Source organism: Thermovenabulum gondwanense (genome assembly GCF_001601575.1).
In the GTDB taxonomy this organism is placed as follows: domain Bacteria; phylum Bacillota; class Thermosediminibacteria; order Thermosediminibacterales; family Thermosediminibacteraceae; genus Thermovenabulum; species Thermovenabulum gondwanense.
Genome location: NZ_LOHZ01000019.1, coordinates 57,672 through 115,342, shown reverse-complemented (window position 1 = coordinate 115,342; position 57,671 = coordinate 57,672). Strand labels below are relative to the sequence as shown.

52 protein-coding genes, 1 tRNA gene, 1 pseudogene and 2 riboswitches (1 of these 56 only partly in view) are annotated in these 57,671 nt (G+C 41.5%); of the genes and pseudogenes, 39 read left to right on the top strand and 15 right to left on the bottom strand.

The window, feature by feature from the left end:
• Positions 1-110 precede the first annotated feature (110 nt).
• The 13 genes and pseudogenes from ATZ99_RS01930 to ku all read left to right on the top strand — a co-directional run bounded on the left by ATZ99_RS01930 (position 111) and on the right by ku (position 13,965).
• Entirely contained in the window at positions 111-2,099 is a 1,989-nt protein-coding gene (locus ATZ99_RS01930) for a methyl-accepting chemotaxis protein (protein ID WP_157074683.1), read from the top strand.
• Between the two features lie 413 nt (positions 2,100-2,512).
• Positions 2,513-4,174, top strand: a complete 1,662-nt coding sequence (ilvB, locus tag ATZ99_RS01925) for a biosynthetic-type acetolactate synthase large subunit (protein WP_068747549.1) — start codon at positions 2,513-2,515, stop codon at positions 4,172-4,174.
• Positions 4,175-4,178: 4 nt separating this feature from the next.
• Positions 4,179-4,688 (top strand): acetolactate synthase small subunit, encoded by a 510-nt coding sequence (gene ilvN, locus ATZ99_RS01920; protein WP_068747548.1) that lies wholly within the window; start codon positions 4,179-4,181, stop codon positions 4,686-4,688.
• A gap of 13 nt (positions 4,689-4,701) precedes the next feature.
• Complete coding sequence (locus ATZ99_RS01915; RefSeq protein ID WP_068747584.1) at positions 4,702-6,246, top strand: 2-isopropylmalate synthase; 1,545 nt, start codon at positions 4,702-4,704, stop codon at positions 6,244-6,246.
• 2 nt (positions 6,247-6,248) lie between these two features.
• Positions 6,249-7,523: a 3-isopropylmalate dehydratase large subunit gene (leuC, locus tag ATZ99_RS01910; protein ID WP_068747547.1), complete on the top strand. Its 1,275-nt coding sequence runs from the start codon at positions 6,249-6,251 to the stop codon at positions 7,521-7,523.
• Positions 7,513-8,010: a 3-isopropylmalate dehydratase small subunit gene (gene leuD, locus ATZ99_RS01905; protein ID WP_068747546.1), complete on the top strand. Its 498-nt coding sequence runs from the start codon at positions 7,513-7,515 to the stop codon at positions 8,008-8,010. The genes leuC and leuD overlap by 11 nt, the downstream gene beginning before the upstream one ends.
• Complete coding sequence (leuB, locus tag ATZ99_RS01900; RefSeq protein ID WP_068747545.1) at positions 8,003-9,082, top strand: 3-isopropylmalate dehydrogenase; 1,080 nt, start codon at positions 8,003-8,005, stop codon at positions 9,080-9,082. Before leuD ends, leuB begins: the two co-directional genes overlap by 8 nt.
• 103 nt (positions 9,083-9,185) lie before the next feature.
• Positions 9,186-9,289: riboswitch (TPP riboswitch) on the top strand.
• 41 nt (positions 9,290-9,330) lie between these two features.
• Positions 9,331-9,462, top strand: a pseudogene (locus ATZ99_RS12270) (sulfide-dependent adenosine diphosphate thiazole synthase); the annotation flags it as partial.
• A gap of 24 nt (positions 9,463-9,486) precedes the next feature.
• Positions 9,487-10,281: a bifunctional hydroxymethylpyrimidine kinase/phosphomethylpyrimidine kinase gene (gene thiD / locus ATZ99_RS01895; RefSeq protein ID WP_068747544.1), complete on the top strand. Its 795-nt coding sequence runs from the start codon at positions 9,487-9,489 to the stop codon at positions 10,279-10,281.
• Between the two features lie 21 nt (positions 10,282-10,302).
• Positions 10,303-10,941: a thiamine phosphate synthase gene (thiE, locus tag ATZ99_RS01890; protein ID WP_187694805.1), complete on the top strand. Its 639-nt coding sequence runs from the start codon at positions 10,303-10,305 to the stop codon at positions 10,939-10,941.
• A 14-nt stretch (positions 10,942-10,955) separates the two neighbouring features.
• Positions 10,956-12,254 (top strand): phosphomethylpyrimidine synthase ThiC, encoded by a 1,299-nt coding sequence (gene thiC / locus ATZ99_RS01885; RefSeq protein WP_068747543.1) that lies wholly within the window; start codon positions 10,956-10,958, stop codon positions 12,252-12,254.
• A 190-nt stretch (positions 12,255-12,444) separates the two neighbouring features.
• On the top strand, positions 12,445-13,068 hold the full coding sequence (locus tag ATZ99_RS01880; protein WP_083947295.1) for a superoxide dismutase: 624 nt from the start codon (positions 12,445-12,447) through the stop codon (positions 13,066-13,068).
• A gap of 75 nt (positions 13,069-13,143) precedes the next feature.
• A complete protein-coding gene (ku, locus tag ATZ99_RS01875) occupies positions 13,144-13,965 on the top strand; it encodes a non-homologous end joining protein Ku (RefSeq protein WP_068747542.1) in 822 nt (273 codons plus the stop codon).
• On the opposite strand, the gene ATZ99_RS01870 is transcribed toward ku, so the two are convergent.
• Complete coding sequence (locus tag ATZ99_RS01870; RefSeq protein ID WP_068747541.1) at positions 13,960-14,886, bottom strand: ATP-dependent DNA ligase; 927 nt, start codon at positions 14,884-14,886, stop codon at positions 13,960-13,962. The genes ku and ATZ99_RS01870 overlap by 6 nt on opposite strands.
• A 69-nt stretch (positions 14,887-14,955) precedes the next feature.
• Between ATZ99_RS01870 and ligD the strand changes: the two genes are divergently transcribed.
• The 4 genes from ligD (at position 14,956) to argH (ending at position 19,485) form a co-directional block, all read left to right on the top strand.
• Positions 14,956-15,861 carry a non-homologous end-joining DNA ligase gene (gene ligD, locus ATZ99_RS01865; RefSeq protein WP_068747540.1) on the top strand — a complete coding sequence of 302 codons (906 nt, stop codon included), beginning with the start codon at positions 14,956-14,958 and terminating at the stop codon, positions 15,859-15,861.
• Between the two features lie 112 nt (positions 15,862-15,973).
• Positions 15,974-16,936 (top strand): ornithine carbamoyltransferase, encoded by a 963-nt coding sequence (argF, locus tag ATZ99_RS01860; RefSeq protein ID WP_083947294.1) that lies wholly within the window; start codon positions 15,974-15,976, stop codon positions 16,934-16,936.
• Between the two features lie 38 nt (positions 16,937-16,974).
• A complete protein-coding gene (locus ATZ99_RS01855; RefSeq protein ID WP_068747539.1) occupies positions 16,975-18,168 on the top strand; it encodes an argininosuccinate synthase in 1,194 nt (397 codons plus the stop codon).
• Between the two features lie 18 nt (positions 18,169-18,186).
• Positions 18,187-19,485 (top strand): argininosuccinate lyase, encoded by a 1,299-nt coding sequence (gene argH / locus ATZ99_RS01850; protein ID WP_068747538.1) that lies wholly within the window; start codon positions 18,187-18,189, stop codon positions 19,483-19,485.
• Between the two features lie 69 nt (positions 19,486-19,554).
• On the opposite strand, the gene ATZ99_RS01845 is transcribed toward argH, so the two are convergent.
• The 5 genes from ATZ99_RS01845 to ATZ99_RS01825 form a co-directional block, all read right to left on the bottom strand.
• Positions 19,555-20,382, bottom strand: coding sequence for a phosphoenolpyruvate hydrolase family protein (locus tag ATZ99_RS01845; RefSeq protein WP_068747537.1), 828 nt, complete (start codon positions 20,380-20,382; stop codon positions 19,555-19,557).
• Complete coding sequence (locus ATZ99_RS01840; protein ID WP_068747536.1) at positions 20,383-21,606, bottom strand: Tm-1-like ATP-binding domain-containing protein; 1,224 nt, start codon at positions 21,604-21,606, stop codon at positions 20,383-20,385.
• 144 nt (positions 21,607-21,750) lie between these two features.
• The gene (locus ATZ99_RS01835) at positions 21,751-23,580 is read right to left on the bottom strand and encodes a phosphoenolpyruvate hydrolase family protein (RefSeq protein ID WP_068747535.1); all 1,830 of its coding nucleotides are present in this window, start codon (positions 23,578-23,580) and stop codon (positions 21,751-21,753) included.
• 67 nt (positions 23,581-23,647) lie between these two features.
• A complete protein-coding gene (locus tag ATZ99_RS01830) occupies positions 23,648-23,881 on the bottom strand; it encodes a hypothetical protein (RefSeq protein ID WP_068747534.1) in 234 nt (77 codons plus the stop codon).
• A gap of 126 nt (positions 23,882-24,007) precedes the next feature.
• Positions 24,008-25,420, bottom strand: a complete 1,413-nt coding sequence (locus ATZ99_RS01825) for a glycosyltransferase family 2 protein (protein WP_068747533.1) — start codon at positions 25,418-25,420, stop codon at positions 24,008-24,010.
• 282 nt (positions 25,421-25,702) lie between these two features.
• Between ATZ99_RS01825 and ATZ99_RS01820 the strand changes: the two genes are divergently transcribed.
• From ATZ99_RS01820 to rho, 7 genes are all read left to right on the top strand, one after another.
• Positions 25,703-26,977, top strand: a complete 1,275-nt coding sequence (locus ATZ99_RS01820) for a VTT domain-containing protein (protein WP_068747532.1) — start codon at positions 25,703-25,705, stop codon at positions 26,975-26,977.
• A 3-nt stretch (positions 26,978-26,980) separates the two neighbouring features.
• Entirely contained in the window at positions 26,981-28,243 is a 1,263-nt protein-coding gene (locus ATZ99_RS01815; protein ID WP_068747531.1) for an efflux RND transporter periplasmic adaptor subunit, read from the top strand.
• Entirely contained in the window at positions 28,243-31,332 is a 3,090-nt protein-coding gene (locus tag ATZ99_RS01810) for an efflux RND transporter permease subunit (protein ID WP_068747530.1), read from the top strand. The genes ATZ99_RS01815 and ATZ99_RS01810 overlap by 1 nt, the downstream gene beginning before the upstream one ends.
• A 24-nt stretch (positions 31,333-31,356) precedes the next feature.
• Positions 31,357-32,550 (top strand): TolC family protein, encoded by a 1,194-nt coding sequence (locus ATZ99_RS01805; RefSeq protein ID WP_068747529.1) that lies wholly within the window; start codon positions 31,357-31,359, stop codon positions 32,548-32,550.
• 118 nt (positions 32,551-32,668) lie between these two features.
• Complete coding sequence (locus ATZ99_RS01800; RefSeq protein ID WP_068747528.1) at positions 32,669-33,049, top strand: response regulator; 381 nt, start codon at positions 32,669-32,671, stop codon at positions 33,047-33,049.
• A 24-nt stretch (positions 33,050-33,073) separates the two neighbouring features.
• Positions 33,074-33,877 carry a two-component system sensor histidine kinase NtrB gene (locus ATZ99_RS01795; RefSeq protein ID WP_068747527.1) on the top strand — a complete coding sequence of 268 codons (804 nt, stop codon included), beginning with the start codon at positions 33,074-33,076 and terminating at the stop codon, positions 33,875-33,877.
• 130 nt (positions 33,878-34,007) lie between these two features.
• The gene (rho, locus tag ATZ99_RS01790; RefSeq protein WP_068747526.1) at positions 34,008-35,432 is read left to right on the top strand and encodes a transcription termination factor Rho; all 1,425 of its coding nucleotides are present in this window, start codon (positions 34,008-34,010) and stop codon (positions 35,430-35,432) included.
• Positions 35,433-35,434: 2 nt separating this feature from the next.
• On the opposite strand, the gene ATZ99_RS01785 is transcribed toward rho, so the two are convergent.
• From ATZ99_RS01785 to ATZ99_RS01775, 3 genes are read right to left on the bottom strand one after another with little or no spacing between them, the layout of a single operon-like run.
• The gene (locus ATZ99_RS01785) at positions 35,435-35,764 is read right to left on the bottom strand and encodes a MazG-like family protein (protein WP_068747525.1); all 330 of its coding nucleotides are present in this window, start codon (positions 35,762-35,764) and stop codon (positions 35,435-35,437) included.
• The gene (locus ATZ99_RS01780; RefSeq protein WP_068747524.1) at positions 35,761-36,225 is read right to left on the bottom strand and encodes a nucleoside recognition domain-containing protein; all 465 of its coding nucleotides are present in this window, start codon (positions 36,223-36,225) and stop codon (positions 35,761-35,763) included. The genes ATZ99_RS01785 and ATZ99_RS01780 overlap by 4 nt, the downstream gene beginning before the upstream one ends.
• Positions 36,226-36,262: 37 nt before the next feature.
• On the bottom strand, positions 36,263-36,703 hold the full coding sequence (locus ATZ99_RS01775; RefSeq protein WP_068747523.1) for a nucleoside recognition domain-containing protein: 441 nt from the start codon (positions 36,701-36,703) through the stop codon (positions 36,263-36,265).
• Between the two features lie 172 nt (positions 36,704-36,875).
• Here ATZ99_RS01775 and ATZ99_RS01770 point away from each other — a divergent pair, with 172 nt between their 5' ends.
• From ATZ99_RS01770 to ATZ99_RS01755, 4 genes are all read left to right on the top strand, one after another.
• Positions 36,876-37,064 carry a ferredoxin gene (locus tag ATZ99_RS01770; RefSeq protein WP_068747522.1) on the top strand — a complete coding sequence of 63 codons (189 nt, stop codon included), beginning with the start codon at positions 36,876-36,878 and terminating at the stop codon, positions 37,062-37,064.
• A gap of 276 nt (positions 37,065-37,340) precedes the next feature.
• Positions 37,341-37,988, top strand: coding sequence for a bifunctional 2-keto-4-hydroxyglutarate aldolase/2-keto-3-deoxy-6-phosphogluconate aldolase (locus ATZ99_RS01765; RefSeq protein WP_068747521.1), 648 nt, complete (start codon positions 37,341-37,343; stop codon positions 37,986-37,988).
• Between the two features lie 27 nt (positions 37,989-38,015).
• Positions 38,016-39,041 (top strand): sugar kinase, encoded by a 1,026-nt coding sequence (locus tag ATZ99_RS01760; protein ID WP_068747520.1) that lies wholly within the window; start codon positions 38,016-38,018, stop codon positions 39,039-39,041.
• An 18-nt stretch (positions 39,042-39,059) separates the two neighbouring features.
• Entirely contained in the window at positions 39,060-39,833 is a 774-nt protein-coding gene (locus ATZ99_RS01755; protein ID WP_068747519.1) for an IclR family transcriptional regulator, read from the top strand.
• A 19-nt stretch (positions 39,834-39,852) separates the two neighbouring features.
• On the opposite strand, the gene ATZ99_RS01750 is transcribed toward ATZ99_RS01755, so the two are convergent.
• Positions 39,853-40,944, bottom strand: a complete 1,092-nt coding sequence (locus ATZ99_RS01750) for a D-alanine--D-alanine ligase family protein (RefSeq protein WP_068747518.1) — start codon at positions 40,942-40,944, stop codon at positions 39,853-39,855.
• Positions 40,945-41,154: 210 nt separating this feature from the next.
• Between ATZ99_RS01750 and ATZ99_RS01745 the strand changes: the two genes are divergently transcribed.
• The 11 genes from ATZ99_RS01745 to ATZ99_RS01695 all read left to right on the top strand — a co-directional run bounded on the left by ATZ99_RS01745 (position 41,155) and on the right by ATZ99_RS01695 (position 51,589).
• The gene (locus ATZ99_RS01745; protein ID WP_068747517.1) at positions 41,155-42,021 is read left to right on the top strand and encodes an amino acid ABC transporter substrate-binding protein; all 867 of its coding nucleotides are present in this window, start codon (positions 41,155-41,157) and stop codon (positions 42,019-42,021) included.
• 88 nt (positions 42,022-42,109) lie between these two features.
• A complete protein-coding gene (locus tag ATZ99_RS01740) occupies positions 42,110-42,760 on the top strand; it encodes an amino acid ABC transporter permease (RefSeq protein WP_068747516.1) in 651 nt (216 codons plus the stop codon).
• 4 nt (positions 42,761-42,764) lie between these two features.
• Positions 42,765-43,490: an amino acid ABC transporter ATP-binding protein gene (locus tag ATZ99_RS01735; protein WP_068747580.1), complete on the top strand. Its 726-nt coding sequence runs from the start codon at positions 42,765-42,767 to the stop codon at positions 43,488-43,490.
• A 144-nt stretch (positions 43,491-43,634) separates the two neighbouring features.
• Positions 43,635-44,870 carry an MFS transporter gene (locus ATZ99_RS01730; RefSeq protein ID WP_068747515.1) on the top strand — a complete coding sequence of 412 codons (1,236 nt, stop codon included), beginning with the start codon at positions 43,635-43,637 and terminating at the stop codon, positions 44,868-44,870.
• Complete coding sequence (locus ATZ99_RS01725) at positions 44,867-46,024, top strand: iron-containing alcohol dehydrogenase (protein WP_068747514.1); 1,158 nt, start codon at positions 44,867-44,869, stop codon at positions 46,022-46,024. The genes ATZ99_RS01730 and ATZ99_RS01725 overlap by 4 nt, the downstream gene beginning before the upstream one ends.
• A 41-nt stretch (positions 46,025-46,065) precedes the next feature.
• Positions 46,066-46,566 carry a methylated-DNA--[protein]-cysteine S-methyltransferase gene (locus ATZ99_RS01720; protein ID WP_068747513.1) on the top strand — a complete coding sequence of 167 codons (501 nt, stop codon included), beginning with the start codon at positions 46,066-46,068 and terminating at the stop codon, positions 46,564-46,566.
• A 324-nt stretch (positions 46,567-46,890) separates the two neighbouring features.
• Positions 46,891-47,055, top strand: a riboswitch (cyclic di-AMP (ydaO/yuaA leader).
• Positions 47,056-47,147: 92 nt separating this feature from the next.
• A complete protein-coding gene (locus ATZ99_RS01715; protein WP_068747512.1) occupies positions 47,148-48,275 on the top strand; it encodes an NAD/NADP octopine/nopaline dehydrogenase family protein in 1,128 nt (375 codons plus the stop codon).
• Positions 48,275-49,906, top strand: a complete 1,632-nt coding sequence (locus ATZ99_RS01710; RefSeq protein WP_068747511.1) for a cobalamin B12-binding domain-containing protein — start codon at positions 48,275-48,277, stop codon at positions 49,904-49,906. The genes ATZ99_RS01715 and ATZ99_RS01710 overlap by 1 nt, the downstream gene beginning before the upstream one ends.
• Before the next feature lie 360 nt (positions 49,907-50,266).
• Positions 50,267-50,689: a PaaI family thioesterase gene (locus ATZ99_RS01705; protein ID WP_245641278.1), complete on the top strand. Its 423-nt coding sequence runs from the start codon at positions 50,267-50,269 to the stop codon at positions 50,687-50,689.
• 19 nt (positions 50,690-50,708) lie between these two features.
• Complete coding sequence (locus tag ATZ99_RS01700; protein WP_068747510.1) at positions 50,709-51,461, top strand: prolipoprotein diacylglyceryl transferase; 753 nt, start codon at positions 50,709-50,711, stop codon at positions 51,459-51,461.
• Positions 51,462-51,511: 50 nt separating this feature from the next.
• Positions 51,512-51,589: transfer RNA gene (locus tag ATZ99_RS01695), tRNA-Arg, on the top strand.
• 80 nt (positions 51,590-51,669) lie between these two features.
• On the opposite strand, the gene oxlT is transcribed toward ATZ99_RS01695, so the two are convergent.
• The 5 genes from oxlT to ATZ99_RS01665 form a co-directional block, all read right to left on the bottom strand.
• Positions 51,670-52,926 (bottom strand): oxalate/formate MFS antiporter, encoded by a 1,257-nt coding sequence (gene oxlT / locus ATZ99_RS01690; RefSeq protein WP_068747509.1) that lies wholly within the window; start codon positions 52,924-52,926, stop codon positions 51,670-51,672.
• 151 nt (positions 52,927-53,077) lie between these two features.
• Positions 53,078-54,016, bottom strand: coding sequence for an oxalate oxidoreductase subunit beta (locus tag ATZ99_RS01685; RefSeq protein WP_068747508.1), 939 nt, complete (start codon positions 54,014-54,016; stop codon positions 53,078-53,080).
• A 24-nt stretch (positions 54,017-54,040) separates the two neighbouring features.
• On the bottom strand, positions 54,041-55,228 hold the full coding sequence (locus ATZ99_RS01680; RefSeq protein ID WP_068747507.1) for an oxalate oxidoreductase subunit alpha: 1,188 nt from the start codon (positions 55,226-55,228) through the stop codon (positions 54,041-54,043).
• 20 nt (positions 55,229-55,248) lie between these two features.
• A complete protein-coding gene (locus tag ATZ99_RS01670) occupies positions 55,249-56,196 on the bottom strand; it encodes an oxalate oxidoreductase subunit delta (RefSeq protein WP_083947292.1) in 948 nt (315 codons plus the stop codon).
• Positions 56,197-56,409: 213 nt separating this feature from the next.
• Positions 56,410-57,671 carry the 3' portion of a CDC48 family AAA ATPase gene (locus ATZ99_RS01665; RefSeq protein ID WP_245641277.1) on the bottom strand. Its footprint extends 844 nt past the window's final position, so only the last 1,262 of its 2,106 coding nucleotides appear in the window; its start codon lies off the right edge, out of view; its stop codon occupies positions 56,410-56,412.

Sequence of the window (57,671 nt, the reverse complement as noted above, 5' to 3'; positions counted from 1 at the left end):
TATATTTTTGGGAGGTGGTTAATATATTTAGAGTAAAAAATATCATAGATTTTTATAAATTAAAAAAAATTAAACAGAAATTTAAAATTAAACGAAGCCTGCTTTTAAATATGACAACGGTTTTTGGCAGTATAGTATTAATCGGATGTGTTGTTCTTTTTGTAATAAGTCAGACTTACGCTTCAAATGCGGTAAAAAATGAGGCTATAAATGCCATGGAAAAAGTGGCGGAGAAAACTGCGGAAAACATAGAAGACAACATACAATCAAGATTGTACGTTATAGAAAGTATTTCCGATACCAGTGTGATTAAAGGGAAGTGGGAAAATAGAGAAGCATCGCTGGAAGAAAAGCTTCAGTATTTAAGGGATCAGCTCCGAAAATCGATAAAATTGGATTTTAAAAGATTTGCTTTAATCGGCACTGACGGCAACGGATATTATCAGGACGGCACGCCTGTCGATGCGGAGGACGTAAATTATTATAAAGCAATTGCGCAAAAAGGGATGAGCGGCTTTGAATTAAGGGTTCAGCAAAACAAAAACTCCTTCGATTACTTATTTTATTCTCCGGTAAGGCATTACCTTACCAATGAGCTTGCAGGCGCCGTAGTGGGCATTGTGGATGGCAATAAATTTAATCAGTTAATTTCATCAGCTGCTTACAGCGAGGATGGGTATTCCTTTGCTATTGACGATAAAGGAAACATAATAGCTCACAAAGACCTGGACAGAATAATGAAAAAAGAAAATCTGATTAATAATTCTTCTTCTTTAAATGATACGGTAAACAGGATGATTAAGGGCGAAAATGGAATAGAGGAGGTAAAAGAAAACGGCAGAGATTGGCTTATAGCCTTTACGCCGGTAGGTAACACCCGATGGTCGGTGGGTGTGGTGGCTCCGAAAGAAGAAGTTTTAAAAGGCATTGGAAGGTTAAAAGGCGCTATGATCTTTTTTTCCTTGCTGATAATTATCCTCTCAGTTTTTCTGACCTTTGCAATGGCAAAAACAACCATAACGCCGGTGCTTGCCGTTATTCAACAAATTGGAAGCATTTCTAAAGGTGATTTTACCGCAAGAATGGAAGAAAAATTTTTATATAGAAGGGATGAAATAGGGGAACTTGCACTTTCTGTTAAAAGGCTTAAAGAAAACTTTCTACCTCTTATCGTTGGAATCAGGGAGGAAACGAAGGCCCTGTTTAATAGTTCTGTAAAATTAAATGATATCTCGGAAGAAATAGCTATTTCCTCCGAAGAAGTGGCCAAAACCGTAGAAAATGTAGCACAGGGTGCTAATGAGCAGACTATGAAAATTAAAGATATTAATGATTTGATTGAGGAAATTAAAGGGAGTATAAACGGTCTTTTTAATGAAATAGCCCGGGTAAAAAATTCCGGAGAAGAAAGCTTTTCTTATGCTCAAACCGGCAGGGAAAAGCTGGGGAATCTTGTCGGATCGATAGAAGAAATTTCCAGTAGTTTTAAACTGGTTTTAGAAAAATTGGAGCAGATGAAAACTTCGGTGAAACAGGTGGAAGAAGTTGTAGAAATAATAAAAGGGATCGCCGAACAGACTAATTTATTGGCTCTTAATGCTGCAATAGAAGCTGCGAGGGCAGGAGATAAAGGCTCGGGCTTTTCGGTAGTTGCTTCCGAAATACGGAAGCTGTCGGAGCAGACAAGGATATCCCTGGAAAAAATAAGGAATCTTTTAAGGGGCATGGTTTCTGATACGGAACAGGTGGTAAGGACATCCGAACTAATGGATGGAAAGCTGAAAAAACAGCAGGAAAGTACGGGAGATACCCTGAGTGCTTTTGAAAAAATATCAATGAGTATTAGCGAAATGAAAACCCTAATCGAAAAAGTATTCTCCGATATAGGGCAAATATCAAAGCTTAAAGATGTAATCGCAGAAAGAATAGAAGCCATAAGCAGGACGTCGGAAGAAGCCTCGGTGTCTGCTGAACAAATCTCTGCCTCCGTAGAGGAATTTGCTGCTTCTACTCAGGAAATAACAAAGAACGCTCAGGAAATAGTGGATATAGCTAAGGCGCTGGAGGAAAAAACAAAAATATTTATTTTACCCTCTTGACATATTAAAATTTTAAATGATAAAATACTTATCAAAATATTTTCAGGTTAAAAACTTAATTAATTTAGAAGATACACAATTAAAAAAATCAAAAAGGGTAAAAGTGATGAAGGAGAAAAAAGCGACTTAATTCAGGCAAAAGAGAGCCGGGTCAGGTGAAAGCCGGTCCTGAGTTTGCGCTTTTCTCGCTCCCGAACTGCCCGGGTGAACAAAAGTAATCCGGTGCCGCAAAGGTGCGTTAAAGTTAGAAGTAGTCAGCTACTTCCTGAGGCCTATACCGTGAGGTATGGGTAAAACAGGGTGGTACCACGGGGTAAACTCCCCCTCGTCCCTGAGACATTATGTCTTGGGGTGAGGGGGTTTAATTTTTTATATAAAATACGACGATAAAATTTTAAAGAGGTGGTGCCCTTATGAAAATTACTGCTGCAGAGGCTTTAATTAAGGCACTGGAAGCAGAGGGAGTGGATTTAATATTCGGTTATCCAGGGGGAGCGATACTTCCGGTTTACGATTCCCTTTATAATTCTAAAAAAATCAAACATGTTTTAACTCGCTCCGAACAGGCTGCTGCCCATGCAGCCAGCGGTTTTGCCAGGGTTTCCGGGAAGGTGGGAGTTTGCATGGCCACCTCGGGGCCCGGCGCGACAAACCTGGTAACGGGGATAGCAACTGCCTATATGGATTCCGTTCCGATAGTTGCAATAACCGGACAGGTGCCTACCGGCGTAATCGGGCGGGATGTTTTTCAAGAGGTGGACATAACGGGGGCTACCGCTCCGTTTACAAAGCACAATTATCTGGTTAAAAGGGCGGAAGATATACCCAGGATAGTAAAGGAGGCCTTTTATATTGCTTCCACCGGAAGGCCGGGCCCTGTTTTGATAGACCTTCCCAAGGATGTAGCGGAGACGAGAATAGAGTTTAAAATGCCCGGGAAAATTAACCTTCGAGGATATAAACCTAAGGTTCAGGGGCATCCCCTGCAGATAGAAAGGGCAGTAGAAGAAATAAAAAGAGCCCAGCGCCCGGTCATAATAGCAGGTGGAGGGGTAAACTCCGCCAAAGCGGAAAAGGAATTGATGGAATTAGTGGAAAAGACGGGTATACCGGTAGCTACCTCCCTCATGGGCATAGGCTGTTTTCCGCAAAATCATCCGTTATCTCTTGGAATGGCCGGTATGCACGGTAGTCCCCGCGCTAACATTGCCATAACCGAGGCTGACCTGATAATTGCTGCAGGGGTAAGGTTCAGCGACAGGATGACAGGTAAAGTATCGGGGTTTGCGCCGAAGGCAAAAATCCTACATATTGATATAGACCCGGCAGAAATCGGAAAAAACGTAAGGGTCGATATACCTATAGTAGGGGACCTGAGGGTTGTGCTTTCGGAGATTTCAAAAAATAGCACAAAAAAGGATCTTTATGAATGGTATGATTTTATAGAAAAAATCAGTAAAAAAGGGGTTTACGAAAAAAAAGGTATGCTTTGCCCACAGGAGATAATAGAGGTGATTTCTCAAAAGACTAAGGGAGAAGCAATTATTACTACGGAAGTGGGTTCCCATCAAATGTGGGTAGCGCAGTTTTACGAATTTATTCACCCGCGCAGCTTTATAACTTCGGGAGGGCTTGGTACCATGGGTTACGGCCTTCCCGCAGCGATCGGAGCAAAATTTGCAAACCCGGGGAAAACCGTAATAAACTTTGCCGGGGATGGAAGCTTTCAGATGAATTTAGCGGAGATGGCGACAATTGTCGAAAATAACTTAGCAGTAAAAATGGTTCTTTTCAATAACGGCGGTTTGGGGCTTGTGAGACAGCTTCAGGAGTTTTACTGCGATGGAAGATATCATCAGGTTAATTTCAAATTTACACCGGACTTTGTCAAATTAGCAGAAAGCTACGGGATAAAGGCAGAGAGGATAGAGAGCCGAAAAGAGCTGCCGCAGGCGGTAGACCGGATGCTATCGGAAGAAGGCAGTTTTCTGTTGGAATGTATGGTGGATATAAGAGAAAATGTCTACCCGATGGTATTAAACGGTTCACCCATAAATAAGATGATTGGAGGGTGAAGAGGTGAAGACCATACTTTCAGTACTGGTAGAAAATCACCCGGGAGTGTTATCCAGGGTGGCGGGACTTTTCAGCAGGCGGGGATTTAATATAGACAGTTTGGCCGTCGGTACAACGGAAAACCCTGAAATTTCCCGCATGACCATAGTTGTTGAAGGCGATGAATATATAGTGGAACAGGTAAAAAAGCAATTAAATAAATTGGTGGATGTCATAAAGGTAAGCAAGATTAGCTCCGATGATTCGGTCAGCAGGGAGCTTGTGCTAATAAAGGTGGATGCGGAACCCAAAAACAGGTCAGAAATAATACAGATTGCCGAAATATTCCGGGCAAATATAGTTGATGTCAGCAGAAGGTCAATGATTATCGAACTTACGGGAGATAAGGACAAAATAAACGCTTTTGAAGAACTGGTAAGGCCCTTCGGGATTAAGGAGCTTGTCAGGACCGGCCTTATTGCTATGAACAGGGGTCCTAAGACAATCAAAGTGGATGAAGAAGAAAAAGATTGATGGAGGGATTTTTATGGTAATGAAAGTGGAGATTTTTGATACAACGTTGAGGGATGGAGAGCAAACCCCGGGGGTGGCTTTGAACGTATACGAGAAATTGGAGATAGCCCGGCAGCTGGCAAAACTCAAGGTGGATGTTATTGAAGCCGGCTTTCCCATAGCTTCTAATGGGGATTTCAATGCGGTTAAAACCATAGCGGAAAATGTGAAAGGGCCTGTTATAGCGGGACTTGCCAGGGCTAACTTTAAGGACATAGATAAAGCTGCGGAAGCGTTAAAAAATGCAGAAAGCCCCAGGATCCATACCTTTATAGCATCTTCTCCCATACACATGCAGTATAAACTTAAAATGAGCCCCGAACAGGTGCTGGAGGCTGCTGTGGAAGCGGTAAAAAGGGCAAAGTCCTATTTTGAAGATGTGGAGTTTTCTGCAGAAGATGCCACAAGATCCGATGTGGAATTTTTGTGCAAACTGTTTTCCCAGACAATTAGGGCGGGAGCCACGGTAATAAACATCCCGGATACGGTGGGTTATACCACGCCTGAAGAATTTGCAAACCTTATACGGACGTTAAGGGAAAGGGTCCCGGAAATGGATAGGGTTAAAATCAGCGTGCACTGCCATAATGACCTGGGGATGGCGGTCGCCAATTCCCTTGCCGCGGTTGTCAATGGGGCGACTCAGGTGGAGTGCACGATAAACGGTCTGGGAGAAAGGGCGGGTAATGCCGCATTAGAAGAGCTGGTGATGGCCCTTGTGACAAGAAAGGACATTTATAAGGTAGATTTAAATATTGACACCAAACAGATCTACAGGACCAGCAAAGTAGTTAGCACCCTGACGGGTATATACGTTCAGCCGAATAAAGCCATAGTCGGGGCCAATGCCTTTGCCCATGCTTCCGGAATACACCAGCACGGGGTGCTCTCGGAAAAATCTACCTATGAAATAATGACACCCGAATCCATCGGGCTTACATCCAATAGAATAGTGCTGGGCAAACTTTCCGGGCGCCATGCCTTTGTGCAGAGGTTGAAAGAACTTGGTTATGAGCTCTCGGAGGATGAGATAAACAGGGCTTTTGAGAGATTTAAAGACCTGGCCGACAAGAAAAAGGAAATTACGGATAGCGATATCGAGGCAATTGTAGAAGAACAGGTGACAAAAATACCCCAGCTGATAGAGTTAGAGTATTTTCAAACCTCCAGCGGCAATCAAGCAATTGCTACTTCTACCGTCAGGGTAAAAATCCAGGGGAATACCGTGGAGGAGGCGGCTACCGGAAACGGTCCCGTTGATGCGACCTATAAAGCGTTGGAAAGGGCGTGCAATATCAATTGCAGGTTGGTGGATTACTCGATAAAATCCGTTTCTGCAGGGAAGGATGCTATAGGCGAGGTAGTGGTGAGGATAGAAAAGGATGGGAGGATTTTTACCGGCAGGGGTTTGAGCACCGATATAATCGAGGCCAGCGCCAGGGCTTATACGGATGCCCTCAATAAGACCCTTTATAACAGCAATGGGAATAAACCGGCGGAAACTAATGAGGAGGAATAAAAATGGGGATGACCATAACGCAAAAAATACTGGCAGAACACGCGGGAAAAAACTTTGTGGAGCCCGGAGAACTTATCATGGCAGGTGTGGACTTGGTGCTTGCCAACGATATTACCGGCCCTGTGGCAATTAAGGAATTTGAAAAGGCTGGGGGTAAAGAGGTATTCGATAAGGAAAAAATTGCCCTTATACCCGATCATTTTACGCCTAACAAGGATATAAAATCTGCTGAGCTTTCCAAAGCTTTAAGGGATTTTGCGCGAAAGTATGATATTACTCATTATTACGAAGTGGGGAGGATGGGTATTGAGCATGCCCTTCTTCCCGAAAAAGGTCTCGTGGGTCCCGGGGATCTTGTAATTGGCGCCGATTCTCATACGTGCACCTACGGAGCACTGGGCGCATTTTCTACAGGAGTTGGAAGTACGGACATCGCTTTTGCAATGATGACGGGTAAATGCTGGTTTAAGGTGCCTGAAAGTATGAAGTTTATCTACAGGGGAAAACCCTCTCCCTTTGTCACCGGAAAGGATTTTATACTTTTTACAATCAAGGACATAGGGGTGGACGGAGCGCTTTACAGAGCCATGGAATTTTCGGGAGAAGCCTTAAAATACCTTACCGTGGATGAAAGGCTCACCATTACAAATATGGCTATAGAAGCGGGAGCAAAAAACGGTATAATGGAACCCGACGATGTGACGCTAAACTACGTAAAGGATAGGGCTAAAAAAACATATAAGGTTTATAAAAGTGACGATGATGCTCAATACTGTGATGTAAGGGAATACGACGTATCAAAGCTGGAACCTCAGGTAGCCCTCCCGCATCTTCCCGAAAATTCCGTCAATATATCTGAGGTAGGAGATATTACCGTAGATCAGGTGGTTATCGGCTCCTGCACCAATGGAAGGATTGAAGATATGAGGATGGCTGCAAAGGTTATAAAGGGCAATAAGGTGCACCCTTACGTGAGGATGATAGTGATACCTGCTACTCAGGAAGTTTACCTTCAAATGATAAGAGAGGGATTGATGGAGATTTTTGTGGAGGCTGGTGCGGTGGTAAGCACACCTACCTGCGGACCGTGCCTCGGAGGACATATGGGCATACTGGCAAAGGGCGAAAGGGCTGTTTCAACAACGAACAGAAATTTCGTCGGACGTATGGGACATCCCGAAAGCGAAATATACCTGACAAATCCGGCGGTGGCAGCAGCTTCTGCCGTAAAAGGCAAAATAGCCCATCCCATGGAGGTGATTAAAAATGATATATAAGGGTAGAGCATGGGTTTTTCCGGATAATATAGATACCGATGTGATTATTCCAGCAAGGTTTTTAAATACAACGGACCCCAGGGAGCTTGCGGAGCACTGCATGGAAGATATATTCCCGGGTTTTTCTAAAAAAATTCAGCCGGGGGATATCATAGTAGCCGGAAAAAATTTTGGGTGCGGGAGTTCGAGGGAACACGCCCCCATTGCAATTAAAGAAGCGGGTATTAGCTGTGTTGTTGCAAAATCCTTTGCCAGGATTTTTTACAGGAATGCTATAAACATAGGCCTTCCCATATTGGAATCTTCAGAGGCGGTGGAGGGGATAAGAGCAGGAGATGAGGTTATGGTGGATACCGACACCGGGGAAATAAAAAATATTACGAGCGGGGAAATATTCTACGCAAAACCTTTTCCCGGGTTTATAAATGATATAATTAAAGCCGGCGGCTTGCTGAACTTTGCAGGGGGAGGGCAAAAAAATGTATAATATAGCCCTCCTTCCAGGAGATGGAATTGGCCCGGAGGTAATAAAAGAAGCTAAAAAGGTTTTATATGCTATCCAGGAAAGATTCGGCATTAAATTCAATTTCAAGGAAGGATCGGTAGGCGGAGCAGCTTACGAGGTCTTTGGAGCACCACTCCCTGATGATACCCTTAATCTTGTAAAGGATTCCGATGCGGTGCTTTTCGGCGCGGTAGGTGGGCCAAAATGGGATCATTTGAAAAGAGAGCTCCGGCCGGAACAGGCAATCCTGAAACTGAGGAAGGAGCTAAACCTGTTTGCCAACCTCAGGCCCGCTGTTTGTTATCGTTTTTTAGCGGATTCTTCTCCGCTGAAAAATAATATAATTAGCGGGAATCTGGATTTACTTATTGTAAGAGAGTTAACAGGAGGGCTCTATTTCGGGACGCCTCGAGGGAGGGAAAATACGGGGCAAACGGTAAGGGCATTTGATACAATGGTTTATACAAGCGAAGAAATTAAAAGGGTAGCCCGAGTCGCTTTTGAAGCAGCGAGAAAAAGGAGAAAAAAGGTAACTTCCGTGGATAAAGCCAATGTGCTTGAAACCTCAAAGTTGTGGAGAGAAGTGGTGGATGAGGTGAGCAAAGAATATCCTGATGTGGAGCTTTCTCACATGTATGTGGATAACTGCGCGATGCAGCTTGTATTAAATCCCGGACAGTTTGATGTTATTTTGACCGAGAACACTTTTGGGGATATCTTAAGCGATGAGGCATCGGTACTAACCGGTTCAATAGGTATGCTGCCATCAGCAAGCATAGGAGAAAAAGGACCTTTTTTATACGAGCCCTGCCACGGTTCGGCACCGGACATAGCGGGTAAAGGTATCGCAAACCCCATCGCCTGTATTTTGTCCGCGGCAATGATGCTGGAGTACTCTTTTGATGAAAAGGAAGCGGCAATGTGTATAAAAGATGCGGTGGAAAAAAGCTTGGAACTGGGCTACAGGACTTACGACATTAAAGAAGGTGAGGGGAAGGTGTTAGCAACCTCCGAAATGGGAGATGTTATTAAAAAGATTATTCTGGGGCTTTAAAAGGGAAAGAAAAATTTTTCGATATATTTTTATAGTGGATTTTTACAAAAAAATAAGGTATAATTTTTAAAAAACTGCAGTAAAAATTTAATAAAATTTATAGGATGCGTGCTGGGGGAGCCGAAAGGCTGAGAGGAAGCTTAAATGCTTCGACCCCTCGAACCTGACCGGGATAATCCCCGCGTAGGGAAGCACAGAACCGAAAATTTGTGCCTACCTATTCGGGTAGGCACTTTTATTTATGAAAACTTTTTGTTGCGGGGATGGCTGCAAATAATGTTTACGGCGGCTACAGGATGGGACCAATTTTCGGAGGGATGCTCTTGTCGGGTAAGAAAGCGGCAAAATTGATTTCGGATTATTTAAAAAACACTAAATAAAATTTTAAGGGGTGATGAAAAATTATGAAACTTGCTTTAACCATTGCTGGTTCCGATTCCGGCGGAGGGGCGGGAATTCAGGCGGATTTAAAAACCTTTTTCAGCCACGGAGTATATGGTATGTCAGTAATTACATCGGTGACCGCCCAAAATACCCTCGGGGTACTGGGGGTACAAAATATTTCAGAAGATATGGTCTATCTTCAGATGAAAGCGGTTTTTGAAGACCTCTTCCCCGATGCGGTTAAAATCGGAATGGTTTCAACAAAAGAGATAACGGAAGTTATTTCCAAAGGACTTGAAGAATATAAGCCGGGGAAAATCGTTCTGGACCCAGTGATGGTTTCTAAATCCGCGCACAGACTCTTGGAAAAAGAAGCCATAAAAACACTGATTGAAAAATTAGTACCGAAGGCTTTAATCATTACTCCCAACAGGGAAGAAGCAGAGGTAATTGTGGAAAGAAAAATACAGAATGTGGAGGAGATGAAAAAGGCTGCAAAGGATATTGCCAAATTGGGTTGCAGAACGGTTCTTATAAAAGGAGGGCATTTGGAAGGGAATAAAGCCGTGGATGTTTTGTACCTTGGAGAAGATAATTACGTGTTTTTTGAAGAAGAAAAAATAAACACAAAAAACACCCACGGCACCGGATGTACATTTTCGGCGGCCATTTGCGCCAATCTGGCAAAAGGTATGGATGTTAAAAAAGCTGTAGCGTATGCAAAGCTTTATATTACCAGAGCCATAGAAACTTCTGAAGATATGGGAAGGGGCTGGGGCCCCGTGAACCATTTTTGCATCGGGTTTAATAATTAATTTAAAAGAGGTGCTTATAGCATGAGAAATGTGGATTATTCCCTGTATCTCATAACCGATAGAACTTATCTAAAAGGTAGAAGTCTTTTTGATGCGGTGGAAGAGGCGATAAGAGCAGGAGTTACGGTAGTTCAGCTGAGAGAAAAAAATATCTCCGATAGAGAGTTTTACGAGGCCGGGCTAAAATTAAGAGAAATCACGAAAAGTTACGATGTGCCTTTAATAATAAACGACAGGGTCGATATAGCCATTGCCGTTGATGCTGATGGCGTGCATTTAGGGCAGGAGGAACTGCCTGCAAAGGTTGTGAGAGAAATAATAGGTTATAAAAAAATAATAGGGGTCTCGGCGGCAAACTTTGAGGAGGCGAAAAAAGCTTGTGAAGATGGTGCCGATTATGTGGGAGTGGGAGCAGTATTTAAAACTCCATCCAAAAAGGATGCAAAATATGTAAGTCTGGAAACTCTGAGGGAAATAACGGAAAAAATCCCCATTCCCGTTCTGGCTATAGGGGGTATAGATAAAGAAAATATAGATGAGGTTTTAAAATACGATATTAAAGGTGTATGCTGTATTTCTGCTATTTTAAAGGGGGATATTGGCGAAAACGTTAGATTGTTGAAAGATAAGATTACAAAGAAACTAAAGCAAATTTATTAAATGGAGGGAAAAGAATGACTCAGTTAGAGGCGGCTAAAAAAGGCGTTGTTACCGAAGAAATGAAAAAAGTAGCGGAAAAAGAAGGAGTGAATGCAGAAATTATTAGAGAAAGAGTGGCAGAGGGCAGGATTGTTATCCCTTTTAACAGAAATCACAGGGGATTAAAGCCGTGCGGCATAGGGAAGGGGCTTTCAACCAAGGTCAATGCAAATATAGGCACATCTGAAAAATTCCCCTTTTTAGAATCGGAATTATCAAAAGCAATTGCAGCGGTAGAAGCCGGGGCGGATACGATAATGGACCTTTCTACCGGTGGGGATTTAGAAAAGGTGCGAATGGCCATATTATCAAGTATAGATGCTCCCGTAGGGACGGTGCCTATTTATGAAGTGGGAGTTATGGCGCAAAATAAATACGGGAGTGTCATAGACTTTACAGAAGAGGAACTTTTTGAAGTAATAGAAAAGCAGGCAGAAGAAGGCGTGGATTTCATGACCGTCCACTGCGGCCTGACTATTGAAGCGGTGGAAAGGCTTCGCAGGGAGGGCAGGATAACCGATATTGTAAGCAGGGGCGGGTCCTTTATAACCGCATGGATGCTTAAAAACGAAAAACAAAATCCCCTGTATGAACACTTTGACAGGCTGCTTGAGGTAGCGAGAAAATACGATGTTACATTGAGTTTGGGAGACGGCTTAAGGCCGGGATGCCTTGCCGATGCTACCGATAGGGCGCAAATTCAGGAGCTTTTAATACTGGGGGAGCTGGTACAGGAAGCGATAAAACAAGGAGTGCAGGTAATGGTGGAAGGTCCGGGGCACGTTCCCATAGATCAGATAGAATCTAATATCCGCCTTCAAAAAAGGCTATGCCATGAAGCGCCTTTTTACGTCTTGGGCCCTCTTGTTACGGATATAGCAGCGGGTTATGATCATATAGCCGCTGCGATTGGCGGAGCAATAGCTGCTGCTTGTGGAGCGGATTTTCTTTGCTATGTAACCCCGGCAGAGCACTTAGGACTGCCCGATGAAGAAGATGTAAGGATTGGGGTTATTGCCTCTAAAATTGCTGCCCATGCGGCAGATATAGTGAAAGGCATTCCGGGTGCATGGGAAAGGGATTTAAAAATGGCAAAAGCTCGGAAAAACCTTGACTGGGAAGAACAAATTAAGCTTTCAATAGACCCAAAAAAGGCAAGAAAATACAGGCAAGAGAGAAATTCATCGGATGTAAAGACCTGCACCATGTGCGGCAAGTTTTGTGCAATGGATATAATTGCAAAATATCTAAATAAAGAAAAGAGCAGTTGTTAGGAAAAAAGCTTTCGGGAATTCGCCCGAAAGCCAACCGGCCCAGGGCACGGACACAAACACGGCCATAGCCGGGATATTGATAATTGAAAATTTAAGGTGAACGGATGAATCTGTGAAGTGCCAAAGGCTTTTAACAAAAAAGCCTTTGGCATAATATTTTATTATTGAACAATTTCAAAGGAGGGTCAATATGAAAGATAGTGGAAATAATATAAATCCAATTCCGTTAAATCCCAGGTTATTGATGATGCCGGAATTCTCGGAACGTCAGATACTGGAACACTATGAGGTTTTGTATTTAGGCTATGTAAACAAGATAAATGAAATAAGAGAGCTGCTTTTAACGGCAGACAGGTCAAAAGCCAATGCAACTTACAGTGGATTCCGCGGGCTGAAGAAAGCCGAGACTTATGCAATTGATGGAGTAATTCTTCACGAGCTTTACTTTGAAAACCTGGGTGGGTCGGGAAAGATCTATCAGGGGGAACTATTAAGGCTTATCGAGAGGGATTTTGGTTCTTTCAATGACTGGAGGGAGGATTTCATTGCTACAGGAATTTCGGCAAGAGGCTGGGCGATCCTTGTGTACGATCCTCGGGATGGAAGGCTTCACAATTATTTACTGGATGCCCATGATTACGGGGTAGTGCAAAACTCCATTGCTTTGCTGGTAATGGATGTATATGAGCATGCCTATTTTATTGATTACGGTACGAAAAAAACTGATTATATAAAAGCATTTTTAAAAAATGTGGACTGGAATGCGGTAAATGACAGGTTAAAAAGGATAAGTTTCATATTTTTCAATTCATAATAGTTTATACATTAATCGGCTTTCAGGGATAATCGGTTTTTAAATGAGAAATATTATAATGAGGAGGTGATACTAATGCGGGCTCTCTGGAGGGGTTCCATCAGTTTTGGGCTGGTAAACGTCCCAGTAAAAATGTATGCGGCTACCGAAAGAAAGAATCTGAGCTTCAGGCAAATACACAGGGAATGCGGCACTCCCATACGTTATGAAAAAGTATGCCCTTTTTGCAATCGAAAGGTGGAGGACGAGGAAATAGCCCGGGGTTATGAATACGAAAAGGGGAAATTTGTAGTTATCGAGGATAAGGACTTAGAGGCAATCCCCGATGAAACCGTGCGCACCATTGATATTGTTGATTTTGTTGATTTGAGAGAAATAGATCCGATATATTTTGATCATTCCTATTATCTTGGTCCTGAAGGAACCGGTCAGAAGGCTTATCTTTTACTAATTGAGGCTTTAAAAAAGACGGGGAAAATTGCAATAGCAAAGGTGATGATAAGGTCGAAATACAGCCTTGCGTGTCTGAGGCCTTTCGGTGAAAACCACTTAATAATGGAAACCATGTTATATCCCGATGAGGTAAGGGATGCGGGCGAAATAGAGCTTTCGACCAATATAAAGCTGCATGAAAACGAAATAAAAATGGCGGTGCAGCTTATAAATTCTTTATCCACTAAGTTTATCCCCGAAAAGTACACCGATGAGTACAGAAAGGCTCTTCTTGAAATAATAAAGGCAAAAGTGGAAGGACAGGAGGTAAAAATACCTGCTGCTAAGGAAGAAAAGGTGGTAGATTTGATGGAAGCCCTCAGAGCGAGCCTGGCACTGGTGGAAAAGGAAAAGGAAGGCAAGGAACGCAATTTTGGCCGCAGGAAAAAGAGGGCTACTTCATGATACTAAATTTATCCGGCGAATAACCGGTTGCCTGAGATAGCCCTCTTCGGTGTAATCAAAAAATTCTACCTCCACACTTATAATGGGTGAAACCCAGACCGGCTTTTCTCCTTTTTTCACGTCAGGTGGAAAAGAAAAGGGGCAGTTATTTTCGATAATGTTCGACAGAGTTTCAAATAAAAGATTTTTTTCGACCTCATCTAAGCCGCTCCCGGCTCTGCCAATAAACACAAGGTCGTTTTCTAACACTTGCCCCAGGAAAAGGGAACGGACTTTCTTACCTTCTGAAAGGAATCCACCTATAAGGGCGGTTATCTGACGGCGGTTTTTTATTTTAAGCCATTTTTCGCTCTTTTTTCCTATCTCGTAGATACTGTCCATCTTTTTTGCTACTATACCTTCCCAGCCTTTTTCCTTTATTACATCAAATAAGGCTTTTCCTCTGCCGGGGAAGGTGTCGGTTACTACAACAGCGTCCGAAGAGTTCAGGGAAGATTTTAATATATGGTCTCGCTGGGAAAAGGGTAAATGTATAAGGCTTTTTTCCTTCCAGAAGAGGATATCAAAAACCACATAGGTGACGGGTATCCTTGACGCTAAATATTTTATGGTACGGGGGTCTGAGGCTTTATCCCTTCTCATTAGCTGGTGGAAATTGGGTTTTCCATCTTTAATTGCTATGATTTCTCCATCTAATATTGCATGCGTATTTTTCAGGGCTTCAGCAAGGGCATCAACTATTTCCGGGTAGGTTTTTGTACGCTTACTCTTTTTTCGGTTAAAAAGCTCAACATTGCCGTGAGAATGGGCGATTATCCTTGTGCCGTCCCACTTTACCTGAAAACCAAAATTCGTATCATCAAAGGGCTCGGGATATGGTACCGGTTCCATCGGGATAAAGGGTATTCCCGGTTTTATCATAGTGAATCACCGTAATTATTGTGCCCTTTTTATAGTTTTTTACAATTTTAAGATCGGCAGGTGAGAACTTTGTCCATAGTAGTAGTAGAAGGCGAAAAATTAAAACTCAGCAATCTTTCAAAAAAAATGTGGCCCGATGAAAATATAACAAAGGCCGAATTTATAAATTATTACGTGAAAATAGCCCCTTTTTTATTGCCCTACTTAAAAGATCGCCCGGTAGTCTTTACGCGCTATCCCGATGGAATAAAAGGCAAGGCTTTTTACCAAAAAAACATACCCGATTACGCACCCGAATGGTTAAAGACTTACGATGAAGTAAGCTTCAATAATGGTGAAAAAAAAATAATACGCTATGCGCTCCTGAATGATTTGAAGAGCCTTCTTTGGGCGGCCAATCAGGCGAGTCTCGAGATTCACCCCTGGCTTTCGCGCATCGGGACAATAGACTATCCGGACTTTGCTGTATTTGACTTGGATCCCATGGAAAATACTGGGTTTGAGGATGCCCGGCAATTAGCCTTAGTATTAAAAAAAATATTTGATATGGAAGGTATTAAAGGTTTTCCGAAGACATCGGGGGCTACCGGAATTCAAATTTTTGTTCCCGTAGAACCGCGGTATACTTATAATGAGGTAAGAAATTTTGTGGAGTTTTTCTGTAGAGTTCTTGAAAAAACCTTTCCGGAAAAATCAACAACGGAGAGAAATGTGAAAAATCGTGAGGGTAAAGTCTACTTAGATTATCTGCAAAACGTAAAAGGTAAAACCCTTATAGCTCCGTACAGTCCAAGGCCGCTCCCAGGTGCTCCCGTCTCGGCACCGGTTACATGGGAAGAGCTTGAAAAAGGAGTTTTACCTGATGCATTCAATATAAGAAATATGCCCGAAAGGCTAAAAAAAGTAGGGGACCTTTTTCAGGGGGTATTAAAGGAAAAGCAAAAAATTGATAAGTGGATAGTAAAAATTTTTTAATTTTAAGCTTTATATGGCCGTTAATAAAAAAACGGTAATTTTTTTTTAAAACATATTGCATAAATATACAATAATATTTATAATTATTAATAACATAAGTGGGGGTGATTGTATGGGTATTAACATTTGTGTGGAAGAAGCCATGCCCGGGATAAAAAGAAAAGACCTCCTGGAGATCGGTGAGCTAAGTAAAAGGGAAATATTAAAGATACTTTCTCTTTCAGAATCTATTAAAAAAAGGGGAAGGGATTTAAGCTATCAGCCATTAAAAGGTAAAACCCTCGGAATGATTTTTGAAAAAAATTCCACAAGGACCAGGGTTTCCTTTGAAGTAGCCATGTGGCAGCTGGGAGGTTACGGCCTTTACCTGAATAAAAGCGACCTTCAACTGGGGCGGGGAGAAACAATAGAAGACACCGCACGGGTTTTATCAAGATATGTGGATGGAATTATGATAAGAGCCTACCACCATGAAGATGTAAAAAAATTGGCAAGTTTTGCGAGCGTACCGGTAATAAACGGATTGACGGACTACGAGCATCCCTGTCAGGCTCTGACAGATCTCTTTACCATCTATGAAAAAAAGAAAAAATTTTCGGGTTTGAAACTCGCATTTATAGGCGATGGCGATAATAACATGGCAACTTCCCTCATTTTTGGATGTGCAAAGGTGGGTTTGGATATTACCGTGGCTTCTCCCAAAGGGTATCAGCCGGGGAAAGATGTTTTGAATAAGGCGGAAAAGGATTCAATGATGAACAATTCCAAAATCGTCGTAACCGAAGACGTGATGGAAGCTGCTGAAAACGCGGATGTAATTTATACCGATGTATGGACCAGCATGGGCCAGGAACGGGAGGCGGAGGAAAGGAAAAAGGTTTTTTCAGGATATCAGGTCAATGGGAAAATCTTGAAAAAAGCCAAAAAAGATGTAATGGTTATGCACTGTCTGCCGGCACACAGGGGGGAAGAAATCACCGATGAGGTGCTGGATGGCCCAAATTCTGTTGTTTTCGATCAGGCGGAAAATCGCCTGCACGTTCAGAAAGCAATTCTAATTTCACTGATGGCATGATATTTTCACAAATTCATAAGTTTGAGGGGGAATGTTAAATGAAAAAGGTTGTTCTTGCTTATTCGGGAGGACTCGATACTTCGGTAGCAATAAAGTGGTTGAAAGAAAAATACGATTGCGAAGTGGTGGCCTTATGCGCAGACTTAGGGGAGGGAAAGGACTTAGAGTTTATTAAAAATAAGGCTTTAAAAATTGGAGCTGTAAAAAGTTACGTATTTGATGTCAAAGAGGAATTTTTAAAAAACTACGCTTTTGCTGCACTGAAAGCCAATGCCCTTTATGAAGGAGTTTATCCCCTGAGCTCCGCACTTTCACGACCTCTGATTGCTAAGCTCCTGGTAGAGGTCGCAAAGGAAGAAGGGGCTTTTGCTGTAGCCCACGGATGTACGGGAAAGGGAAATGATCAGGTGAGGTTTGATGTATCGGTAGCAGCTTTAGCACCCGAACTTACTGTAATTGCACCCGTAAGGGAATGGAGCATGTCCCGGGAAGAAGAGGTGGAATATGCGGCAAAGCATGGAATCCCCGTACCTGTAGGAAAAGAAAATCCCTTCAGCATAGATCAAAATCTTTGGGGAAGGAGCATTGAGTGCGGAGTTTTGGAGGATCCATGGGTGGAACCGCCGGAGCAAGCGTTTGAATGGACCGTTTCGATAAAAGATGCGCCGAACGAGCCCTCCTATGTGGAAATAACCTTTTATAAAGGAGAGCCGGTAGAATTAAATGGAGAAGAACTTTCCCAGGTGGAAATCGTAGAGAAATTAAATAAGTTAGCGGGGGCAAACGGTTTTGGAAGGATTGATCATATAGAAAATCGTTTGGTGGGGATAAAATCCAGGGAGGTTTATGAATGTCCGGCCTCGCTCCTATTAATAAAAGCTCACAGGGAATTAGAAAGCCTTACCCTTCCCCGGGAGGTGCAGCATTTTAAATACATTATTGAACAAAAATACGCAGAAATAATTTACAACGGCCTATGGTTTTCTCCTTTGAAGGAAGCCTTAGACGCATTTATTGAAGAAACTCAAAAATACGTTAATGGAATTGTACGTGTCAAAATATTTAAAGGAAATGCGGAAGTGGTGGGAAGGAAATCAATAAACTCAATGTACGATGTTAAACTCGCCACATATGCCGAAGGAGATTTGTTCGACCACAATGCGGCCAAAGGGTTTATTAAGCTTTTTGGACTCCCCACAAAGGTGTTTTCCCGGGTAAATAAAGAAAAGTAAAGATACGGGGTGGTTTTGATGAATAAAAAACTGTGGGGTGGAAGGTTTGAAAAGGATACGGATGCTCTTGTAGAAGAATTTACCGCATCCATCGATTTTGATAAAAACCTGTATAAAGAGGACATAATGGGGAGCATGGCTCATGCCCGGATGCTGGCGAAAACCGGTATAATATCAAAGGAAGAAGCGGCTCAAATTATAAAGGGATTACTGGAAATAAAGGCCGAGATCGAAAATGGAATGTTTGAATATACGGTGGAACTGGAAGATATACACATGCATATTGAAAAAAGGCTTTTTGAAAAGATAGGGACGGTGGCCGGAAAGCTTCATACGGCCCGAAGCAGGAACGACCAGGTAGCCCTTGATATGCACCTTTATGTTAAGGAAAAGATAGATGATGTAGTAAAAGGTATAGATATTCTCATGGGCACTTTATGGGAATTATCCCTCCAACATCAAAATACCGTAGTTCCGGGTTACACCCATTTGCAAAGGGCTCAACCAATTTTTCTTTCAGATTACTTTAAGGCTTATTATCATATGCTGAGAAGGGATAAAGGGAGGTTTTTAAAAGCAAAGGAAAATGCCGATTTAATGCCCCTCGGCGCCTGTGCTTTAGCCGGGACCACCCTTCCCATCGACAGGGTCTTTGTAAAAGAACAGCTGGGTTTTTCTAAAATATATGAAAATACAATAGATGCGGTAAGCGATAGGGATTTTATAATGGAATTCCTATCTGCTTCCTCCATAATAATGGTGCATCTTTCCAGGTTGGCTGAAGACTTGATATTATGGAGCACATCCGAATTTAATTTTATCGAATTGGACGATGCTTACTCTACGGGGAGCAGCATTATGCCTCAAAAGAAAAACCCCGACGTGCTGGAGCTCATCAGGGGGAAGACGGGGCGGGTATTCGGGAATTTAATTTCGGTATTGACTATGATGAAGGGGCTTCCGCTTTCCTACAACAGGGATATGCAGGAAGACAAAGAACCTCTCTTTGATACGGTAGATACGGTTTTATCCTGCCTTAGCGTACTCCCCGGGCTTTTAAAAACAATGAAGATAAAAAAGGAAAATATGAAAAAAGCGGTAGAAGATAGCTTTATTGATGCCACTTACTATGCGGAATACCTGGTTAAAAAAGGGGTGCCCTTTCGACATGCCCACGAAGTGGTAGGGAAAATGGTGTCCTACTGCATCAAAAAGAATAAAAAATTGAGGGATTTAAATGTATTGGAATTAAAAAATTTCTCCAGCCTTTTTGAAGAAGATGTGAAGGATGAAAATAAAGGGTTTTCAATTAAATAAAATTATTCACGGTGAGAGGGAATAGAAAAGCGGGGGCTAACCTTAGATGTGCCCCCGTTATATTTTATTTTAATGTTTCCAGATAATAGATTTAAATTTCTTGACCTGTTCAGTAATTGCCCTTTCTGCAGGCAACCTTTCCATTGAAGAGGCTCCGAAAAAGCCCACAACATTTTTTGTTTTAGAAAGAACATACTGAGCATCTTCTGGTTCTGCTATTGGGCCACCATGGCAAAGGACCATAACTTCAGGATTTATTGCTTTTGCTGCGTCGCAGATTTCCTGTATTCTTTCGACGGATTCATCAAGGGTTAAAGCAGTTTTTGCACCTATGGTACCGCTGGTGGTAAGTCCCATGTGAGCAACTATTACATCAGCGCCGGCTTCAGTCATCTTCTTTGCATCTTCTGGTGTAAATACATACGGGCAGGTCAATAAATCCATTTCATGGGCAAGGGCAATCATTTCCACTTCCAAGTCATATCCCATACCCGTCTCTTCCAGGTTTTGCCTGAACTTTCCATCAAAAAGCCCTACTGTCGGAAAGTTTTGAACTCCTGTAAAGCCCGCTTCTTTTATTTCTTTTAAGAAAATCTTCATTACTCTAAAGGGATCAGTCCCGCAAACACCGGCAAGGACAGGGGTATTTTTTACTATTGGTAGAACTTCCCTGCCCATTTCCATAACAATAGCATTAGCGTCGCCATAGGGTAATAGTCCTGCTAATGAGCCCCTTCCTGCCATTCTGTACCTTCCGGAGTTATAAATTATGATTAAATCAACTCCACCTGCTTCTGCGCATTTTGCCGATATTCCGGTGCCTGCTCCTGCACCAATGATTGGTTTCCCATCAGCTATTTGCTTTTTTAATCTTTCTAAAGCTTCCTTTCTTGTCATTTATTTATTCCCCTCCCATTTTTTTATTAATTCTAACAATTTATTTGCAACAAACTCTGCATATTCGGGGTCGTTGATATGTAAATCAAGTTCTATAAATTCTACAGGTGGTTTTACATTTTCCTTTAATGCTTCAAAAAGGGCTTTATCGGCTTCTGGATCGTAAAAGGGTTTTCCTTCAGCATCAATGGCAGAGACCCCTTTTTTAGGGATTATTACTGCTGTTGGGCCTTTTGCTTCACTTACTTTTTTGCCGATAATTTCTCCTAATTTTTTTGATTCTTCCGGAGTGGTTCTCATTAAAGTTACTGTGGGATTATGTTTGTAGAGGTTTCGATTTTTATAGTGTGCCGGTACTGTGTCTATAGGACCGAAGTTGCACATATCGAGGGCTCCTGGACATATAACTTGAGGTATCCCTTTCTTTGCGGCGGCCTCCAATCTATGAGGCCCTGCTGATAGCACACCACCACAGAGCTCGTCTACCCACTCGGTAGTGGTAATATCTGCTACTGCAGTAATTATACCGTCTTCTATTAGACTTTCCATTGCCTGTCCACCTGTACCTGTGGCGTGGAATACCAGCACTTCATAGCCGTTTTTTTCTAAGATTTCTCTTACCTTAGTTACGCAAGGTGTGGTTACGCCGAACATCGTAGCGCCAATAATAGGCTTTTCATTTTCAGCATTCACCTTTGCATTTACCATTCCACAAATTGCGCCAGCTGCATTTGCAATTATTTGTTTTGAAAGTCTGTTTAATCCGGAAATATCTACAATAGAGTACATCATTGTAATATCCTTTGTGCCTACATAAGGCCTTGTGTCACCAGATGCAAGGGTTGATACCATTACCTTAGGAAAACCAGCAGGGAGCTGTTTCATTGCCGCTGTTGCTATTGATGTACCTGCGGAGCCACCTAAGGAGACAATTCCGTCTATCTTTCCTTCTTCATATAATTTTTTGACAATTATTGAGGCTCCGTTTGCCATAGCCGTTACTGATTCTCCTCTATCTTTTTTTTCAAGGAGTTTGTTAAGTTCGACTCCAGCTGCTTTTGCAACCTCATCCCTTTTAATGTCAGGTTCAAAATAAGGGGGTTCTAAAATTCCTGCATCGATAACAATGGTTTTGCATCCGAATTCTTCCACCTTTTCCTTTAAGTATTTAAATTCGGCTCCCTTTGTATCAAGAGTACCTAAGATGGCTACAACTTTACCCAAAAAAATCACCTCCTGAAAAGTAATTTTATCTACAGGAGGAAGCAAACTTTATGCCAATGGATTTTTATTTTAGCTTTAAAGGAATAGTCTCACTTTTTGTGAAAGTAGATTCACAGCAAAGTGTGCAAGTTGTAAACTTTAATGTTACAAATTAAAGGGGGCTTTATCACATCCCATTTTTTTTAACTTGTTGTAGAGGGTGCGCCTGCTTATTCCCAACTTTTTTGCAGCTTTTGTTTTGTTAAAATTACATTGTTTTAAAACTTCAATTAATATTTTACTTTCAATTTCATATTCAGAATGGGTTTTAAAAAGATTGCTTTGGGTTTCCTTTTCATATTCGTTTTGCTGCAATAATTTTTCCTTTAAAAGGTTTGCGGCTTTATCGTTAAAGGAGAGCATTTTTTCGTTTGAAAATACCAAAAGGGTGTGAATGAAGTTTTCCAGTTCTCGAACATTACCCGGCCAATTATAAAATTTAAGGTTTTTAATCAAGTTAGGGTCTATTTTTGGTATGGGTTTGTTATGCTTTTTACAGTAGCGCTTTACTATTTCTTCGACAATTTCGGGAAGGTCTTCCAAATGCATTCTCAGGGGTGGCATATTAATATTAATGACATTTAGCCGCCAAAAAAGGTCTTCACGGAATCTTCCTTCTTTTACAAGTTTAGATAGGTCCTTATTGGTACAGGCTATTATTCTAACATCTACTTTGATTAACTTCTCCCCGCCTATACGGTAAAATTCTTGATTTTCAATAACCCTTAAAAGTTTTGCCTGGAGGTTTAACGGGATCTCACCTATTTCATCTAAAACAAGGGTTCCTCCGTCGGCAAGCTCAAATTTGCCAATATGTTTTTTGATAGCTCCAGTAAAGGCGCCGGCTTCATGACCGAAAAGCTCACTTTCCAGCAGATTTTCAGGTAGGTTTGCGCAATTTATTTTAATAAGGGGTTTATTTTTTCTCAAGCTTAGTTCATGAATAGCTTCTGAAACCAGTTCCTTTCCTGTACCGCTTTCACCTGTTACCAGCACGGTAATATCACTTGGTGCCACCTTCATTATTATTTCATAAATATTTTGCATAGACTGAGAACTTCCAACCAGTTTTCCCAGCCTTGTAATTTCCTGTTGACTTATTCCCTTTAAAAGGTGAGTTACACTGGATATGGTTTCTCTTACATAATTGCTATCTATAGCCGAACCTCCTATGTAGCCGTGAACATTTGCCCCTCTAAGTTTTATTTCTCTTAAAAAATTCCTTATACTTTCCGGATAGCCTAAGGGACCACCGTATACCATTAATATTTTATCATTTAGTTTACTGTTAATTCTTTTGTAAATATTGCAGTAGATTTTTACGGCTTCTTCCAGGGGCATAAAGGTTTTTATATTACCTTCTCCTCCGCTTGTAAATCCAAAATGAACACAGATAACATCGGCATTTGCTTCGAGCATTTTTACTGTCTCAATTTCGTTTTGGACAAATGCCACTGTAAATATATTCATTTCACTAGCAAGTTTAATTAATTTTACTTCATTGTCAAAACCAAATCCCTGTTCTTCAGCAATTAACCTGAAATTTCCATTGATTATACACATAGTGGGATAGTTAACTATTCCGTTGAAATTGTAGTTTTTTATTATCTCCAAAAGTTCTCTATGAGAGTATTTTGGGTCTGTTGCACATAGTCCTGCTATAACAGGGATATTTTTAACTTTTGGTATGATTTCATTTACACCAAAATTTATTACCATGTCGTTGGCATTAGCATAAGGAAGGTAACCTGCGAGGGAAGGAACTCCTGCCATTCGGAATCTGCCGGAATTAAACAAAAATAACAGATCTGCTCCTCCTTCTTCGGCATATTTTGCGGCAAAACCGCTTCCTACCCCCGCTCCTATAATCAACCTTCCTTGTTTTATAATATCCCTTAATTTTTGCTTTATTTTTTCTCTTTCAAGAGAATCCATAAATTAAAGACACCTCTTAAATTGTATACTTTTATAAATATTTCTATAAATTATTGAAAAGTCCTTTTTATCCTTTCTTTTTTGCAATTATATAGTATTTGCTGTTATGTCCGCCATGGGGCTGGAAGTCAAAATTCTTATTCCTTAGGTTTTCTATTACTGCATCTGCCTGATGGGCATCAGCAGCTTCTAAGAGTATAATAATTTCTTGACCGGGCTCTAATTTTTCCAGGGTTTTGTTTAAATTTTGTATGTCATGGGAATTTATTTCCTTACCGATATTAAGATATATTTCTTTCATAAGCATCCTCCTTCAAATATATTTTTCATTTTTTAGTTTCCCTAAGAACACAAAACAATATAAGGGTGAATAAAAAAACCTTCATAAGTATGTGTGCCACTTATGAAGGTTTTTATCTTAAATCCATTAAATATTTTTTACGCTTAGATCTACAGCTTCCTGAGTTCTGGGGGTTTTTACCCATACCTTAGGTTGTTTATTTAAAGCCCTAAGGATAAGTGCGGATGTATAAGGTAGAGGCAACAGGAATCCCGCCAGTGGAAGGAATAATAACTGCAATAGGGCCGTGAAAGTATGAAGTTTACTCCTGGTCTTCATAAATTTAAGGTATTTTATGTAAAGGTAGTAGGTGAATCCAAAGTAAATAAAAACGAAAGATCTCAGGGTCCATTCAAGAGGTGCCGGGAGAAAAACTGGTTTTATAAGACCTTTCAAACTCAGAATCAAAACCGCTACGGGAATTAATACTGCCAGCTGATAGAGAGTCCATTCTACTTCTCCTTTAAGCAGGAGATTTTTTATTATAGCCTTTTTCTTTTGCAAATCATAATTATTGACTTTGCGGAATTTTTCGATTACCTGAATGTGCCCTGAAGCCCATCTCAGCCTCTGCCTGAAAAAGGATTTATAATTTTCAGGAGTTTGCTCGGTACTGACGTAAGGGAAATATTCGGGCCAGGCATCCTTTTCCAAATAGGCCCGGACACCTATTTCCAGGTCTTCGGTAAGGGCATTATAATCAAAACCACCTATTTCTTTTAAAAGCTTTGATTCGATAAAAAGATTTGTCCCTCCTACGAAGGGAAGCTGCCTCATTAGAACCGGCATATACCATTCATGAGCTAAGGCTTGATAGAGGGAAGCAATTTTTGTAATAGGGCTCAGGAAAAAGAAATTTCTTACCTGGAAAACCGGCCCCTGCCATATTAAATTTTTCCGGTCGGAGGACAACCAGCGATAAGCTATATATAAAAGCACGTCTTTTTCCGGATGACTTTCCGCATCGTAAAATCCGCAAATATCCGAATTTTTATCTATGAACGATAAACCGTAGTTTAAAGCTCTGCCTTTCGTGGAAGGAACGGACTTTCCGATGCACATACCCTGATAAAAACCATCAAAGTCGTAAGGCACCATTACGTGTTTTAATATAGGAGCATTTTTTCTCTTTTTAAATTCCTCAATTTTTTGTTCAACTACTTGCTGGGTAGTCACCGCAGTTCCTTTTTCCAGCTCTTTTTCATCGGTTATCACGATTATTTCCAGCAGGTTGTGAGGATAATTTAATTTTGCCAGGTTTTCAATGGTCTGACCTATTACCTGGGCTTCCTCTCTTGCGGGGACTAAAATTGAAAACATGGGGATTTTTTTATTTTTTTCTCTGGCTATTCTTTTCAGGTCTAACAAACTGAGGGGTCTTCTCCTGGACCAGTAGTATTTATTGGAGTAGTTCATCCAGAAAAAATACCTTAAAAAGAGGACGAAGAAGAATAAGTACAGAAAAACCGCTATAATATATATTATCTGTGGGAGTTCCATTTTATCCCCCTCTTTTTATAAATGTTTTTAATATCGTGCCAAAAATATTAATAAGCACTATTAAAGATTATATACCTCTATTATTCTAATTTAAAGCACGTATATGGGCGGTTTTGCTTCTATTTTTTTCAAATTGAGTCTAAAAACCATCCTTAGGGAATTTTTTCATTAATAATTATTAAATATTGAAAAATAATGGGAATTTTCCCGTTACACATTTATATTTTGTGTATTTTTTGATAGGATATTTAAGTAAATAATTATTATAAGGGTGCGTGAATTATGTTTTTTATGCAAAACAGTGCTCTCTGGCTCTTTCTTATATCCTTTATAGAAGCATCTTTTTTCCCCGTTCCGCCCGACCTGGTATTAATTCCCCTCTGTTTAAAGCATACCGAAAAATATTTATTTTATGCTTTTATCGCTTCAATTGCTTCCGCGATGGGAGGGCTCTTCGGTTATTTTTTGGGGGTCAGGGCGGGAAGAAGCCTTTTGAACAAATTTATAAATAACTCAAGATTAAAGCTAATTGAAGATTATTTTAAAAAATACGGAGCCTGGGCTGTAGCTATTGCGGGTTTTACACCAATACCCTATAAAGTTTTTACTATTGCCTCAGGTATTTTCAGGATGGACATTTTTACCTTTTTTATTGCTTCTTTTTTTAGCAGGGGCGCCCGGTTTTTTTTAGAGGCTTTAATTGTACGTTTTTTTGGAGAAAAGGCGGAGCTTTTAATTAATAAATATTTGGGTCCGGGGTCATTTGCTTTAATAGGAATTATTTTTGTTGTTTACTATATTATTTTAAAAAGCAGTTTTTTTGTGAGGGCAAAAATTTGGATTTTACCGTTTTATAAAAAAATTAAGTTTGCTGTTTCCTTATTTCTCGAGAAATTTGGAGAATTCGGTGTTTATGTCATTGCCGGAGTAAGTTACAGCTCCGTTGCTGCGTTAGTTTTTTTGAAAATTGTTGACGGATTAAAGGAAAAGGAACTGGACTTAATCGATGGTGCAATTGTTAAATTCATTCTCTCGCACTTTAAAACGCCACTGATGGATATAATCACCGGAAATTTTATAGAAGTTGTGGAATCGCCGGTAACGGTAATAACTGTTTTTATAATATCCACCGGTTTTGTTTTTTATATTTATAAAAAATTGATCTATTTATTTCTGACTTTTGCTTCTTTTTCGGGGGCCGTAGTGATTCAGTTGGTACTAAAAAATGAGATTCAAAGATTAAGGCCCGTTCCGGAAATTCCCATGGGTTTGTTTTTTAAATACGGTTTTCCCAGCGGATCGGTTCTGGTTTTTACCTCCTTTATAGGATATGCAGTTTTTTTGACTGTAAAAATTTTAGATAAAAAAACCAAAAAATATGCTATAATTTTTATTGATTTATTGCTCACTGCTTTTATCGGTTTTTGCAGGGTATATAATATGTTGAATTACCCTTCGGATGTCTTTGCGGGATTTTTGATAGGGGGGATTTGGCTTTCGGCTTTGATAATTATTACCCTGGCATTTGAGAATTATTTCAGGATCAGGAGGGGTTGAAGGATGTGCAACACAGGAAAGAGTAACTTGAAAAAACTGATGACTATCTTTACGGTGGTTTTTCTCCTGTTGTTTATAGCAGCGGGCTGCGGTATGAAAAAAAACACGCCTCAGTCTCAGGAAGAAAAGGTACCGGTCAAAGTTCTGGATTTAAAAGCCCTAACCGTATCGGAGTTTCAAGAATTTCCCGCACTTTTGGAAGCTGAGGGCCAAATAGCATTAGTTTCTAAAATGTCGGGCAAGGTGGAAAAGGTCCTGGTGAAAGAAGGACAGGAAGTAAAAAAAGGCGATGCCCTGATAAGATTGGAAACAAAAGATGTAATGAATCAGGTTAATCAGGCTAAAGCAGCCTACGACCTTGCTTTATCCAACTATTCCAGAATAAAAAACAGCCAGTCCGTCCAGGAAGTGGAAAGATTGGAATCCGCGGTTACTCAGGCGGAGTTAAATTACAATAATGTGCTGAATAATTACGAGAAGATGAAAAATCTGTATGAGCAGGGAGCAATATCCAAACAGCAATTCGAAAATGTGGAATTGCAATATAAAATTGCTAAGGAGCAATTGGAATCTGCAAAAACACAACTGTCTTTAACAAAGGAGAAGGCCATACCCGATATGATAGAAGGGGCGAAAGCCCAGCTTGATCAAGCAAAGGCTGCTTTGGACACCGCCATGAGCGCTCTGGAAAACACGGTAATCACCGCACCGGCGGACGGAACGGTGGGTTCGATTAACGTGAAAGAAGGGCAATTTGTGGGAGCGGGGACGGTAGTAGCGGCGCTGGGTAATATTAAAGCCCTGGAAGTGAAGGTATATTTGCCCGAAAATAAGGTAAATGCTGTAAAACCGAAGGATAAGGCCGTGATAAAGGTGGATGCTGCGGGTTATTCCGGGGAAGGAGAAATAGCCGATGTGGGGGTCTACAAGGATCCGAAAACTCAAACGTATCCCGTGAAAGTGATAGTCAATAATGATAAAGGGCTTTTAAAACCGGGTATGCTGGCCAAGGTGGGAATAAAGGTAAAGGAACTGGAAGGTCTTTTTGTACCGGAAAATGCTGTGGTATCTTTTGGTCAGGATAAAGCGGTGTTTGTGGTATCGGATAATACCGCGTACTTGCGGAAGGTCAAGGTAGGGGATACCCTTTCGGGTTACGTTCAGTTGCTGGAAGGGGTTAAAGAGGGAGAAAAGGTGGTAGTGGAAGGTCAGGATTACCTGGAGGACAAAGATAAAGTAGAAATAATAAGCGGGAGTGAAAAATAATGAGCTTTGCATCCTTTTCCATAAAGCGCCCGGTAACCATGCTCATGATAATTCTCGTTATACTGGTGCTGGGTTTTGTATCTCTAACAAGACTGGGAATTGACCTTCTGCCCAATTTTTCTTTCCCCATCGCGGTTGTGGTAACCGAGTACAGCGATGCCGGACCTCAAGAAGTAGAAAATATGGTGACCAAACCTTTGGAACAAATAATTGCTACAGTAAAAAACGTAAAAAGTATTAGTTCGATTTCCAATGAGGGTTATTCCACCGTAATAGTGCAATTTAACTGGGGCACCAACATGGACTTTGCCACCCTCGACTTAAGGGAAAAAATCGATATGGTAAAAGCTTATCTTCCATCGGGGGTTAAAAGCCCTCAAATTTTTAAATTTGACCCTTCCATGCTTCCGGTAATGGAAGTGGCGGTATACGGGATGGATGATATTTCCCAGCTAAAAAAATATGCTGAAGATGAAATAAAACCAAAACTCCTCAGGGCTGAGGGGGTGGCCTCGGTAGACATTGTGGGGGGCACCGAGAGGGAAATCCATATAAAGGTTGATCCTTCAAAGCTCATTTTTTACGGAATTACCATGGATAATATTGCAAGAGCACTGCAGATGGAGAACCTGAACTTATCGGGAGGGTCCATCGCCTACGGAGACAGGGACTACCTTGTGAGAGTCCTTTCGGAATTCAAGAGTGTGTCGCAAATTGAAAATTTACCTATTACATTGCCATCGGGGATAACCATACCCCTTAAAGATATTGCCCGGGTAGAAGATACTCACAAGGATATTGCCACTATTTCCAAGTACAATGGAAAACCCAGCATTACTTTAGTTATTCAAAAACAGAGCGACTACAACACCGTCAAGGTTGCGGATAAGGTACAAAAAGAGCTGGATAATATAAAGAAAAGCGCCGGCGAAAATTTGTATTTTGTCCCCATTTTTGATCAGGCGGAATTTATAAAGAAAGCTATAAATAGAGTGGTGGGAAATGCCTACAGCGGGGCTTTGCTTGCGGTGCTAATAATATATTTATTCTTGGGGAATCTCCGTACAACTTTGATAATAGGTCTTTCTATTCCTATTTCCATAATTTCTACCTTTATACTCGTTTATTTCAACCATCTTACATTAAACATGATGTCCCTGGGAGGCTTAGCTCTCGGGGTAGGAATGCTGGTGGATAACTCCATAGTGGTTCTGGAGAATATTTTCAGGCACAGAGAGCGCGGGGAAGATAGTATCGCTTCTGCCATCAACGGTACAAATGAGGTCACCAATGCCATTGTGGCTTCTACATTGACCACTATTGCCGTATTTTTGCCGATTGTTTTTATACAGGGTATTACAGCTCAGCTTTTTAAAGAACTTGCACTTACGGTGACCTTTTCCCTTCTGGCATCCCTGGCGGTAGCCATTACTTTGGTGCCTCTTTTGTCATCCCGGTTGATGATTGCCGATAAAGGAAAGAAGATTACCATAATAGAAAGATTTTCCGTATTTTATGAAAAAGTAGAGAAAAGATACAGAAAATTACTGGCATGGGCTTTGAATAATAGGAAGAAAGTAGTAGCTACAGCTACCGTGCTTTTTATAGTAAGCCTTGCGTTAATACCGCTTGTTGGCACCGAATTTTTGCCCCAGTCGGACGCGGGGATGATCAATGTCAGCATCGAAATGCCCTACGGTACCAGACTGGAAAAAGTGGAGGAAACGGTAAATTTAGTGGTTGATAGAATAAAAAATATAAAGGAAATAGAAGGAATTTTAACGAATGTGGGAGTTTCAGGAAGCGGATCGGGAATGGGCTTTTCTACCACCAGTAAAAATGAAGCCCAGGTGAGCATAAAGCTTGTTCCTCTTTCTGAGAGAAAGAGAAAAAGCGCTCAGGTAGCCGATGAAATCAGGAGTATTTGCAGGACCATTCCGGGGGCAAAAATAACGGTAAGATCTGTTAGCACCTTTGATTTTTCGGGAGGCAATTTGTTAAAGCCCATTTCCATAGTTATCAAGGGGGACGACCTTAATAAATTGAAGGAAATTTCGGATAGGGTGGTAACTGCGGTAAGGTCTGTGGAAGGCACCCGGGAAGTGGAAAGCAGCCTGGATAAAGGAAGGCCGGAAATCCAGATTAAAGTGGATAAATTGAAGGTTGCCTTTTACGGCTTAAATTCAGCCCAGATTGCAAAAATAATTGAAAGCAATTTATCGGGCTTCACCGCTACTAAATATAAATATCAAGGGGAAGAGATAAACGTTGTTGTAAAAGCTGATGAGGATGTGGTATCGAGCATAGATAAATTAGAAAACCTTATCATACCGACTCCCTCCGGTGGCCTGGTGACATTGTCTCAGATAGCAGAAATTAAAAAAGAAAACGGCCCAGTGGCGATTAATCGTGAGGATCAGGTAAGGGCTGTTACGGTATCCGGGGCGATTTCCGGAAGACCTGTTGGTGTGGTAAACCGCGAAATAGAAGAAAAGTTAAAAACCATTCCCCTTCCGCCGGGATACGAGATAAAAATGGGGGGCGAGCAGGAGCAGTTAGTAGAAGCTTTTGCGGATCTAAGTTTTGCCCTGATTCTGGCCGTTCTCCTGGTGTATATGGTAATGGCAGCGCAGTTTGAATCTTTGTTCCAGCCCTTTATAATAATGTTTTCCGTGCCCTTGGCGGTCATCGGTGTGGTACTATCGCTGGTTTTAACGGGGAGGAATCTCAACGTCCCGGCCTTTATCGGTGTGATAATGCTCGGAGGAATTGTCGTAAATAATGCCATTGTTCTTATTGATTTTATCAATCAGCTGAGAGCAAGGGGATATTCCAGGACTGAAGCTATATTGGAAGCGGGTCCGATGAGATTAAGGCCGATTTTAATGACAACTCTTACCACGATCCTCGGGCTTTTCCCGTTAGCTCTGGGACTTGGGGAAGCGGGAGAGCTTCGGGCGCCTATGGCTACCGTTGTAATAGGTGGGCTTACGGTGTCTACAATGCTTACTCTTGTAGTAATACCTGTTGTGTACACCATTTTTGAAGACATAGGCCAGAGGATTAGGTTTTTCAGAAAAACCGATTAAGTCTAACGAAAGCGGGTGAAAGGCATGAATAAAAAGGGCTTTAAAAGGAAAATTGCGGCTACGATTTTAGTAATCTTTTTATCGGCTTTTATCTTATCCCCATCCATAAAAAGTCAGGAGGAGGAGCCACCTCTGGAAATTACCCTTGAGGATGCTTTAAAGCTGGCCCTGGAAAACAGCCGTCAAATAGAGCTTGCCCGGATTTCCATTGATAAGGCACAGCTTTTCAAGGATGTGGTGGAATTCAACGATAAAGAGGCTAAAAAGAGGGAAGAAGAACTTAAAAGTAATCCGCTGCTTTCTCAAAGCCTCGGTTCCCTGCCGGTGACGACCTCCGATTTTGATTACCAGTATCAGGTGGAACTTCAAAAAAGGCAGGCGGATTTCCAGCTTACGATGGCTCAACTTTCCCTGAATTACACCGAGAAAATGGTAAGGTACGGATTAATCGCATCATACTACAAAGCCCTGCTGGCACAAAAAAATTATGAAATTAAAAAAAGCAGTTTGAACAGGGCAGAGGAGATATTTAGAATTGCCGGGGAGAATTTTAAGCTGGGCGTGATTGCAAAAAAGGATTTAATGGATGCGGATTTAAAATTAGCCCAGGCGCAGTCGGAATTGAGAAATGCAGAAGTGGAGGAAGACAGGGCCTTTTTGGATTTAAAAAAGTTAATAAATGTTTCCTACGATAAAAGGGTAGTATTAAAAGATGAACTTATAAAGCCGGAAAAGGAAGAAGTAGAAAGTATAGAGCCGCTCGTATCTAAGGCGATGGAAAACCGGATGGATGTGGTGCAGGCCAAGAAAAACATGGAGATTGCGGGCTACGACTTTGATATGATTAAAAAGGTGTATCCCGAAAACACTTTTAAGTACAAGGAGAAGGAACTAAATTATAAAGAAGCCCGGATAAAATACGAGGATGCAAAAAGCAATGCGGAAAAGGAAGTAAGGAAGGTTTATCTTGAATTTCTCGCCGCCCGGGATAACTTAAAAACCTATGAAAAAGCCGTGGAACTGGCAAAGGAAGGCTACCGGCTTTCTCTCTTGAACTATAAAGAGGGGCTAATAAGAAGCGTTGACCTTACCCAGGCGGAAGAAGCTTTAAAGCAGGCCCAGCTTCAGGAAGCCTACGGAATTTTTCAGTATACAATCGCAAAACTCAACTTAGAAAACGTAATATATATTCCTTTAACAACTTCGGGCGGTAATTAAAGCGGGAAAAAATCCCGCTTTTTTTACCAGATAAAGGAGGATTTTAAAAAAAAACAAAGAATATATATCTAAGATAACTATTTCAAAATTTTAGAATATTTAAAAGGTGGGGGGTATTATGAAAAAGGGGAATGTTTTGGTGGTGGAGGACCAGAAGTACGTAAGGTCCCTTTTGGTGGATGCCCTGGATTTTTTCGGTTATTCACCCTTTGAAGCCAAAACCCCAAAGGAAGCCCTTTCCCTGGTAGAACAAAAAAGTGTAGACCTTTCCATAGTGGATTTTAACCTGCCGGAAATGGACGGCCTGAGGCTTGCGGAGGAGCTGTGGAGGATAAACCCGATAATCCCCGTTTTTTTAATTTCGGGAATGGAGGAAATTGGTGCAAAGATTAAGGAAAAAAGCCAGTATCTGAAGGGAAGTTTAAGGTTTATTGAAAAGCCTATTGATCTTGTAATTTTAAAGCATTATTTGGACGGGGCAATGAGGTGTGCATCTTAAAAAGACAGGAAGGAAGAAAGTGGAATGAATTTGGACAGGCCTCACAAAATAATCATAAAAAATAAGATTAACGAAACGGATTACAGTACGTATATTTTCAATGTCACGCCTTACTGCTTAAAAATAGATGAAATAGGGAAAAACTTTCTGATACATATAGAAGAGGAAGATGACGTTTCAAAAAATAATTTTTTTTCCACCCTTATGCATGAAGTCAAAAACCCCATAACCGCTATAAAGGGATATTTAAAGCTTTTAGAACTCAGCCTGGATGAAACGGATGGCAGGAGAAAATTCATTTATAACTCCCTGCAGGAGCTGGAACGGATTGAGGGGCTGGCAAAGGATATTCTATTAATCTATAAATCCATAAATTGTAATATACAAAAAATCAACCTTAAAGAGGTATTAGAACAGATCTTTGATTTTTACGAAGCTGAAATGAAAAAGAGAAATATAGATTACACCCTGTGCCTGAGCGATGATGTAAATGTAATGGGTGATAGAAATCTTTTAAATATCCTTTTTGCGAATTTATTATTAAACGCGATGGATGCTGTTAAAGAAAAGGGATTTATAGCTGTAAGGTCTACTCCTCTTGAAAACCGCGTTCTGGTGGAATTTGAGGATAACGGGGAAGGTATGGACGAATACATCAAAAGCCAGCTTTTTACTCCTTTTTTTACTACCAAAGAAAAGGGAACGGGTCTTGGGCTTTACCTTTGCAAAAAGATAGTGGAAAACCACGGGGGTGTTATTTACTTTAATTCGGAAAAAGGAAAGGGTACGGTATTTTATATTGAATTACCCTTTGTCAATGAATCTTAAAAAGGATAAATAAAAACCGCTTGGAATTCTAAAAAAGGATCGAGCGGTTTTTTAAATGACATTTGAAGTATTCAAATAAAAGCCTTATACTATAAATATACATACAAGGAATACCTTTTTTGATGGAGGGATATTTTTGCAGATAGAAAATTTAGAAGATTTAACCCTGAGTCAGTTACAGGAGATTGCAAAGGAATTGAAGATTCCGGGCTATTATAAGTTCAGAAAGGCCGAGTTAATAGAAAAAGTTTACGAAGAGATCGGGAAGAAAGAAAAAGAAGGTAATGAAATACAAAATCCAAAAGAAAAAGCAGGGTTAAACAAAGTTGAAAGTGCAGGCACCATGGATAATAAATCAATTGATGTAAAGGAAATTAATAACGTATATTTTAATGAGGCTTCAGCAGTAATCAAAAAAGATGAAATCGAGTATTTCGGCGAGGGCGTGCTGGAAGTAATGCCCGACGGCTACGGATTTTTGAGGGGCAAGAATTTATTACCTTCGGAAGAGGATATCTACATTTCTCCTTCCCAGATAAGAAAGTTCCATCTGAAAACGGGAGATTTGGTAAGCGGCAAGGTAAGGCTGCCCAAGGAAGGCGAAAAGTACAGGGCGCTTTTACAGGTGAGAGCCGTAAACGGTCTTTCACCCGAACATGCCATTTCGAGAAAGGAATTCGACCTTCTCACACCTATTTTTCCTCAGCCCCGTTTTAAATTGGAATACGACCCTTCGGATATGCCCACCAGGATAATAGATATTATAGCCCCCATAGGCAAAGGACAAAGGGCGCTTATAGTTTCACCTCCCAAAGCGGGTAAGACAATGATGCTGAAAAAGATTGCCAATAGCCTTTCCGTGAATCATCCCGAGGTAGAGCTGATCGTGCTTCTTATTGATGAAAGGCCCGAAGAGGTTACGGACATGAAGCGGTCGGTGAAAGGGGAGGTAATAAGCTCCACCTTTGACGAACTGCCCGAGAACCATATAAGGGTTGCGGACATGGTACTGGAAAGGGCTCAAAGGCTTGTTGAAAGCAAAAAGGATGTGGTCATTCTTTTAGACAGTATTACAAGGCTTGCAAGAGCTAATAACCTGGTGGTTCCTCCAACGGGCAGGACCCTTTCGGGGGGGCTTGATACCGCCGCTCTCCACAAGCCCAAGAGGTTTTTCGGAGCGGCACGAAACATTGAAGAAGGAGGCAGCCTAACAATTATTGCTACAGCCCTTGTAGAAACCGGGAGCAGGATGGACGATGTAATATACGAGGAATTCAAAGGTACAGGAAACATGGAGGTCCACCTCGACAGAAGGCTTGCGGAGAGAAGAATATACCCTGCCATAGACATAAAAAAATCCGGCACGCGCCGGGAAGAACTTTTATTTTCAAAAGACGAGCTGGAGGCCATATGGATTCTAAGAAAAGCCCTGGCCAATTACGATACGGTGGAAGCGGCCTCCCTATTGATAAACCGTCTGAAAAAAACAAAAACCAACCTGGAATTCCTGCAGAATATCGCCTCTTTCGTAAGCGAAATGGGATCGGAAAGGTAAAATTAATTTACTATATAACCTTTGGCTTTCAATTTTTCTATGTGCTGCCGGATTTTTTCATTGGTGTCTATGTTATAATTTTCTTCCAGAACGAACATCATGGAGACGGCTACCTGCGCCACGTCTAAAAGTTCTCGGGCTATTCTGTCAATAACTTCTTTTTCTTCCATCGTGACCTTCTCGCCGCTTTGACCCCGGAATTTTCCTATTGCCTGGGCCAGCTCTCCCGCCTCTTCCATCAACTTTAATGCCGTGGATTCTAAGGTGGGTTTTAAGCCGTTAAGTTTTGGCAAACTTATTACCTTATAGGGGTTTTTATCATTTCCGTTCATAAATTCACCTCGTTTTGAGCCTTTTTATCAAACCATTTCGATGCGGCATAGGTAAGCAAAGCTGCTGCAATGAGCCTTACGGATAAAATTAAAAAACCATTGGCACCGATGGCAGCGATAATGGCGGTATCCTCGAAGATGGCATGGGCGCAAATCAAAAAATAGGTCACCAGGTATAAATCTTTTTTCGGCAGGGAAAATTCCTTGGATGCCCTGAAAATAACTCCCGCTCCGTAAGATATTCCTATTATTACTCCTATTACCAAAGGAAAACCCGATTCCTTCTTCATGCCGTATACCCTTACAAGGGGCGAAAAAAGTTCGGCTATCCTGTCTATTATTCCTATGTCCTTTAGAATTTCTAAAAACATCATTATTGGGATGACGATTATTGCTATCTGCTTTACCGAAGACAGGGAACCGAGGAAGGCTTCTTTTAAAATTTTTGAAATAAAAAACATTAAACCACCTTCTTTTATATTCATTTTAAAATAATATTCATTTTAAAAAAAGGTTAAACAATATTCCCGAAGCTATGGCAAGACTTGCCCGGACAAGGATTACGTTTAGAGGTGAAAGCCCTATTTTCCTTGCCAGGGCGGTTTCCACCGGCAGGCTATGGCAGAAGGACAGCATTATTCCCAGAATGGTTATCTCCTTTGGTGTTAAGGAAAGGGATACCATTGCGCCGATAGCGGCGTATAAATTTACCAGGTTTCCCAGAACCAGTGCAATTGCGGCTTTACCGGGAAGTCCAAAAATACCCATTAATGGTGAAAAAATACTGGTAATAAAATTCATCAATGGGGTATACTTTAAAAAAGTGACAATAAAGTAAATCGGGACAACTATCCTGGCAAGCTGCCATGTAACTTCTAATCCGGAAAAAAATCCGCGCTTTATAGTGGTGGCGTCAAGTTTACCCCTGTAGATATTCATGGCAATATCCTCCCGAAAAACAGTATTCTAAGCATAAATTTAAATAGGTTTAAATCATTTCAATTATATCGTACGGCCGGTTTTTTAAAAAGTGTTGAGCAAAAAACCTTTGCATAAGTTAAGGTAATTGTGGTAAAATATACGAGGAAAATTTTAGAAGGAGGTATTATCCTTGAAGGTATTTGTTGATCAAGATTTATGCATAAGCTGCGGGCTTTGCATCGATACCTGCCCGGAAGTTTACAGCTGGAATGATGACGGCAAAGCTCAGGCAATTGATTCGGAAGTACCTGCTGATTTAGAAGATGAAGCAAGAGAAGCATTGGAAAATTGCCCATCAGAGGCTATAAAGGAAGAGTAATTCGGAAAAAGTAAAGAAAAATAGCAAAAGGCCAGGTGATTTAGCCTGGCTTTTTGCTTTGTAACGAACTATTTTGACCTTACTTTTATTTAAATTTATTACTAAGTTTTTTTGCATCAAATTCTAAGTCAATTTTTATGCAATATTCAAATAAAAAAGGTTTCAATATAAAAAGTTTTTTAAAAAGCAAAGAGGAATATCCTTATGAATGTCGTATATATATTATATCACAACATAAAACTGAATTTCACAATATAAAACAAAGGGGTGATTTTTTTGGATAAGTGGGATGTTATTAAAAGAATTATTGATACAGGAATAGTGGCCGTGGTACGGGCGGAAAGTCCGGAACAGGCAGTAAAAATTGCCCAAGCGGTTAAGGCGGGCGGAATAGATGCCATAGAAATCACCATGACCGTCCCGGGAGCAATAGATGTAATAAAGGAAATGAAAAAAGCTTATCCGAATAACGAGATATTAATAGGGGCGGGTACGGTTTTGGATGCAGAGACAGCGAGACTTGCAATGCTTGCAGGTGCGGAGTTTTTCGTTAGCCCATACTTTAACCCCGATATGGTTAAATTGTGCAACCGCTACAGAAAGGTCACCATGCCGGGGGCGATGTCTATTAAAGAGATTGTAGAAGTTATGGAGTCCGGCGCGGATTTTGTGAAATTATTTCCGGGAAGCGCATTCGGGCCATCCATGGTAAAGGCCGTATTGGGGCCCCTGCCCTATGCTCAAATAATTCCTACCGGGGGCGTTAGCCTTGAGAATGCTGGGGAATGGATAAAAGCAGGTTGTCCTGCAGTGGGGGTCGGAGGAGAGCTTACGAAAGGGGCTAAAACCGGCAATTACAAAGAAGTGGAGGAGACCGCAAGGAAATTTGTGGAAGCCGTGAAAAAGGCGAAAGGGAAAATCTAAAATTAAATAAAATTTGGAGGGGATATAATGGCAAATAAGGTGGTTACTTTTGGCGAAATTATGTTGAGATTGACACCGCCTAATTATTTAAGGTTTGTGCAGGCGGAGTCCTTCGATGTTACCTATGGTGGCGGTGAGGCAAATGTTGCGGTGAGTTTGGCCAATTTCGGCGAGGATGCTTATTTTGTAACCAAAGTTCCCGATAACCCGATCGGGCAGGCTGCTATTAATCATCTAAGGAGGTACGGGGTTAAAACCGATTATATTTTAAAGGGAGGAGAAAGGCTGGGAATATATTTTAATGAGATAGGGGCATCTCAGAGGCCTTCGGTAGTTGTTTACGACAGGAGTCACTCCTCCATTTCTGAGGCAAAGCCCGAGGAATTTGACTGGGATAAAATTTTTGAAGGTGCAAAATGGTTTCACTTCACCGGTATTACGCCGGCACTTTCGGATAATATGGCTCAGGCCTGTTTGGATGCCGTAAAAAAGGCAAAGGGAAAGGGCATCACGGTAAGCTGCGATTTGAACTATAGAAAAAAGCTGTGGTCAAAGGAAAAAGCAAACAAAGTTATGTCCGAACTTATAAAGTATGTCGATTATGCCATCGGAAACGAAGAGGACGCTGAAATGGTTTTTGGTATAAAAGCTTCTTCCTCGGATGTTACTAAAGGTGAACTAAACGAAGAAGGTTATAAAGAGGTGGCGAAGGAGCTTCTTGAGAGGTTTTCCCTGAAAGGCGTTGCCATAACACTGCGCGAGAGTTTTTCAGCATTTGACAACGGATGGTCAGCCCTTTATTATGATGGGGAGGATTATTACAGATCCAGGAGATATATGATACACATAATTGACCGGGTAGGCGGAGGAGATTCCTTTGCAGGAGGGCTTATTTACGCATTGCTGAATAACTATTCTCCGAAAGATGCGGTGGAATTTGCCGTTGCAGCCTCCTGCTTGAAACACACCGTAGTGGGAGACTTTAACCATGTTACTTTAAATGAAGTTACCGCTTTGATGAAGGGCGATGCTTCGGGAAGGGTTCAAAGATAAAAAGAATAGGGGTATTATATGGATAAAGAGCTAAGGATTCAGTCGCTGGAGAGGGCGTTTAAAATTTTAGAAATATTATCGGAAGGAAAAGAGGGTCTGGGCGTAACTGAAATTTCCAGGATAACCTCCCTTCATAAGAGCACTGTACACAGGTTTTTAAGGAATCTGGAAATCCTAAATTACGTCGAAAAGGACGAGAAGACGGATAAATATAAGCTGGGGATAAAAATCCTTCAGTTAGCTGGAAGATTCCTCGATCACATGGATATTCGAGAACAGGCCAAGGATTCCATTAAGGAGTTAGCGGATATTACGGGGGAAACGGTACATCTCGTGGTATACAACAAAAAGGAAGCGGTTTATATAGATAAGATCGACAGCAAAAAAACCATCAGGATGCACTCCCAGATAGGGAAAACCATTCCAATGCATGCTTCGGCGGTAGGTAAAGCAATTCTGTCGCATCTTTCGGACGAAGAAAAGGAGAAAATAATAAAAAGGGGATTACCTGCCTTTACACCGAACACCCTGGTGGACCCCGAAAGGTTGAGGGAAGAACTGGAAGAAGTAAGAAGAATGGGTTTTGCCTTTGACAATGAAGAGAATGAAGAAGGAATAAGGTGTATAGCCGCTCCAATATTTGATTATACCGGAAGCGTCGTAGCTGCGGTGAGCATTTCGGGACCTAAATTTTCCATTACCCGGGACAGGATCGAGGAACTTTCAAAGCTTGTTAAAAACTGTGCGGAAAAGATTTCCGAAAAATTAGGTTTTACTAAAAAAAAGCAGTAGCAAAAAGCTACTGCTTTTTTTAATAGAGTTTAAGCGCTTGTTTTTGACGGTGTTTTTCAAAGGCAAGTTCTATAAGCCTTTCTATAAGTTCCTTATAGGGAATCCCGGAAATTTCCCATAATTTGGGATACATGCTAATTTTGGTGAATCCGGGGATGGTATTTAATTCATTGATATAAAATATTCCATCCAATTTGCTGTAAAGGAAATCCACCCGGGCCATGCCCGAGCAATCCAAAGCCTTGAAAGCCTTTACCGCAAGGCTCATTACCTTTTCAGTTTCTTCTTTTGCTAAAGGAGCGGGAATTAATAGTTTTGATTTGCCACCGTCGAAGTACTTTGCCGTATAATCGTAAAACTCATTGCTGGGTATAATTTCCCCCGGTAAAGAGGCAACCGGGTCCTCGTTTCCCAGCACCGAAACTTCGATTTCCCTTGCAGGGATAAACTTTTCTACGATAATTTTGGTATCGTATTCGCCGGCTAAAAAGAGGGCGTCCTTTAATTGATCGCTGTTGTAGGCTTTTGTAATACCGATACTTGAACCCAGATTGGCAGGTTTTACGAAGCAGGGAAATCCAAGGGCTTCTTCTACTTCCCTGACAATTGTGTTTAGTGTTAAAGGCAGGTCTTTTTTGTAGTAAACCTTAAAGTCCGCTACCGGAAGCCCTTCATGTTTTAATATTTTTTTAGTAAATACCTTATCCATGCAAAGGGCAGAAGAAGTGACTCCACAGCTAACGTAAGGTACATTCATAAGCTCAAAAATGCTCTGTATTGTGCCATCCTCTCCCCTGGGACCGTGAAGGACGGGGAAAAACACGTCTACGGGGTAACGGGTTTCAACGCCGTTATCCAGCGTTATCAGAAATTTGCGTTCGGGGTCGGGTGAAATAAAAGCCGGTACGGACTTTTCAACCCATTCACCGTTTTCAATGTTTTCTACTTCTCCAAAATAAAGATGCCATTTTCCTTCTTTGGTAATACCGATTTTCAAAATGTCGAACTTCTCTTTATCTATAACTTTTATTATAGAGCTTGCGGACATCAGAGAAATTTCATGCTCTGCTGATTCCCCGCCAAAAATAATCCCAACCCTAATTTTTTCCATTCAGATTCTCCCCTTTACCATCGCTTTATATATAATATTTATTACTTTATGACTAAATTATAATACTTTGAGAGAATTTTTTTATGCATTTTGTAAAAAAAATTATCAATTTCATAATTTACTAATTTAACAAATTAAAGTATAATATATTCAGCAGTTACAGTAAATTGTTTTTAATAATTTTTTTAATAAAGATGGGGAGGAAGAGGGATGAAAGTATTTTTAAAAAAAACAATTGCCGTTTTATTAATTTTATTTTTTATTCTATCATTGAGCGCATGCTCGAGCAAATCTAACAATACGGTTCAGCCGTCAAATAACAGCAATAAGGGCGATGCATCCGGTGAAACCGACGATTCCTGGGAAAGAATCAAAAAAGCCGGTAAGATTACCATTGGTATAGATGATGCCTTTCCGCCTTTAGAGTTCAGGGATGAAAAAAACAATTTGGTGGGGTACGATATTGACCTGGCGGCTGAGGCGGCAAAAAGACTGGGAATACAGGTGGAATGGATTCCCACCGACTGGAACGGGGTGATCTTAGCCTTAAATTCCGGAAAATTTGATATTATCTGGTCAGGCATGAGCATGACGAAAGAGAGGGCACAGCAGGTGGATTTCAGTCCTGCTTATCTAAATGAATCCCAGGTAATAGTTGTTAGAGGGGATGAAGAATCCATTAAAACGAAGGACGACCTTAAAGGCAAGGTAGTGGGAACACAACTGGGCAGTACCAGCGAAGAAGCGGCAAAGACCCTGGAGGGCATAAAAGAGCTGAAAAAGTATTCCAAGTTCACGGAGGCCTTTTTGGACTTGGCCAACAAAAGGGTGGATGCAATTGTGGTGGATGAACTGGTAGGCAGGTACTATATGACCAAAAGGCCGGGGCAGTTCAAAGTGTTGTTTGCTCTTGTAAAGGAGCCCGTAGGGATTGCCTTCAGGAAGCAGGACAAGGCGCTTAGAGAGGCGATAACCAAGGTTTTAAAGGAAATGAAAGAGGACGGAACCATGGCAAAGATTTCTCAAAAATGGTTTGGTGAAGATATATCGGTCTTTGAGGAAGTAAAGTTTGAATGAATTAGAAATGATTAACAATAATTTAAAAATACAACTAAGAAATGGAAATAAAACTAAGAAAATTAAAAAAAGGGGAATATAGCGCAAAATGGATGCCAATTATATGTTGTCCCTGATTCCCGTGCTTACAAAAGGCGCAATGGTTACAATCGAACTCACGGTGCTTTCGGTGATTTTCGGTACCGTATGGGGATTGATTCTTTCTTTAATGAAAATATCCCGGAATTTGATTTTTAGGGAATTTTCTTCCTTCTACATTTACGTAATAAGAGGAACTCCGCTTTTACTTCAGCTTTTTGCAATTTATTACGGCCTGCCTTTTTTCGGCATTAACCTTTCTCCTTTTTTGTCGGCAGTATGCGGAATGAGCCTAAATTCTGCGGCGTATATAGCCGAAATAATCCGTGCGGGCATTGAATCCATAGATAAAGGGCAGATGGAAGCAGCTAAAGCTCTCGGCATGACCTATTCCCAGGCTATGAGAAGGGTAATCCTTCCTCAGGCATTTAAAAGGATAATTCCACCCATGGGGAACGAATTTATTGCACTATTAAAAGATTCTTCCCTGGTTTCCTCCATAGCCATGACGGACTTAATGAGGGCGGCCCTGCAAATGTATTCGAACTCTTTCAGACCGGTGGAAGTATTTTTAACTGCGGGAATACTTTACCTTGTATTGACAACGTTTTTTACCTTGATTTTCGGAAGGGTTGAGAGGAGAATGTCCGTATATGAATAATGCGGTGCTTGAGATAAAAAGGCTTTATAAATCCTTTGGGAAGTTGAAGGTCTTAAATGATATTAATTTGAATGTAAAAAAAGGAGAAGTGGTTGCTGTCATAGGACCCAGCGGTTCCGGTAAAAGCACGCTTTTAAGGTGTATTAAAGGGCTGGAAAGGTATGAAAAAGGGGAAATATACTTTAACGGCTGTAAACTTATGGAAAAGGACAGGAATTTTAGAAAATTGCAGCAGGATATTGGGCTGGTATTTCAGCATTTTAATCTTTTCCCGCATATGACCGCCCTTCAAAATGTTATGGAAGGTCTGGTCACCGTTAAAAGGATGGATAAAAAAGATGCCGAAAAAATTGCCCTGAGTTTACTGAAAAAAGTGGGACTAGAAGAAAAAAAGGATGAGTATCCTTCGCGCCTTTCCGGAGGACAAAAACAGAGGGTGGCAATTGCCCGGGCTCTTGCTATGGGGCCAAAATTAATGCTTTTTGACGAGCCCACTTCGGCCTTAGACCCCGAACTGGTAGGAGAAGTGCTAAATGTAATAAGGGACCTGGCCGGAGAAGGCATGACTATGATAATTGTTACCCACGAAATGGGATTTGCAAAGGAGATTGCCGATAGTATCGTATTTATGGATAAGGGAGTTATACTGGAACAGGGGAAGGTGGAGGAGATCTTTAAAAATCCCCGGCACGAAAGGACTAAAATGTTCCTGGAAAAGATTATAGCGTAAATTTTAGTTAAAATATGCTCAGAGAATCCCTCTTTTAAGGGGATTCTTTTTTTATGCAGTCAATCTTTTACATTTTGTAATAAAAATGTCGATATACGTTATTATGTTATGTTATAATGGTTTTTGCGGGGAGGGGGAAAGATTTTGATAAAGGAATATATTAATTTGCCCAGGCCATTATACGTAATAATTTTTGCTTTCATGATCAATTCCTTCGGAAATTTTGTCAGGCCTTTTTTAACATTTTTATTAACGGATAAATACGGATTTTCAAAAGATTATACGGGTTTTATAGTATCTCTGGTTACTTTTATAATTGTTCCGGGGTCGCTTATTGGCGGAAGGCTCGTGGACACCTTAGGAAGAAAGAGAATCATGATTATTTTTCACCTGATTTCCGCCCTATGCTTGATTATCTGTGCTTTTATAGAAAAACCACGGCTTATTATATACCTTCTTTTAGCTTCCAGCCTTTCCCTGTCAATAGCCAGTCCCGGTTTTAATTCCATGATTACCGATATATCTAAGGAGGAACTTAGAAAAACGGCCTTTTCTTTGAGCTATCTGGGAGTAAATTTTGGCTTTGCCTTAGGTTCCATGATTGCCGGTTTTCTCTATAAAAACTATACCAAACTGCTATTTCTCGGGAATGCGATAACTACAATTATAGCAATGATATTAATTTACTTTTTTGTGGAGGAAACCCTGCCAAAAAAGGAAGATATAAAAATGCTAAAGCTTTCACCGAAAGAAAGCTATGAGGAAGGCAGCACTTTACAAGCTTTGATAAAAAGACCCGTTCTTTTGGCTTTTGGTTTTATTTACATAGTATTCAGCCTGGTTTACAATCAATGCGCTTTTGCTTTGCCTATTCATTTAAATCAGCTTTTTAATTCCGAAGGAGCCAAATTGTACGGCATGGTGATGGCCCTGAATGCCTTTACGGTGGTAATTTTTACACCATTTATAAATTCATTTACCGAAAGATACCCGAGTCTTTTTTGTGTGGGTATAGCGGGTATGCTTTTTGCATTTGGATTCGGACTTAATTTTTTTGCGAGAGTGCCCTGGATGTTTTTTATTTCAACATTTATATGGACGTTGGGCGAAATAATTGATGCTGTTAATAACAGGGCTTTTATAGCTGAAAATTCGCCGGTTTCCCACAGGGGGAGGTTTAATTCCGTGATGCAGATTATAATGGGCTCCGGGTATACTTTAAGCCCTTATATAGCCGGCAAGTTTTTAAGAAATAACAGTGTGGAAACCATATGGGTATATACTTTTTACCTTGCATTGTTAGGGTCGTTTATGATGTTTGCCCTGAATTACTATTACTGTAAAGGAAAACTAATAAAAGTGGAGGGTGAAGAGGTATGAAAAGGGACTTCCAGTATTTTTTCCCTTCTAAGTTGATCTTTGGAACCGGAAAAGTTAAAGAAGTGGGGATTTACGCAAAGGAATATGGGAAAAAAGCTTTAATTGTAACCGGGAAATCCAGTGCAAAAAATTCGGGAGCGCTGGACAGGGTAACGGAGAGCCTCAAGCAGGAGGGTATAAGCTGGAAAATTTACGATAGGGTGGTGTCCAATCCGACCTTTGAAGATATCGAAGAGGCGGCAGCTTTTGCTTTGGATTTTTCCGCTCAGGTTATAATAGGACTGGGCGGAGGAAGCGCTATGGATACCGCCAAGGGAATAGCCCTGAGGATAAAAAATGAAGGAGAACTGGAAGAATACTTTGAAGGCAGGAAATCCTCAAAGGAAGCGGCTCCGCTGATTTTAATTCCTACAACTTCCGGAACGGGAAGCGAGGGAAATAACATTGCGGTAATGACCAACACTAAGAATGGGGTGAAAAAAGGATTGAGAAGCCCCCACATTTACCCAAAGGTATCCATAGTCGATCCAGAACTAATGGTAACTCTACCGAGGAGGATCACCGCTTTTACGGGTATGGATGCTTTCTTTCATGCACTGGAATCCTTTATCAGCCTTAGGTGTCAGCCTTTCACAGAGATGTATTCTTTAAAAGCCATTGAGTTAATCGTAAAAAATATCGAAGGCGCGTATAAAAACGGGGACGATATAGAAAAAAGGGCCAATATGGCCCTTGCAAGCACCCTTGCGGGGATTTCCATTGGAATTTCCGGAGTTTGTGCCCTGCACGCAATGGAACATCCTTTAAGTAGTTTCTTCGGAGCAAATCACGGAGAAGGCCTGTGCCCTATTGCAGTACCCTTCTTAAAATATATAAAATCCCATGTGACGCAAAAATTAGCCTCCATATCTACAATTTTTAATATCGATGATTTTCTTCCCGAAGAAGAAAAGGCAATAAGGGTTATAGAATGGATAGCTGAAACTATAGATAAACTAAACCTCCCTAAAAGCCTGGGCTATTTTGGAGTAAAAAAGGATGATATTGAAGCTCTGGCAAGGCATGTGGAGGAACACATGACCCACAATTTATCTACCACTCCGGGGCACTTAAAATACGAAGATATCTACTCAATTTACCTTGCTTCCCTTTGATTTGGACGGCGGAACCATAAAAAATATAAAGGAGAAGGATTATGAAAATATATTATGATTATTTCGATTCCCCCGTGGGGCAGTTGACCATTTTTTCTTCAGGAGAATACATCGTAAAAATCTCCTTTGAAGGGGAAAATTTTGATGAAGGATTTTTCTGTAAATATTTTCGTTCTCCTTCCTTTATAAATAAAGATGAAAGTGTTATAAAAAGAGCAAAAGAGGAGCTTTGCCTTTATTTTAAAAAAAGTCTAAAAAAATTTGATTTGCCTCTTCTCCTTCTCGGCACCGAATTTCAAAAAAGGGTCTGGGAAGAGCTTTTAAAAATACCCTACGGAGGGTTGAGGTCCTATAAGGATATTGCAGAAAATATCGGTATTCCTGAAGGTGCAAGGGCGGTAGGACAGGCCAACAATAAAAATCCTATACCCATTGTTGTTCCCTGCCACAGGGTAATAGGAAAAAGGGGAGAGCTGGTAGGATATGGAGGGGGATTGAACATAAAAAAATATCTAATTGAACTGGAAAAGGGCAATTTCTGATTTGATTTAAATAAACAAAAAAATTTATGAATATTTGACATTGGAATTAATTATAAATTAATTATATATAATGTAATAAAATTATTTTGGCATGAAAATACATTAATTTTTATTCATTAATGCTTGTGCTTATCTAAGCCTGAAGGGCAGATAAAAAATGACCGAAGTAATAATGGGGAATAACAAAATAAATACAGTAATTAAGTTTAACAGAATATTATATAATTATAAGAAAAATATAAAAATTTTATAAAATAAATTGTTGACAAAAGACAGTATATTATGTATAATTAATTTTACAATTTAACATTTTTTTGGCTATTATCCTTTGGAACGCTGAATTCCTTCTGTAGAGTCAAGCAGAAGGGAACGGGGGACCCAATTTTTGGGGTGAATCCCCTTCTGAATTGATTTTTGAGTAAGAAGGGGTAGGGTCACCTCACGACCCGAACCCGTCAGCTAACCTCGTAAGCGTGGTAGAGGGAGGTAATGGCTTGTGAGTACTTTTGTCTCATGAAAACAAGCTATGGACCTCCATAGCTTATTTTATTTGCCAAAAAAAAGAAAGAGGGGGGTAATCGATGAAAAGAAAAGCGATTTCCTATGCGGTTATTGGAGCGGGCAACGGTGGGCTTGCAATGGCAGGTTATTTGGGGCTTAAAGGCTATAAGGTAAACCTTTACAACAGGTCCTATGACAAATTGGTGGACCTAATAAAGGATCCGATAATTTACCTGACGGGAGCTTACGAAGGTGAAGGAAGGCTCTACAGGGTTACGAGCGATATAAAAGAGGCCATAGAAGGGGTGGATGTAATTATGGTGACCACCCCGGCCACGGCTCATAAAGAGTTAGCGGTTTTGATGGCTCCGTATCTGCAGAAGGGACAGATAATAATTTTGAATCCGGGAAGGACCTGCGGAGCCTTTGAGGTCCTTGAAATATTAAAGAAAAATGAAGCGGATGAAGGTATAATCGTTGCGGAAGCGCAGACCTTCATTTATGCCTGCAGGGCTCTATCCAGCAACAGAGTGAAAATTTTCAGTGTAAAAAATGAGGTAAAGCTTGCTGCCATACCATCGGAAAAAACCGAAAAAGTTATTAGGACCATTTCCGATGCCTTCCCTCAATTCAAAAAAGCTGCGGATGTTTTGGAGACCAGTTTAAATAATTTCGGGGCAATTTTTCACCCGGCGCCTACGCTTTTAAACAGCGGGCATATTGAAAGATGTCAGCCCTTTGAGTATTACCTGGAAGGTATCACTCCCACCATAGGTAAGGTGCTGGAAAGACTCGATGAGGAGCGAATAAGGGTTGCAAAAGCTCTTGGAGTTAAAACCCTTTCGGCTATAGAATGGTTATTCGAGTCATACGGGGCTACTGGAGATACCCTTTACGAAGCCATTCAAAATAATACAGCATACAAGGGACTTACCGCACCGAAGGGATTAAATACCAGATATATCTATGAGGATGTGCCCTATAGCCTCGTTCCCATATCTTCGCTGGGTAAAGAATTGGGAGTGGAAACTCCGGCAATCGATACTATAATAGGTCTTGCCTGTATGATGACCGGGGTTAATTTCTGGGAAGAAGGAAGAACCTCTGAAAAATTGGGGTTAGCTGGGCTAACACCTGCTGAAATCCACCTTTTCGCTCAGAAAGGGTATATTCTCAAAAAATCTCTGGAAGAGGAGGTGGTCGCCTGATGAAAAGGAAAATAGTGGCCTGCACCATTGGGAATTGTGTGCACGTGGCAGGGGTCATGAACTTTTTATCCATTGCCGAACAGGAAGGATACGATACGGAATTTTTAGGATTGACTTTATCGGTGGATGAGCTTTTAAAAGAGGTTAAAATTAAAAAGCCCGATTATGTAGGTGTGAGTTTTCGTTTAACTCCGGAACCTCTCAATAATATTTTAAAGGAATTGAAGGGGAAAATAGACAAAGAGGGTTTAAGGGACATAAAATGGATCTTTGGCGGGAATGAACCGGCGGCACAGGTGGCAAAGGAATCGGGTATTTTTTACAAAGTTTTCGACGGCACCGAGGATTTAGATGAAGTAATCGCCTTTTTAAGGGGTAATGAGAAAGAGGAATTTGAATACTATCCGCAGGATTTAATTTCAAGAATTAATTCCAAGTACCCTTATCCCATTATAAGGCATCATTTAGGGCTACCCAGCGTAGAGGATACCGTGGAAGCTATTAAGAAAATTGCAGAATCAAAGGTTCTGGATGTTATTTCCATAGCCCCGGATCAAAATGCTCAAAGCTTTTTCTTTGAACCGGAAAAGATGGATAAACGATTGGATGGCGCGGGAGGTGTACCGGTAAGAAGGAAAGAGGATTTTATCAAAATGTATGAGGCAGCTCAGAGGGGGAACTTCCCTCTGCTTCGCTGCTACAGCGGTACCAGCAACTTAATAAAATTTGCCGAGCTTCTAAAAGAAACGATAAACAACGCCTGGGCTGCCATACCTCTTTGCTGGTACAGCGAACTGGACGGAAGGGGCCCGAGGAGCGTGCGGGATGCTATTTATGAAAATCAGCAGGCCATGAAATGGCACGGGGAAAGGGGTATACCGGTAGAAGTAAATGAGGCGCATCACTGGAGCTTAAGGGATGCCCATGACGCAGTGGGAGTAGCGGCATTTTACCTTGCCGCATACAATGCAAGGAAAGCCGGGGTTAAAGATTTTATTGCGCAATTCATGTTCAATGTTCCTCCGACTCTTTCGCCAAAGATGGATATTGCCAAAATGTTTGCAAAAATCGAACTTGTAAAAGAATTGGAGGACGTTAATTTCAGGGTGTACCGGCAGGTAAGAGCTGGTCTTGCAAGTTTCCCCTCAGACCTTTTAATGGCTAAAGGGCAGCTCGCTTATTCGGCTTATATTTCCATGGCTTTAAAACCCCACATTTACCATGTGGTAGGATACTGTGAGGCGCATCATGCTGCCGGTGCTGAAGAGATAATAGAAAGCTGTAAAATAGTTAGGCAGATAATAAAAAACTCCTTCCTGGGTATGCCCGATTTTGAAAAGGATAAAGAAGTGATTGACAGGAAGGAGAGACTGAAAGAGGATGCGATGCTGATAATCGAAGCCATCAAGGAATTGGGTAAAGGCTTCGAAGACCCCCTTTCTTCTCCGGACTGCATCGCTGAGGCTATAAAAATTGGGATTCTCGATGCTCCTCACCTGAAGGGAAGCAAGGCGGCAAAAGGCACTCTTACCACCAAGATGTACAATGGCGCTCTTTATCCCTATGACCCGATTAAAAAGAGGATTATATCGGAAAAGGAAAGGATCGAAAGATTATTCTGTAGAATTTGATAGAATACCCTCCCTTCAATTCGATTCCGAAATTGTAAAATTGTTTGTGGAAGAAAGATGCTGGCAATATTAATACTATTATTTGCTTAGAAAAATTTTTGATAGTATACATTCACAATAGGCTTTTTTTGGTAATACAATAAAAGGATATTTGCCAAAAGAAGGGAAGGATACTCAGAAAACAAACACCGCATTAGTATTTATACTAATTGCGGTGTTTTTTAATTTTACTTGATTGAAAATTTTTATGTAAATGTTATGATATTTTTTATATGATTATTTAAATTTATATTTAGATTTTAAACCCAATAAGAGATTATGGTAAAATAAAAATAATAAAGTAAATAAGAGGTGACTTTTGTGGGAGTAATAAATAAAGGCCTTGAAGATGAAATATTCCGGGAAACAATAGAAAACTTCTTATCCTCCCCTTTTATAAACTTGATGGGTTACAGGATTCTCGAGATTGGGAAGGGAGAAATAGCAATAGAATATAATCCCGGAAAGGAAATGCTCAATGCCCTTGGCATTATCCATGGTGGTTCAACTGCTGCCCTTTGCGATACGGCTATGGGGTTTGCGGTAAGGAGCCTTGGGAAGATACCCACTACCGTAGAAATGAAAATCAACTATCTTTTTCCGGTGAATTTAAACGATAAAATTCTGGCAAGGGGAAAGGTAATTAAAGAAGGAGAAAACATCTGCGTAGCGGAATGTGATTTAATTAAAGAGGACAAAGTTGTGGTTAAGTCCATAGGAACCTATTTTAATCTAAAAAAATAAATTATCACTGGAGGTTGCAATTATGCTTCTTGATTTAAGTCCTTATGCTTTTAAAATTGGACCAATAGCAGTACATTGGTATGGAATATTTATGGCGATATCCTTTCTGGTGGGCACCTATTATTTATACGTTAAAGGGAAAAGCAGGGGCATAGATGAGGACTTTATATTAAACCTTGCGATGTTAGTAATCCTTTCGGGAATAATAGGGGCAAGGCTTATGTTTGTCCTTACAAATTATCCCGAATGGTTTATAAAAGACCCCTTGCAGGTGGTAAAGATATGGGAAGGCGGGCTTTCGTGGCACGGTGCTCTCCTCGGAGGGTTTTTAAGCGGCTGGTGGTATTGCAGGAGAAATAACGTCAATCCAAATGAAATGGCAGATTTAACGGTAATGGGGCTTTCGTTTGGCTATATAATAGTTAGAATAGGGAATATCTTCAATCAGGAAGTCCTGGGAAGGATGACCGAGTTTTCCTTCGGAAGATGGCCTGCGCAGCTCGTAGGTTCCTCTATTGGGCTAATACTTTTAATAAGGTTTTTATATCTGGAAAAGAAAAATCTAAAAAAAGGCTATCAGTTCTGGTCTTTTATCTGGTATCATCAATTGCTGCGGGCCGTGTTTGAAGAGACTGTCAGGGATAATCCCCTTTACCTTGTGCATTATGTCAATCCGCGATGGGGAATAGGATTTTTAACAATGACTCAGCTTATGACACCGTTTATCCTGCTTTTTGCTTATTTCATGTATAAAATTACCTCCGAAGATTAGACCGTTTTTCTTGTGGAAAAATAATTGTTTATGTTATAATTAAATAAAACGCGCCTATAGCTCAGCGGATAGAGCACCGGCCTCCGGAGCCGGGTTTTGCGGGGGTTCGATTCCCTCTAGGCGCGCCATAAAAAGAAAAAAACCTGCGAAATGCAGGTTTTTATATTACTAAGCTCTTAATTAATACTAAGCTCTTAATTAAGCTATTTCATATATTCACTTTTTTGTCGGGGGGCACGGGTTTTGGCATACGAAGGAGTACCAGGGCTCCACAACCCGCTAAAATAGACATTACGGCACCGGTGAAGAAAACGGGGGACCAGCCGCTGAGCTGTGCTACCAGTGCCGCAACGAAACTGCCGATGATGCCCCCCACTCCTTTTGCGCTGTACATAAAACCGTAGTTAGTAGCGGCGTACTTTGTTCCAAAAATATCGGCATTCACCGCAGGGAATAATGCATAAAGTTCACCCCATGTAAACATTATCATGGCAAACAAAAATACAAACATAAAAGGATTTTTACCTAAATAAGGTACTAAAGCCATTGCAAGGCCGTTTAAAGTAAAGGCAAGAAACATAGTCTGATATCTTCCTAATTTGTCGGAAACGATACCCCAGAAAATCCTTCCCGCTCCGTTTGCTATGGTATTGATGGTAGCCGCAAGCACTATTATATTAGACGGGATTCCCGCGTCCTGGCCGAAGGGCTTGGTTTGAGCGGTTACCACCATACCGCCGGTTACTATAAAGAGGAACATTATATAAATCAACCAGAAATGCAGTGTTTTAAACATTTCCACAGTAGTGAAATGATGCTGCTGGGTGCCGGCGGATTTACCTGTGCCCGAATCTTTTTTCGGTGGGACCCTCATTAATTGGGCAGCTAATATTATTAAAATGCTTTGGAAGATTCCGGTTGAAACAAAGGCCATTTTATAACCTTGATTTTTTAAAGCTGAAGCAATAAAGGGAATAAAAAGGGCTGCTCCTGAACCGAAGGCTGCGGATACCAGTCCTGAAGCGAGTCCGCGGCGGGAAGGTTCAAACCAGCGCACACCAGAAGCTACGGCACCGCTGTATATAAACGCAGCACCGATACCGGCCAAGCTGTAAGCGATGTATAAACCGTTTAAGGTTTTTACAAGACCCATTGCAGTCCAGCCGATACCTACCATAAATGAGGCAATGGTAAGGAGCAGTCGAGGGCTATATCGATCTATAAAAAAGCCTGCAATGGGTTGCCCCCAGCTTTCCAGCGCAATAAAGAGGGAGAATGCAAGCTGCACGGCTGCTCGAGAGGCGTTAAACCCTTTCTGAAGTTCTGGTACAAATAGAGTCCATGCGTATTGAAGGTTTGCGATCATTATCATGCCCGTCATCGCTAATATTAATTGAGTCCATTGATTGTAAATTATCGAATTGTTAGTAGACTTTTCCGGGGATTCCGGTGTAAGGGATATCATGTTAACCCTCCTTATACTTTAATTTATTAATTTAAAAAATATGAAAAATCAGAAAATAGCTTGCGAGAAAATACTTATTTGTATATAAAAACTGGACAAGCGAAACCTGCCCCAGGCTTAAAGCCTGGGGCAGAGGTTTTGGTTGTTAATATTATGGAGTCACTACCGGTACGGTGATACCCACTTCGGCACAGCGGGCATCAACAAAGGCCTGCATTTTTTCTATATGTTCAGGTTTCAGATGTTTGAACCTGCCTTGCAGGCGCATGTATTCACTGACGGGTTTTCTTTTTTCAATTTTTACCGATAGCTTATATTCTCCATTTTCGTATTCATAAAGCTGGAACATTCCGGTTTCCACTGCCAATTTAGCCATTTCGACGGTTTTGTTGGCGGGGAACTGCCAGCCTTTAGGGCATGGTGCATGGATGTGAAGGTAAGCAGGCCCTTTCTGGTTAAGGCCTTTACGTACCTTGTTCATAAGGTCTACGGGCCAACCTATTGAAGCAGTTGCTACATATTTTAATTCGGGGTGGCCGTGAGCAACTACTTTTGGATTGTCTTTCGGGAATAATTTTTTTCCTTCGGGCACTACGGGTCCCGGCGGTGTAAAGGTGGTGGCTGCACCGTAAGGTGTGCTGGGAGAAGTTTGTATACCGGTGTTGGCGTAAGATTCGTTGTCGTAGCAGATAAATAGCACATCGTGACCTCTATAGAGCATTCCGGATAAGGCCTGCAGACCTATATCGACAGCTCCGCCGTCTCCGGCCATAACTATGATATTAGGGAATTCGGCATCGGTCTTCTTTTTGCGAATTAACGCCTTATATGCTGCTTCAATGCCGGAAGCTACGGCACCACCGTTGGTAATCTGGGCGTGAATCCAGGGTACCCTCCAGGGACCGCACCCGTAACTGGTATTGGCTACATACATGCAACCGGTTGGACCTACAAAAATTGTATTGGGCCCGGCAGCTTTTGCTACTAAACGGTAACACAGGGCAGGACCGCATCCTGCACAGGTCCTGTGACCGGGAACATAATATTCTTCTTCAGGGGCTTTACGTAAAGATGTAATTGTTTCCAGCATTTTTCTCCCTCCTTCCAGACGCTTTTATAACTCAAAGGGCAACCAGTAGGCGGTTTTTTCTACTTTTCCGGTTCTGGAAATTTCTTTAGTTTTTTGGAACATCCGGTAGAACTCTTCATGTGTAACCACTTCACCGCCCAGTCCTGCAACGAAGCCTACGGTTTTTACCTTATCGCCTAAGTCATATAGTGCGGCACGCACTTCGGAAAGCAGCACGCCGCCTCCGCAGGAAATACCGAAGTTGGTAGAGTTGTCAAGGACGCCAACAGCTTTGAAACGGGATAAACGCTCTTTCACCTGTTCGGTGGGGAAGGGACGGAAGGTGCGCAGGCGAACTACCCCGACTTTTTCTCCAAGATTGCGTAATCTTCTCACTACGGCCTTCGCAGTTTCCATGTGGGCCCCCTGCCCGAAGATTACCACCTCAGCGTCATCAGTGTAATATTCTTCCATGTAGGGATCGTAACGACGCCCGAAAATTCGTGCAAAATCATCGCAGGCTTCTTCCAGAACTTTAAATACGTTCTTTATAACCTGATATCGCTGATACTGCAGAGGCGGCCCCATAGCCGGTTCGATTTGTGGGCCAATTATTTGAGGTTTTCTGGGATCAAGGACGTGGTGGTTCTTATAAGGTGGCAGGAATTCTTTTACCTGCTCTTTTTCCGGTATATCCACTGGACCCAGAATATGACTTACAAAATAACCATCCATACAGGAGAATTGAGGCAGCAATACCCTTGGATCTTCTCCCACACGGTAGAAAATGAGAGTATTGTCGAGAGCCTCCTGGGGTGTACAAGCCCATCCCTGAATCCATCCCTGGTCTCTGCAGCATTCGGCGTCGGTATGCTCCGAACCGAAATCTCCAGGGGGGTCTAAGGTACGGTCTGCAATAGCCATCTGTACCGGCAAGCGTTCACCGGAGATGGGGGAGTAGACTTCAAAGGCGTAAGTAACGCCTACCCCGGAACTACCGGTGAATACGCGAGCCCCGGCTGCCGAAGCTCCGTATACTACACTCAGCTGAGCGTGCTCACCTTCCCCGTGTACGAATTCGGCGTCCAATTCACCATCGGCAACCATTCGGGCAAGTTCGGACATAATCCCCGTATAAGGACGGATGGGATAGGAGCAGATGACATCCACATCCGCCAAGCGAACTCCGTTAGCCACCGCTACGCATCCCGAAATATTTTTCACTTTACCCATTTTTTCACCTCCTGAAACTACTAATCTTCAAAATCTAATTCTGGAACCTGGGTAATGGCCCCGGTCGGGCATACCGCAGCACATAAACCGCATCCTTTGCAGTACTTCAGATTGAAGAGAGGCCCATCATCGCCCTTTTTAATGCAGGAATCGGGGCAATAGATCCAGCAGGTCCAGCACTGGGTACAGGCGTCCGTATTTAAAACGGGTCTTTTCATACGCCAATTTCCGGTAATCATACCTTCATTTTCTTCCTGAGGAGAAGGAACGGTTCCGGCAAAGGGCATCTGCTTTAAAAGTTCCATGGCTTCTAATTTTGTCTCTTCTACGGCGGGTTTAGGAGGCAATGTCTTAACCTGAACTTCCTCGTATCCGCGCCGCATTGCAGCAGGGTTTTTAACCACCTTAGCTAAATTTTCTACATCTACGATACCTGTGACTTTAGCAACAGCCCCAACTATAGGTGCGGCAATACCCGCGCCTATACCCGTGGCATCGGTAGCACCTTCGGCACCGGAAAGGGTGATTACGGCTTCAGCCATGCTGCTGGCGTCTACCGTCGCGATCTGAGCCAAATTACCGGTGTCTCCTAAGAACTTTAATATGGTGTCTATGCTGCGGCGAGTATTTACTATTAATGTGCTCCCCGGTTTGATGCCTTTGAGTACTGGTACGCCTTTGACCAGCGTCTCTTCCAGCACCACCACTATATCGGGGCTTTCGTTTTCATACACATATCTGCTGGCAATTGGATCACTGCTTATACGCGCATAAGCGCGTACGGGTACATTGATTCGGTCCGGTAGGTCCACGTAATTTTCCCAGGCTTGAACGTATTTTCCTTCTTTTGCTGCCGCTTCAGTGAGGGCTACTACTACGTCCCTGGCGTCCTTGTTCATAATTACGCCTCGGGACCATACTGTAATTTGTTTTAAATTGGGTTCTTTAAAAAGATCGGCAGAAGACATTGACATTCCTCCTCTCTTAATTTTTTTTAAAATATTGAAAAAAATGTTCACCTCCTTAAAAGTTTTAATTATATGAAAACTTAATTTTATTTTGTGGCATACGGTATACCAATTACCCGCATTAAAAATAAGTTTTTTTTTCCCTTCCCTTCTTCTACAATAAAGTTATGATGCAAATTTTGTATTTATGACATGTAGTTTGAAAATTAATTTTCAATTTTTCTTTTTTGATTCATCTATGGCATTTATAAGGTGGCGCTGCCTGATTAATCCCGCATCCCGGGTTATAAGGCGATTTGAAACATACTCTAAAGCCGCAGCAAAGGCTGCCCTGCGGCAAACCGCTTCAATTTCCGCTCCGGTAAAACCTTCGGATCTTTGCGCTAATTCTTCCAGATTTAAGTCATCAGCAAGAGGACGGGAACGCAGATGAATTTCAAAGATAGCCCGCCTGTCAAGCCTATCGGGATAAGGAAATTCTATAACTTCGTCAAATCTACCCGGCCTTAAAAGTGCTTTATCAATAAGGTCGATTCGATTTGTTGCTCCAATTACAATTACCTGATGAATCTCTTCGAGAGCATCAAACTCTAACAGGAATTGAGAAACTAAATGGCCGTTTGTTTCTTCACCCCCGCGTCTTGACGGGACCAGGGCGTCCAGTTCGTCAAAAAATAATATACAGGGAGAAACCTGCCGGGCTTTCCGGAAAACCTCATGGAGCATTTTTTCAGCTTGCCCTTTCCACCTGGAAAATAATAGAGATGTGTTTACGGGAATAAAGTTAATCCTGCTTTCCCTGGCCAAAGCCCTTACAGTAAGGGTTTTTCCGGTGCCGGGAGGCCCAAAAAGCAAAATGCCTTTTGGAGGGTTAAGGTGAAATTTTTCAATGAGTTCCGGGCGGGTCAATGGCCACTGGACCAATGACTTTAACCGTTCCTTTACAGGGTTTAAGCCTCCGATATCATTCCACCCTACGGAAGGAGGCTCTACGGCAAATTCCCGGGTTGCGGAGGGGTCTACTTCCTCAAGGGCGTTCAGAAAATCATTCATGGTCACTTTTAATTCTGTTAAATCTAAGGGAGCCGATTCGGATGGTAATTTTTCCAGAACTCTCTGAAGCGCATGCATTCCCGCTTCCCGGCACAGGGCTGCGAGATCTGCACCTACAAAACCGTGAGTAACTGCGGCTAAGCGATCTAAGGAAACATCTTCCGAAAGGGCCATACCGCGGGTATGGATTTCTAAAATTTCCCGGCGGCCACGCTGATCGGGCACATCTATGAGAATTTCCCTATCGAACCTTCCCGGACGGCGCAGGGCCGGGTCTATTAAATCCGGAACGTTGGTGGCTGCAAGAACTATTACATTGCCCCTTGCCTCTAAGCCGTCCATCAACGCCAGTAACTGAGCTACCACCCTTTTTTCCACATCTCCATGTACTTCGGTGCGCCGGGGGGCAATAGCATCGATTT

Excerpts from the sequence above, each read along its gene's own strand:
- ATZ99_RS01820 (WP_068747532.1), top strand. The coding sequence starts at position 25,703 with ATGTTTTTTATGCAAAACAGTGCTCTCTGGCTCTTTCTTATATCCTTT.
- ATZ99_RS01855 (WP_068747539.1), top strand. The coding sequence starts at position 16,975 with ATGAAAAAGGTTGTTCTTGCTTATTCGGGAGGACTCGATACTTCGGTA.
- leuB (WP_068747545.1), top strand. The coding sequence starts at position 8,003 with ATGTATAATATAGCCCTCCTTCCAGGAGATGGAATTGGCCCGGAGGTA.
- ATZ99_RS01670 (WP_083947292.1), bottom strand. The coding sequence starts at position 56,196 with ATGTCTTCTGCCGATCTTTTTAAAGAACCCAATTTAAAACAAATTACA.
- ATZ99_RS01710 (WP_068747511.1), top strand. The coding sequence starts at position 48,275 with ATGAAAAGGAAAATAGTGGCCTGCACCATTGGGAATTGTGTGCACGTG.
- ATZ99_RS01720 (WP_068747513.1), top strand. The coding sequence starts at position 46,066 with ATGAAAATATATTATGATTATTTCGATTCCCCCGTGGGGCAGTTGACC.
- ATZ99_RS01830 (WP_068747534.1), bottom strand. The coding sequence starts at position 23,881 with ATGAAAGAAATATATCTTAATATCGGTAAGGAAATAAATTCCCATGAC.
- ATZ99_RS01805 (WP_068747529.1), top strand. The coding sequence starts at position 31,357 with ATGAATAAAAAGGGCTTTAAAAGGAAAATTGCGGCTACGATTTTAGTA.
- ATZ99_RS01750 (WP_068747518.1), bottom strand. The coding sequence starts at position 40,944 with ATGGAAAAAATTAGGGTTGGGATTATTTTTGGCGGGGAATCAGCAGAG.
- ATZ99_RS01795 (WP_068747527.1), top strand. The coding sequence starts at position 33,074 with ATGAATTTGGACAGGCCTCACAAAATAATCATAAAAAATAAGATTAAC.
- ilvB (WP_068747549.1), top strand. The coding sequence starts at position 2,513 with ATGAAAATTACTGCTGCAGAGGCTTTAATTAAGGCACTGGAAGCAGAG.
- ATZ99_RS01880 (WP_083947295.1), top strand. The coding sequence starts at position 12,445 with ATGAAAGATAGTGGAAATAATATAAATCCAATTCCGTTAAATCCCAGG.
- ATZ99_RS01870 (WP_068747541.1), bottom strand. The coding sequence starts at position 14,886 with ATGATAAAACCGGGAATACCCTTTATCCCGATGGAACCGGTACCATAT.
- ATZ99_RS01825 (WP_068747533.1), bottom strand. The coding sequence starts at position 25,420 with ATGGAACTCCCACAGATAATATATATTATAGCGGTTTTTCTGTACTTA.
- ATZ99_RS01775 (WP_068747523.1), bottom strand. The coding sequence starts at position 36,703 with ATGAATATCTACAGGGGTAAACTTGACGCCACCACTATAAAGCGCGGA.
- ATZ99_RS01800 (WP_068747528.1), top strand. The coding sequence starts at position 32,669 with ATGAAAAAGGGGAATGTTTTGGTGGTGGAGGACCAGAAGTACGTAAGG.
- thiC (WP_068747543.1), top strand. The coding sequence starts at position 10,956 with ATGACTCAGTTAGAGGCGGCTAAAAAAGGCGTTGTTACCGAAGAAATG.
- ATZ99_RS01835 (WP_068747535.1), bottom strand. The coding sequence starts at position 23,580 with ATGGATTCTCTTGAAAGAGAAAAAATAAAGCAAAAATTAAGGGATATT.
- ATZ99_RS01685 (WP_068747508.1), bottom strand. The coding sequence starts at position 54,016 with ATGCTGGAAACAATTACATCTTTACGTAAAGCCCCTGAAGAAGAATAT.
- leuD (WP_068747546.1), top strand. The coding sequence starts at position 7,513 with ATGATATATAAGGGTAGAGCATGGGTTTTTCCGGATAATATAGATACC.
- argH (WP_068747538.1), top strand. The coding sequence starts at position 18,187 with ATGAATAAAAAACTGTGGGGTGGAAGGTTTGAAAAGGATACGGATGCT.
- ku (WP_068747542.1), top strand. The coding sequence starts at position 13,144 with ATGCGGGCTCTCTGGAGGGGTTCCATCAGTTTTGGGCTGGTAAACGTC.
- oxlT (WP_068747509.1), bottom strand. The coding sequence starts at position 52,926 with ATGATATCCCTTACACCGGAATCCCCGGAAAAGTCTACTAACAATTCG.
- ATZ99_RS01780 (WP_068747524.1), bottom strand. The coding sequence starts at position 36,225 with ATGTTTTTTATTTCAAAAATTTTAAAAGAAGCCTTCCTCGGTTCCCTG.
- ATZ99_RS01760 (WP_068747520.1), top strand. The coding sequence starts at position 38,016 with ATGGCAAATAAGGTGGTTACTTTTGGCGAAATTATGTTGAGATTGACA.
- ATZ99_RS01755 (WP_068747519.1), top strand. The coding sequence starts at position 39,060 with ATGGATAAAGAGCTAAGGATTCAGTCGCTGGAGAGGGCGTTTAAAATT.
- ATZ99_RS01715 (WP_068747512.1), top strand. The coding sequence starts at position 47,148 with ATGAAAAGAAAAGCGATTTCCTATGCGGTTATTGGAGCGGGCAACGGT.
- ATZ99_RS01845 (WP_068747537.1), bottom strand. The coding sequence starts at position 20,382 with ATGACAAGAAAGGAAGCTTTAGAAAGATTAAAAAAGCAAATAGCTGAT.
- thiE (WP_187694805.1), top strand. The coding sequence starts at position 10,303 with ATGAGAAATGTGGATTATTCCCTGTATCTCATAACCGATAGAACTTAT.
- ATZ99_RS01785 (WP_068747525.1), bottom strand. The coding sequence starts at position 35,764 with ATGAACGGAAATGATAAAAACCCCTATAAGGTAATAAGTTTGCCAAAA.
- argF (WP_083947294.1), top strand. The coding sequence starts at position 15,974 with ATGGGTATTAACATTTGTGTGGAAGAAGCCATGCCCGGGATAAAAAGA.
- ATZ99_RS01810 (WP_068747530.1), top strand. The coding sequence starts at position 28,243 with ATGAGCTTTGCATCCTTTTCCATAAAGCGCCCGGTAACCATGCTCATG.
- ATZ99_RS01725 (WP_068747514.1), top strand. The coding sequence starts at position 44,867 with ATGAAAAGGGACTTCCAGTATTTTTTCCCTTCTAAGTTGATCTTTGGA.
- ATZ99_RS01915 (WP_068747584.1), top strand. The coding sequence starts at position 4,702 with ATGGTAATGAAAGTGGAGATTTTTGATACAACGTTGAGGGATGGAGAG.
- ATZ99_RS01680 (WP_068747507.1), bottom strand. The coding sequence starts at position 55,228 with ATGGGTAAAGTGAAAAATATTTCGGGATGCGTAGCGGTGGCTAACGGA.
- ATZ99_RS01745 (WP_068747517.1), top strand. The coding sequence starts at position 41,155 with ATGAAAGTATTTTTAAAAAAAACAATTGCCGTTTTATTAATTTTATTT.
- ATZ99_RS01815 (WP_068747531.1), top strand. The coding sequence starts at position 26,981 with ATGTGCAACACAGGAAAGAGTAACTTGAAAAAACTGATGACTATCTTT.
- ATZ99_RS01930 (WP_157074683.1), top strand. The coding sequence starts at position 111 with ATGACAACGGTTTTTGGCAGTATAGTATTAATCGGATGTGTTGTTCTT.
- leuC (WP_068747547.1), top strand. The coding sequence starts at position 6,249 with ATGGGGATGACCATAACGCAAAAAATACTGGCAGAACACGCGGGAAAA.
- ATZ99_RS01740 (WP_068747516.1), top strand. The coding sequence starts at position 42,110 with ATGGATGCCAATTATATGTTGTCCCTGATTCCCGTGCTTACAAAAGGC.
- thiD (WP_068747544.1), top strand. The coding sequence starts at position 9,487 with ATGAAACTTGCTTTAACCATTGCTGGTTCCGATTCCGGCGGAGGGGCG.